Below are 41,138 nucleotides of genomic sequence, written 5' to 3' on the forward strand. Positions count from 1 at the left end.
GGTTCGAGGGCCAGGGCGCGCCGGTAGCAGTCGCGGGCGCGTTCCGTGCCGCCCTCCTCGGCGCGGTAGGTGTCGCCCAGGAAGCGCCAGGCCATCGGCGTCTCCTCCACCGCCAGGGACTCCTGGTAGTGGGCGCGGGCCAGCGCCTTCAGGCGCAGCGCGTAGTAGGCGTCGCCGAGCATCAGGAAGGCCGTCGCGTTGTCCGGGTCCGCCTCCACCGCCTGCCGGTAGCAGCCCGCCGCTTCGACGAACTCCCGCCGCCGGAAGTGCTGTTCGCCGCGCTCGATGTGGTCCGCGGCCTCCCGGTGCGCCCGGGTGACCAGCTCGACGCCGAGCAGCCGGGCCACTCTGGCCGCCAGCAGCGGTTCGCTCTCCGCCAGTTGGAGCAGCATCTCGGCGCCGTCGGGGCTTCCCGCGATCATGGCGGCGAAGATCTGGGGCTGGATCTGCCCCGGGGGGAGGTTGCCGATCTCCGGGGAGATCGTCAGCCGCCCGTCCTCGAACCGGGCGAAGGCGCGCTGCGGTTCGGGGCGGGCCGCGGCATCGCGGAGGCCAGCTCGCGGACGCCGGTGCCGGCCAGCCGGACGAGTTCGGCCTCCCAGCGGGCCGCTTCCGGGGAGTCCTCCTCCATCAGCATCAGGACCAGGGTGCGCAGCACTTCCTCCTCCGCGGCGGTCGGCGGGTCCGACAGGCCGGAGCGGAGCAGGTCGATCGCGGTCCGCCGGCGCCCGGCGTGGCCGTGCGCCCGGGCGAGCCGGCGCAGCAGGCCGGGGCCGTCGTCCGGGTGCTCCGCCCGCAGGCGCTCGACGACGGCGGCCGTCCGGTCCCAGTCCCCGGCCTGGGCGAAGCACTCCGCCAGCCAGTACCGGAACGGCGAGCCCGGATCGGCCCGGGCGACCAGCCGGTCGCCCCACTCGGCGCGGAGCACGGCGCGGTCGGCGGCGCCCTCCTCCAGCAGCCGCCACAGCTCCCGCCGCCAGGCGGCCGCCAGCTCCACCAGTGCGCCGGGCGCCCGCCGTTCCAGCCACGGGGCGGTCAACTCGACGACCTGCTCCGGCCGTTCGGCGTCGGCCGCGGCCGCCACCAGCTCGAACGCCTCGTACCGCAGCCACAACCCCTCGCGCAGCTCGGGCAGTTCGCGGCCCAGGAAGCGTTCCAGCTCGGCGACCGCCGGTTCCAGGTGCGGCACGAGCTCCTCGGCCCGGGCGGTGTGCGCCGCGCTCCCGCACACCGCCGTGCCGAGGGCCGCCAGGACGGCGCAGCGCCACTCGCCCGCCGATTCGCCGTACTGACGGGCCAGCAGGAACCGCCGGTGCGCCTCGGCGCGGTTGCCCGCGGCGTCGCACTCGACGGCCCGCAGCAGTTGCGCCCAGGCCTCCAGCAGCAGCTTCGCCCGGCGGTTGACCTTGTTCCCGACCCCGACGGCGGCGACGATGCCGCCGGCCATCGCCTCCAGTACCGCCGCCAGCACTCCGGCGTCGGCCCCGGCGGTCCACGGGTCCTCCTGCGCGACCGCCCAGGCCAGCGCGGCGCCCAGCAGGTCCTGGCCCTCGGCCTCGGCCAGCTCCGCGACGGCGTCGCGGCGCGGCTCGGGCGCGAGGGCGGCCAACTCCCGTAGCTGCCGGCCGGTTTCGGCCGGGTCGGGCGCCGGCCCGGCGTCGTCCCGTCCGGTGTCCGTGGCCAGTACCGTCATCATGGCCCGAGCGAGCACGGTTCCCCCCTGCCCCGGGGAGCGCCCGCCGTCCCCACCACGGCGCTCCGGTACCCAGTAGTTTCCCGCCCCGCGCGGCGGACAACCGCCGTGCGGCTCCGGTGGGTCGGGCTACTTGTCGACCGGTTCGGCGGGCGCCGGCCCGGCCGCCTTCCGGCCGTGCGCGAGCCGCTGGCGGGCGGTGCGGCCGCGGCGCTCCAGCGGGAGGCTGCCGGTGGCGGCGGCGAGGCCGTACGGGGGCATGTCGCCGTAGATCACCTCGTAGTTGCCGGCCGGGACGATGTACGTCTCGTGCCAGATCCCCACGTGCTGGCGGGACTTGGCCTCGTAGCGGTTGATCGTCGACCAGGCCTTGCGGTGCAGCTGCTGCGGCGCGGCGGCGTAGGTGAGCAGCTTCTCCTCGGACTCCCAGTACTGGACCACGTAGTAGGTGCGCGGCGAGCCGGACAGCAGGTGGTGGCCGAGCAGCCCGCTCTGCGGGTCGCGGGTGAGTTCGCGCAGCATGCGCGGCATGGCGACGAAGACGGGCAGCCAGTGGTGCAGGGCCCAGAAGTGGTTGATCCGCATGCCGATCAGGAACAGGACGACGTTTCCCTCGGCGGCGGCGGTGGTGCGACCCGGTATCGGCTTGGCGAACACAGGTGTCCCCCTCTCGTGGCGGACCATCCCCGTGATTGGATAGTCACGCTCATCAATGCTTTGGATAGTGGCACTCACCTACGGAGGGCACAAGGGGATGCGCCTGGCAGATCTCAGCGAACGGAGCGGCGTCTCCCTCGCCACGATCAAGTACTACCTGCGCGAGGGGCTGCTCCCGCCCGGCCGCCGCGTCAACACCACCCAGGCCGAGTACGACGAGTCGCACCTGCGCCGGCTCCGCCTGGTCCGGGCCCTGATCCAGGTCGGCCGGATCCCGGTGGCCACCGCCCGCGAGGTGCTCGCGCACATCGACGACGACTCCCTCGGCCTCACCATCCGCCTCGGCGCGGCCATCTGGGCCCTCCCGCAGTGCCCCGAACCCGCCCCGCGAGCGAGGACGACCCCTCGGACGCCACCGCCCGCACCCTGGTCGGCGACCTGCTCGACCGGCTCGGCTGGACCACCGCCCGCGAACTCGGCGACCTCTCCCCCGCCCACCGTTCGCTGGTCTCCGCGCTCGCCACCCTCGACCGGCTCGGCTACCCCTTCGACGCCGACGACCTGCTCCCCTACGCCCACTCCATGGAACAGGCCGCCGCGTACGACCTCGACCGCATGGAGCTCCTGCCCACCGCCCGGGAACAGGCCGAGTACGCCGTCGCCGGCGCGGTCCTCTTCGAGCCCGTCCTGCTCAACCTCCGCCGCCTCGCCCAGTCCGAGCAGTCCACCCGCCGCTACGGCCTGTAGCCGGCGACCCCGAGCCTGCCGCTCAGGCAACCGCGACCTGCGCTCAGGCGATGCCCAGGCCGGTGAGGACGGTGTTCGCCCCGGCGGTGAAGGCCGTGGACGGCGAGGTGGCGGCGCGGGTGCCGAGGGCGGCCGCGAGGAGGGGGAAGGCGGCCGGGGCGGGGGTGACGGCGGGGCCCTGGTGTTCGACTTCGAGGGCGCCGATGGTGTAGGCGACCAGGGCGTGCAGGGCCGCGGCCCGGGCGGGGGCGTCCAGGCCGGCGGCGTCGAGGGCCTGGAGGATCCGCTCGCGCCAGCGCAGTGCGGGCAGGCTGGTGCGGTGGTGGCGGACCGCCAGCGGGAGGACGCCGGGGTGGGCGCCGACGGCTTCTCGCATCCGGGCCAGCAGGGCGAGCAACCGGGCGCGCGGGGACGGCTCCCGACCGGCCGCCCGGTCGAGGACGGGGCCGAGGGCGAGGTCCACCACCAGGCACTCGAGCTCCTCGCGGTCCTCGACGTAGCGGTACAACGCCATGGTCCGGCGGTCGAGTTCGGCCGCGACGGTGCGCATGGAGAGCGCCGGCAGGCCGTCGCGGTCGATGACGGCCAGCGCGGCGGCGGCGATCTGATCGTTGGTCAGGGAGCGTGGGCGAGGCACGGGTTGACAGCGTACGGCATACGCCTACAGTTTTGGCGTACGGTCTACACCTACGAGGAGCCCACGTGTCCCGTCTCCGGCCCGGCACCACCGCACCGACCGTCCCGACCACCGACGCCACCGGCGCGCCCCTCCCGCCCGTGCCGCCGGGCGGCCTGACCCACCTGCAGTTCCGCCGCTTCGCGGGCTGCCCCGTCTGCAACCTGCACCTGCGCGGATTCGCCGTCCGCCACGGGGAGTTGAGCGCGGCAGGGGTGCGCGAGACGGCCGTGTTCCACTCCCCCGCCGAGGAGCTGCGGCCGCACGCCGGGACGCTGCCGTTCGCGCTGGTCGCCGATCCCGGGCAGCGGCTGTACCGCGCGTACGGGGTGGAGCGCGGCGTCCGTGCGCTGCTCGACCCGCGGGCCTGGCCGACCATCCTCCGGGCCGTGCTGCGGAGCGTTCCGCTGGTGCTGCGCGGGCGCGAGCGGCCGCCCGCGTCCCGGCCGCTCGGCGGCCGGATCGGGCTGCCGGCGGACTTCCTGCTCGCCGCCGACGGCCGGATCCTGGCCGCGCACTACGGTACGCACGCGGCCGATCACTGGAGCGTCGACCAGGTGCTCGCGCTGGCCGCCGCGCACCGCGGCGGCGCCGTCCGGCAACCGGGCTGAGCTCGGACGATTGGGCGCCGCCGGGCCGGGCATGCGCCAAGTGAACCCGTCCGACCGCGAGGAAGGGAGCCGGGGCCATGGAGGAGACGCCGCAGGGCGGCGCGGGCGGTGTGCCCACGCCCGAGCAGGACCGCGAGGAGTACCGCGACTCGCACCAGGAGGATCCGCTCCGGGTGCGCCTGGACTACCGGGGCGAAGGCCGTCCGCCGACCGTCCGGCACGGCCCGCCGAGCGACCAGGAGACCGCCGCCGAGCCGGCCCACGCCCCGAGGACCACCGTGCCGAGGGCCGCCCGCCGACCGTCACGCACGACTGGTGACGGCGCCCGGCCGGCACCCGGTGGTGGAACTGCTGCGGATGCAGGCCGAGTTGTGCGGAGGGATGCTGGCTGTACCACCCGAAGTCCAGACCCCAGGAGCGACCCGATGTCGGTGTTGGACAAGCTGAAGCAGATGCTGAAAGGCCACGAGGACCAGGCCGAGAAGGGCGTCGACAAGGCGGGGGACGCGTTCGACGACAGGACCGGAGGCAAGTACAGCGGCCAGGTCGACACCGCCCAGGACAAGCTCAAGGAGCAGTTCGGCAACGACCAGGACCAGCCACCCCACTGAGGTGGCCCGCGGCGGCCGGACCCGCGCGTTGCCGCGCGGGGCCGGCCGCCGCGGTCACCGCCCGCTCGGGGCGGGCGGTCACTCCAGGACCACGATCACCACGGTGCGCGAGCAGGTGCTCTGGCCGCCGCAGATGACGGTGGACGCGCCGCAGACGGCGGTCTGCATCAGCGAGCAGCCGCTGGCGTCCTGCGGGCTGAAGTGGGTGTCCTCGGCGAGCAGCTGCTCCAGTCGGGAGGTGCTGCCGCCCTCGGAGGACTTCTCGGGAGGCGGGGAGTTGGCCTGCATGGCGATCAGGCTCCTTCGGTAGGGGTTTCGGGGGTCCGCCGGCTTTCGGGGACCGACCGGCTTTCGGGGATCCACAGGCGGGGGCCGCCGTGGCGGAGTCGGAGCAGGAAGGCGAGGACGCCGGAGAGTCCGGTGCCGTGGCCGGTGGTGACGGTGCGCCCGGTCTCGTCGGGGACGAGGTACCGGCCGCCGCGGAGCACGGCGCGCACCTGGAGAGCGTCGTACAGGTCCTGGGCCCACCGGCGGTAGCGCTCCTCGCCGGTCTCCTCGGCCAGGTCGAGCAGGAACTCGCCGTTCCCGGCCAGGCCGTGGCAGGACCCGGCGGAGGCGTGCCGGCGGGAGCGGCGGACGGCGAGCCCGGCCTGTCCGGCGAGTTCGCGGGCCCGCTCGTCGCCGGTGGCCCGCCCGTAGCGGAGCAGGAAAGTGCCGATGCCGGAGGAGCCGGAGCACCAGTGCGGCAGGTGCAGCGGCGCGGTGCCGGGCGGTTCCTCGCCGACGGGCCACCAGGCCGCGCCGTCCTCGACGGTGGCGGTGCGGACCAGGGCGTCGGCGGCCTGCCGGGCGGCTTCCAGGCAGCGTTCGTCGGGGAGTTGACGGCCCGCCAGCAGCAGGAACAGTCCGATGCCGGCGACGCCGTGGCCGTAGCCGAGGTGGGCGAGGCCGCGCAGCGCGGAGTCGAAGCCGTCGGGCACGGGCCAGCGGACGCCGTCGGGGGTGGGCCGCGCGCCGTCGAGGACGGAGTCGGCGCAGACCCGGGCCCGGCGGCGAAGCGCTCGTCGCCGGTGCGCTGCCCCAGGGCGAGGTGGGCCAGGCCGCAGCCGGCGGCGCCGTGGCAGACGTCGGGGTTGGGCCAGCGGGTGGGGAGCCGGGCGGCGAGGTCGAGGGCGCGCTCGGCGAGGGCCGGGTCGTGCAAGGTCCCGGCCGCGTCGTACAGCGCCCAGGCGGTGCCCGCGTGGCCGAAGTACAGTCCGGGCAGCAGCCTTTGACGGCCAGTCAGGCGCGCGTCCAGCCAGCCGGCGGCCGTGGCGAGGGCGGGCAGCAGGGCGGGGTCGGGGTCGGGCAGGGTCCGAAGGGCGCGGTCCAGGACGGCGAGAGTGCCGGCCGCTCCGTGCTGGACGGCGCGGGGGTCGCAGGCCTCCAGGCCCGCGGGGGCGGGCCACAGCCGGGCGGGGTCGGCGGCATCCATGGTGGCGACGGTGTGGGCGAGCCCGTCGCGCAGCAGCCGGTCGGCCGGGACGGGGCGCGGCGGCGCCGGCGGGCGGGTGGCCGGCGGGTGGTCGAGGAAGGCGCGGGCCTGCGCGGGCGTCCAGCGCTGCGCCGGGTCGTCGGCGGTGAGGGCGGCGATGAGGGGTTGCAGGCGGCGGGCGGCCGGGTTGTCGACGGCGAGCGCGGCCAGCCATTCGGTCAGGCGGCGGTGCCGCGGGCGGTCGTCGTCGGGGAGCGCGGGGTGGATGCCGGAGGTCAGGAAGAACAGGGTGGCGCCGAGCCCGTAGCAGGTGGTGGCGGTCAACGGCACGAAGGGGTCGGCGAGTTGCTCGGGGGCGGCGTAGGCCGGGGTGTACATCCGGGTGCCGCGGGCGCCCGGCTCGACCATTCCTTCGAGGTCGACCAGGCGGAGCCGCCCGTCCGGGCCGACCATCAGGTTGCCCGGGTTGAGGTCGAGCCAGACCAGCCCTTCGCGGGCGATCGCCGCCGCGGCCTCGACGACTTCCCGGGCCATGCCGGTGCAGGCGTCGGCCGGGAGTCCACGGTCCCTCAGCACGCGTGCGCCGACCCACTGTTCGAGCGTGACCCCGGGGAGCTCGGACTGGGCGAGGAACAGGTCGCCGTCCTGCTCGACCAGGCCGACCGGTCGCGGCGCCAGGCCGGTCGCCGCCAGCGCCTTGAGCGCCCTGGCCTCGCCGCGCAGCAGCTCGCGGACGTCGCTGCCGTCCGCGGCGACGGCGACGTGCCGGCGCGCCTGCTTGAGCACCACCGGCGCCCCGGTGTCGCGGTCGACGGCGCGGTAGACGCCGCCGCGGTAGGCGTGCCGGATCGCGCCGCGGACGGCGAACCGGCCGCCCACCAGCACCTCCGCGGCGTCCTCGGCCGGCTGCGCGCCGAGCGGGTCGGCGGCCCAGGGCGGCGGCGCGAACCACGGCACCGGGCGGTCGGGGACGAGCGTCCCGTCCGGCGCGGTCAGCACCGATTCGAAGCTGCCGTCGTTGTTCAGCCGGGCCGGCGCGGCGAACACGCCGTAGCGGTAGGAGACGATGCCGCCCCGGCGCACCGGCCGGTCGGACAGCACGGCGGGGCCGGGCAGGCCGTCCAGGGCGCGGGCGAGGTCGGCGGCGACGGCGCGGAAGTGCGGGTCGTCGTCCGGGTAGGCGGTGAGGAACTTCCCGGCCGCCGCGCGGTCGCAGCGGGTGGCGGTGAGCCGCTCGACCTCGCGGGCGTCGGCGGCGTGCTTGAACGCGCAGGAGTGCGCGGCGAGCACGGCCGCCGAGCGGCGCAGCACGTCCGGCGCCGAGAGCGGGGTCGCCGACACGTGGATCTTCCAACCCTGGGCGCGCGGGCGGTAGTTCGGCGGGAGGTGCTGGACCCACGGCGGGGCGGCGACCGGCGACCAGGCCCGTCCGGTCCGGTCCAGGACGGATCGGACCAGGGTGCTGAACGGCGCGTCCCTGTCGTGCTCCATGGCCTTCCACCCGTTGCGGGGCGGGCTGGATGTCCCGCACTTCCCGGCCGGGGAAGTGTCGGTTCCACGCTACCGACGGCCCTGCGCCCGGACGAGCCCGGACGGCCGCCGGGCCTCAGGCCGGGCGGCGGCGCCGGCCGAGGACGGCGTGGGTGCCGAGGCCGAACAGCAGGCCCCAGAACGCGGAGCCGATGCCGAGCAGGGTGCTGCCGGAGGCGGTGGCGAGCAGGGTCACCACGGCGGCGTCGCGGCCGGGTTCGGGAGCGAGCGCGGCGGCGAGGCTGTTCTGCAGGGAGCCGAGCAGGGCGACGCCGGCGATCACGGCGACGAGCTCCTTCGGCAGGCCGGTGAACAGCCCGACCAGGATGCCGCCGAAGCTGCCGACCAGGACGTACAGCGCGCCGGCGGACATCCCGGCGACGTAGCGGCGGCGCGGGTCGGGGTGGGCCTCGGGGCCGGAGCAGATCGCGGCGGTGATGGCGGCGAGGTTGACGCCGGGCGAGCCGAACGGGGCGAGCAGCACGGAGGCCGCGCCGGTGGTGCCGATCAGCAGCCGGTCGTCGGCGCGGTAGCCGAAGGCGCGCAGCACGCCCAGGCCGGGGGCGTTCTGCGAGGCGAGGGCGACGATGGTGAGCGGCAGGGCGAGGCCGACCAGGGCGGACCAGGAGAACGCGGGGGCGGTCAGGACGGGCACGGTGGGCCCGCCCGCGCCGGGGTGCAGCGGGAGTCCGACGGTCAGTGCGGCGAGCAGGCCGCCGGCGGCGAGGGCGACCACCACGGCGTAGCGCGGGGCGAGGCGCTTGGCGAGCAGGAACGCGGCGAAGCTGCCGATCACCAGGGCGGGTGCGCCGTGCACGGCGCCGAAGATGCCCGCGCCGAAGGAGAACAGGATGCCGGCCAGCATGGCGTGCACGATGCCCTCGGGGACGGCGGCGATCAGCCGGCCGAACCAGCCGGTGACGCCGAACAGGGTGACCGCGAGGGCGCTCACCAGGTAGGCGCCGACGGCCTGTTGGTACGGGTAGTGGCCGAGCGCGGTGATCAGCAGGGCCGCGCCGGGGGTGGACCAGGCGGTGACCACGGGGGTGCGGGTCCACCAGCTGAGGGCGAACCCGGTGACGCCGCTGCCGATCGCCACCGCCCAGATCCAGGACGCGGTGTGCGGGGCGTCCAGCTTGCCGGCGGCGGCCGCGGCGAGCACCACCACGAGCGGTCCGGAGAAGGACACCGCGACGCACACCAGGCCGGCCAGCAGGGCGGGCCCGACACGTCGCGGCGCAGGGTGGGGCGGGGCCGGTCCTCGACCGCCGGGGTGGCGGGTCGGACCGTCAGATCGTCAGTCATTCGGGCAGTATCCCCGCGCCGCGGGCGGCCGGTGACGACGGGTCAGGATCCGGAACGCCGGGCTAAATACCATCGTCGCAAACCTATCGGCCAGCCGATTTGCCTAAGCTGTTTAGGTAGCTGCATGATGCGGATAGGCGACCGAGGGAGAGGCCATGACCGTCGAGGCGGAAGCGACGAAGACCGAGCAGAGCTGGATCACCACCCCCGTCACCGCGCAGCTGCTGCGCGGCCACCTCGACCTGGAGGCGACCGCGCACGGCCTGCTGCCGCACCGGCTGCCCGCCCGGGCCCGGCGGCAGGTGCCGGACCGGCAGCTGGCGGTGGCGGAGGCGCAGCCGTCGGGGGTGCGGGTGGCGTTCCGGACGGCGGCGACCCGGATCGAGCTGGACACGCTGCCCACCCGGCGCGCGTACCGGGGCTTCCCGCCGCCCGCGGACGGCGTGTACGACCTGCTGGTGGACGGGCGGCTGACGGCGCAGGCCACCGTGGCGGGCGGGAACCTGCGCACCGTCCTCGACCTGGTGACGCAGGCCGCCGAGCTGACCGAGGGCCCGGTCGGCACCGCCCGGTTCGGCGGGCTGCCGGCGCGGGCGAAGGACGTCGAGATCTGGCTGCCGCACACCGAGGTCACCGAGCTGGTCGCGCTGCGCACCGACGCCCCGGTCGAGCCGCTGCCGGAGCGCGGCCGGCCGGTGTGGCTGCACCACGGCAGTTCGATCAGCCACGGCTCCAACGCCGCCCACCCGACCGGCACCTGGCCCGCGCTGGCGGCGGCGCGCGGCGGCGTGGAGCTGGTCAACCTGGGCTTCGGCGGCGGCGCGCTGCTCGATCCGTTCACGGCCCGGGCGATCCGGGACACCCCGGCGGGGCTGATCAGCCTGAAGATCGGCATCAACCTGGTGAACGCCGACGCGATGCGGCTGCGCGCGTTCGGCCCGGCGGTGCACGGCTTCCTGGACACCGTCCGGGAGGGCCACCCGCGCACCCCGCTGCTGGTGGTCTCCCCCGTGCTGTGCCCGGTGCACGAGGACACGCCGGGCCCGCTGCTGCCGGACTTCACCGACGGCGTGCTGAGCTTCCGCGCCACCGGCGACCCGGCCGAGCGGGCGGCCGGCCGCCTGACGCTGGCCGTGATCCGCGAGGAGCTGGCCCGGATCGTCGGCCTGCGCGCGGTGGACGACCCGCACCTGCACTACCTGGACGGCCGCGAACTGTACGGCGAGCGCGACTACCTGGAACTCCCGCTGCCCGACGGCCTGCACCCGGACGGGGCGGCGCACCGCCGGATCGGCGAGCGCTTCGCCCGGCTCGCGTTCGGTCCGGGCGGCGCCTTCGAGCCGGCCTGACGGTCCGTCAGGCGGCGGCCGCCCACCGGAAGCCGTCCGGGTCGGTGAAGTCCGCGGCGCCGGCGCTGTTGACGGTGAGCCGGTGCGAGCCGCTGCCGTCGGGGGCGACGCCGACCTCCTTGGCGAGCGCCCGGCGGCGGTACAGCGCGAGCTTGACGGGGCCGGTCCCGGCGTCGAACTCGGCGTAGCTGCGGCCGAAGCTCCTGGCGACGGTGAGGCCCTGCTCGACGTAGAAGCGCTTGGTGGCGGCGAAATCGGCGACGCCGAGCAGCAGCACGAACTCGTCGACGCGGCGGGTGGCCGGCCCGGTGTCCTTCTTCGCGGACGTGGCGATCTTCCAGATCGCGCCGTCGGGGGCCTGGACCACCGAGCCGTAGCCCCACAGCGACTTGTGGGCGGGCTTGAGCACGGTCGCGCCCGCCGCCGTCGCGGACTCCGTGAAGCTGTCCACGTCGGCGGGCCGCGGCACGGTGAGGGCCAGGGTGAAGCCGCGGAACCCGCTGGACGGGTCCGTTCCGGCGCGCACCCGCAGCCGGGTCGCGTCCAGGTCGAAGGCCTCGGCGTAGAAGCGGGCGGCGGCCTCGGGGTCGGCCGCGTCGAGGGTGACGGTCTCGATGGTTTCCATGCCTCGACGGTAGGCGGGGCGCCCCGGCCCGGGCTTCTCGATTCCTGACCGGTCCCGGGCCGGCGGCGCGACCGCTCAGGACCGCTCGGGCGGGCGCGGGGTGACCAGGCCGGATTCGTAGGCGGCGATGACGGCCTGCGCGCGGTCGCGGACGTCGAGCTTGGCGAACAGGCCGGTGATGTGGTTCTTCACCGTGGACGGGCTGATCTCCATGGCGTCGGCGATCGCGCCGTTGTCGAGGCCGGTGGCCATCAGCCGCCACACCTCCTGCTCGCGCGGGGTGAGGCCGTCGGCGGCGGGGACGGCGACCGCGGCCGGGGCGGGCTGCGCGGACCGGACGTGGGTGGCGATGAGGCGGGTGAGCAGCCGGGGCGCGACCACGGACTCGCCGGCGTGCACGGTGCGGATCCCGGCCGCGAGGTCCTCCGGGGAGACGTCCTTCGGCAGGAAGCCGTGCGCGCCGGCCCGCAGCGCGGAGACCACGTACTCGTCCAGGTCGAAGGTGGACAGCGCGAGGACCCGGCAGTCGGGCAGGGTCCGGGCGAGCTGCTCGGTGGCGGCGACGCCGTCGAGGACGGGCATCCGGAGGTCCATCACCAGCACGTCGGGGCGCAGCCGGTGGGCGAGGGCGACGGCCTGTTCGCCGTTCTCGGCCTCGCCGACCACCTCGATGGACGGGTCCGGGGAGAGGATCAGCGACAGTCCGCGGCGCACCAGCGGCTGGTCGTCGGCTATCAGGACGCGGATCGCGGGGGCGCTCATACGGGTACCTCGCCGTGCTGGACGGCGGCCTCGGCCGTCTCGTCGGGTGTCAGGGGAAGTTCGGCCAGCACGGCGAACCCGCCGTCGGGATGCGGGCCGGTGCTCAGGGTGCCGCCGTGCAGGGCGACGCGTTCGCGCATGCCGATCAGTCCGTGGCCGCCGCCCTCGCCGGCCGTTCCGCCGCCCGTCGCGCCGCCGCCCGCGCCGTCGTCGCGGACGGACACCACGACGACGTCCTGACGGTACGTCAGCCGGACGTAGGCGCGGGCCGGGCCGGCGTACTTGCGGGCGTTGGTCAGCGCCTCCTGGACGATCCGGAACACCGTCAGGCCGAGGGTCGGCGGCAGCGGCCGCGGGGTGCCGTGGACGGTCAGCTCGGTGGGCAGCCCGGCGTGGCAGGAGTCGTCGACCAGGCGGCCGAGGTCCTCCGCGCCGGGCTGCGGCGCCGACGGGGAGGCGTCCGGTTCGTCGCCGGCCCGCAGGACGTCCAGCAGTTGGCGCATCTCGCGCAGCGCGAGCCGGCCGGACGCCTCCAGGGTGACCAGGGCGTCCCGGACCACCTCGGGGTTGGCGAGGTTGGCGCGGGCGCCGCCGGCCATCAGCTGCATGGTGGTGATGTGGTGGGCCACGATGTCGTGCAGCTCCCGGGCGATGCGCCGCCGTTCCTCGGCCACCGCGCGGTCGGCCAGCAGCCGGCGGTTCGCGGCCACCTCGCGCTGCCAGCGGGCGAACACCAGCCCCGCGCCGACCACCAGCAGCGAGGAGGCCGGCGCGGCGACCAGGGCGTCCCAGGCCGGGGCCTTGAAGTGGCTCTGGGTCACCACCGTCACCGCCGAGGTGGCGAGGACCGCCGCGGCGACCTCCCCGAGCCGGCAGTGGCGGGCGACGCTGTACAGCGCCACCGTCAGCACCGCGCCGAAGTGGATGCCGACCGGCTCGGCCAGGTTGGTGCCCGCCTGCAGCAGCAGGACGCCGGTGATCATCAGGAGCGGCCGGGTGCGGCGGAGCAGCAGCGGCAGCCCGGAGGCCAGCGCGAGCAGGAAGCCCGGCAGGTTCGCGCCGCCGTCGACCGCGGCGAACAGCAGGTAGCCGACCGCGTCCAGCACGCTGGCGGTGACCACCACCAGGGCGTCGGCCTGGCTCCACGGCAGGCCGTCCGGCCGTCCGCTCGGCGCGGCCCCGGTCTGTGCCGCGTCCGGATGCCCGGTCATGTCCCATCTCCCCGATGCCCGGTCGGCCCCGGGTCGCTGATCAGCAGTGATGGCTCATTCTCGCACCGGCCCGAGGGGCCGGACATGGTCCCCCGGAGCCATCGCGTCCTGGGAGCACGGTCCCGGTTCCGGGCCGGCGCGGGGAGAGCGGGCCCCGGCACGGATCGTCCGTCGCCACGACGCCCGGGGCACCTGCCTGCTGATGAGCTGTGAGCAGGCCGGGAACTCCCGGCTCCAGCACCTGACGCCCGCCTCCGCCACGGAGGTGCGCGTCCCTCAGCGGGAGGGTTCCGTGATCCGCGCACTGACCGGATTCGCCGCCAGAAACGCCTGGAAGGTCATCGCCCTGTGGGCGGTCCTGGGCATCGGCCTGACGGCGGTCGCGCCGATGCTGTTCTCCAAGGTCACCCAGTCGCAGTCCGGGGACTTCCTGCCCCGCAGCTACGACTCGGCCGCCGCGCTGCGGATCGCCGAGGACCACTTCGGGCTGGACCCGGACGCCACCACCGTCACCGTGCTGGTCGCCCGCAGCGACGGCAAGCCGCTCACCGACGGCGACCGGCAGAAGATCGGGGCCGAGGCGGACCGCCTCGGCCGGCACCGGGTCACCATGCCGCGGAAGGCGGACGACCCGGCGTTCCTGGTCCCCGACCACTCGCAGACCCCGAAGGTCGCGCCGGCGATGCTCGCCCCCGACCGCAGCTTCGAACTGCTCGCCGTCGAGATGACCGGCGACGCCGGCGACGAGGGCGTGCAGAGCGTCTACCGGACCTTCCGCGACGACGCCCGGACGACCTTCGCCGAGGCCGGGCTGCGCACCGGCTTCACCGGCACCCTGGCCGAGGCCGCGGACAGCGCCGACGACAACCGGACCGCCGCGATCGTCGGCAGTGCGCTGCTCAGCGGCCTGATCGTGCTGCTCAACGTGCTGGTGTTCCGCAGCGTGCTGGCGGCCGTACTGCCGCTGCTGGCCGTCACGATCATCGGCGGCGCGGCGGCCGGGGCGGTGGCCGGGGCGGCCTCGCTGACCGGCATGAAGCTGGCCCCGTCCACCCAGAGCCTGATCATGGTGGTGCTGCTCGGCATCGGCATCGACTACCTGCTGTTCCTGATGTTCCGGTTCCGCGAGCAGCTGCGGGCCCGGCCCGAGCAGCCGGTCCGAGAGGTGGCCGCCGACGTGGCCGCCCGGGTCGGCACCGCGATCACCTCCGCCGCGCTGACCATCGTGGCCGCGTTCGCCACCCTGGGCGTGGCGACCTTCGGCCAGTTCCGTTCGCTGGGCCCGGCCGTCGCGGTCGCCGTGCTGGTCATGCTGCTCGGCAGCCTCACCCTGATGCCGGCGCTGCTCGCGGCCTGCGGGCGGGGCATGTTCTGGCCGTCGCGTTCGCTGCGCCGCCAGCCCCGGGAGGGCTTCGCGGCCCGGTACGGCGCGCTGGTCGCCCGGCGTCCGCTGGCGCTGATCGCCGTCTCGGTCGCGCTGCTCGGCGTGCTGACGGCCGGCGTGGTCGGGATCCGGATGGACTACGGCCAGGGCGGCGGGTCGAAGACCGCGGCGGCGGCGACCGCGGCCGAGATCTCCCGGGCGCTGCCCGCGGGCGTCTCCGACCCGACCACGGTGTACGTCACCGCGGCCGACGGCGGCCGGGTCGAGGCGGGCCGGCTGACCGGCCTGGCCGCGGAGCTCGGCCGGGTGCCGGGCATCGGCCAGGTCGGCGGGACGGCGGTCAGCCCGGACGGCCGGGCCGCCCGGATCGACCTCTACCCGACCGTCGACCCGCAGAGCGAGCAGGCCCGCGACCTGGTCTCCGGCCCGGTCCGCGCGGCCGTGGCCGCGCACGTCCCCGCCGGGCTGAACGCGCACGTCGGCGGCACCGCGGCGATCTTCGCGGATGTCTCGGTCGCCGTCGACCACGACCTGGTGCTGGTCTTCCCGGTCGCCGCCGCGCTGATCGCGCTGATCCTGCTGCTGCTCCTGCGCAGCCTGCTGGCGCCCGTGGTGCTGATGCTCGCCGTCGGCGCCGGTTTCGCCGCCACCCTCGGCGCCTCCACGCTGCTCTTCCAGCACGTGCTGGACAAGCCGGGCGTCGGCTTCACGCTGCCGCTGGTGCTGTTCCTGTTCGTGGTGGCGCTCGGCACCGACTACAACATCCTGATCACCGACCGGATCCGCGAGGAGATGCGCCGTCCGGGCCCGGCCCGCGCCGCGGTGGCCCGCGCCGTCCGGCACACCACCCCGACCATCGCCACCGCCGGCCTGGTGCTGGCCGGTTCGTTCGCCACCCTGGTGGCGACGCCCGGCAGCGAGCAGATCGCCTTCGCGCTGACGCTGGGCATCCTGCTCTCGGCGGTCGTGCTCTCGCTGGTGCTGGTCCCGGCCGTCGCCGCGCTGCTCGGCCGCTCGCTGTGGTGGCCGCTGCGCACGGCCTCCCGGCACGCCCAGGAGCCGGCTCCGGAGCGGGTGCCGGTGCCGTGACCGCGCCGCGACGCCCGGACCGCGAGAGCTCGCGGTCCGGGCGTCGCGTGCGTTCAGGACGGTTCGCCCAGCGCCCGGTCGACCAGCAGCCCCGCGGCGCCGGTGTACCCGGCCGGGTCGAGCAGTGCGGCCGGCTCGCCGTCCGCGAACGCGCCCGCCAGCTCCGGCAGTTCGGCGAGGATCCCGAGCAGCGGCCGGCCCTGCTCGGCGGCCAGCGCCGAGGCCCGGGAGAGCGCCTGCCGGGCCTGCGCCTTGCCGATCCGCGGCGCGAGGACGGCGGCCAGCCGCTCGGTCACCACCTGACCGTCCGTCAGGTCCAGGTTGGCGCGCATCCGTTCGGGGCGGACGGTCAGGCCCTCGGCGAGTTCGACGGCGGTGTGGGCGGCGCCGCCGGCCAGCCGCAGGCACTCCCGCAGCAGCAGCCACTCGGCGTGCCAGGCGCCGCCGGAGCGTTCGTCCTCGGTGCTCAGGCACTGGGTCAACCCGGCCGCCAGCACCGGCACTTGGAGCGCGGCGGAGCGGATCAGGGTGGCCAGCACCGGGTTGCGCTTGTGCGGCATCGCGGAGGACGCGCCGCGCCCGGCGGGCCCGGGCTCGGCGGCCTCGCCGATCTCGGTGCGGGCCAGCACCTGGACGTCCGCGGCGAGCTTGCCGAGGGCGGCGGCGGTGTGGGCGAGCGCGGCGGCCAGGTCGGCGATCGGGGTGCGCAGCGCGTGCCAGGGCAGCCGGGGGCGGGCGAGTCCGGTCTCGTCGGCGTAGGCGGCGGTGAGCCGGTCCAGGTAGTCGCCGAGGTCGGCGTCGGCGATGCCGCCGTCGATCCGGGCGTACTCCAGGTAGCCGGCCAGGGTGCCGGCCGCGCCGCCGAGCGAGACGGGCAGGCCGCCGTCGCGGACGCGGCGCAGCCGCTCGGCGGAGTCGAGCACCAACTGCCGCCAGCCGGCGGCCTTGAGGCCGAAGGTGGTGGGCACGGCGTGCAGGGTGAGGGTGCGGCCGGCCATCGCGGTGTCGCGGTGCTCGCGGGCGAGGCCGGCCAGCGCGGCGGCGGTGCGGTCCAGGTCGGCGAGGACGAGGTCCAGGGCGCGGGCGGCGACCAGCATGGCGCCGGTGTCCAGGATGTCCTGGCTGGTGGAGCCGCGGTGCACGTACTCGGCGGCGGCCGGGTCGTCGGCGGCGACCTGCGCGGTGAACGCCTGGACCAGGCCGACCACGGGGTTGGCGGTCTCCCGGGCGGCCAGCGCGAGCCGGCGGACGTCCAGCCGCTCGGCGCGGGCGGCGGCGGTGATCGCGGCGGCGGCCGGCCCGGGCAGGGTGCCGAGCCGGGCCTGCGCGCGGGCGAGCGCGGCCTCCGCGTCCAGCATCGCCTGCAGCCAGGCGGCGTCGCCGGTGGCGGCCTCCACCGGGGTGCCGGCGCGTACCGGGGACAGCAGTCCGGCGTCCAGCGCCGGTTCGTCCTTGGTGGTGAATTCGCTCATGCGACAACCTCCTTCACGGTCTGCGGAGCATTCTCCGCGAGCAGGGCCAGCACCGCTCCGGCGATCGCGTCGGAGTCCTCGACGGTGACGGAGCCGACGCCGGGCCGGATGCCGGCGGCGGTCACCCAGTGCACCGACTCGGTGGGGACACCGTGCACGAAGCGCCGCGGGTGGGCCCGGCCCTCGGCGTCGACCAGGTGGAACGGCCGCCCGGTGACGGCGACGCCGCCGGTCTCGTAGGCGGTGCCGCACTCGCCGGGGATGACGTAGGGGCGGCACTGACCGGTCGTCAGCAGGTGGCGCAGCAGCGGGTCGTCGGTGCGGCGCAGGTCGGTCTCGGGCAGCCGGGCCTCGATCAGGGTGCCGACCCGGTGGCGGGCGCCGGGGATCCGGCGGGAGCCGATCTCGAACCCGGAGCCGTCGGCGACGGCCGTCACCGTCATGCCCGGGCCGGTGATCTCGACCACGCCGGCCTCGATCAGGGCGATCAGCTCCTCGATCCGGGAGACCGGCGGGCCGATCGACAGGAAGGCGTTCAACGGCGTGTACCAGCCCTCGAGTTCGTCGCGGTGCGAGGTGCCCTCCAGTCCGCTGTGGTCGACGGCGAGGCGGATCTCGTTGCGCAGGTCGCGCAGCACGTCGAGGGCCGCCTTCAGCGGGCCGCCGACGTTGCCCGCCCGGGCCTCGACGACGTCCTGGCGCAGGTATCCGAGCAGCCACTCGCGGTACTCGTCGGGGTTGGCGAAGGCGCGGTCGCCGTACGGTTCGGCGAGCCGCTCCCAGTCCCAGCGGTCGGCCGGCGCGATGTCCGCCTCCTCGACCAACTCCCGCTTGGCGGAGGGGTCGTGGGCTGCCGCCAGGTAGCGGTCGGTGAACTCCTCGACGTCCGGGCGGCCGGCCAGCAGGGCGGCGTAGTAGACGCTCTCCACCTCGGTGGCGATCAGCGGCCACAGGTCGGCGCCGAACCGGATCCACTGCCCCTGCGCGGCGAGCGTCCGCAGCTCCGCGGCCTTCTGGACCGTCAGCAGCCGCGGCTGGTACCGGCCGTAGGCGCCCTTCTCGTTCTCGCCGCGGGCGTGGTACGGGATGCCGCGCCGCGATCCGGCGACGATCCGCGGCTCCTGCCCGGAGGGGTGGTAGACGAGTCCGGTGTCGGTGCGTTCGAAGCGGCCGCCGCGGCCGACGGTCAGCACCGCCTGGTAGTCGAAGTAGTTGAGGCCGAGGCCGCGCAGGGCGACGGCCTCGCCGGCCGGGATGCGGTGGTGGTCGGCGTCGGCCGGGTTGGCGGAGCGCAGGTAGGCGAGGCCGTGCTCGGCGGCGAAGGCCGCCAGCCGGGACTCCTCGGTGCTCGGCCGGGTCGGCAGGTGGCCCTGGGCGAGCACCACGGCGTCGAGCCCGTCCAGCCGGGTGCCGTCGGCGAGCAGCAGCGCCTGGCGGCCGCCGTCGCCGTCCTCGTCCAGCGCGACGGCGCGGCTGGCGTGCACCCGCAGTTCCAGGTGGTCGGGCGCCTCGGCGACCAGGCGGGCGAACACCCACTCCAGGTACTGCCCGTAGAACGCCCGGCTCGGGTAGCTGTCCGGTCCCAGCCGCCGGGCCTCCGCCAGCACCCGCTCGTCGCCCGGCGCGGGGACCGCCCCCGAGGCCACCTCGCGCGCCCAGGCGTACAGCGACGGGCCCTCCTCGATCGGGCCGGTCAGGTTCACGCTGGCGTCGGAGTACACCGTGACCTGCGAGGCGACGGTGTTCATCAGCAACTCGCGGGACTGGTCGGTCCGCCACACCATGCCGGGCCCGGGCCGGTACGGGTCCACCACGTGGACGGTGACCCGCCCGGCGGACGCGCACTTCCGCTCCCGGGCGCACAGGCGCTCCAGGACCGACAGGCCACGGGGGCCGGCACCGACGACGGCCACGGCTGAGGTACTGCTGCTCTTCACGGGTGATCTCCGCTCGACGAAGAGTGACGGGACGAGGACGGCTCCCGGCCGCACCGGGCAGCACGCGCACCGGACCGTGGCGCGGTCCGGGCAGCGTGCGGAGACCCTCGGCGGGCACGGCACGGCACGGGAGCAGGTAAACGGAAGCGGCTCGGCGGCGCCCGCGGACGACGACGACCGGCCCCGGGGACACCGGGGACGCGGCGGTCGGTCTCGCCTACGACGGGTACGCGGAGCTCACGGCGCCAGGCAGCGTGCTGCCTACCGGACGGCCGGAAGAGAGAAGACGCGCGGACGGCGCCGGCACTGGACGGTGCCGGTCGGCCGTTCCGCGGCGGCGGTTCAGTGCAGGGGGCTCGGGATAAGGTCGCGGCCCACGTCGGCACGGACGGAACAGTCCTCCACGCCACGCGCCGACGCCCGCTGCGTGGCAGCGTCGGCCGCGGCTGCGATCACACGCAGACTGCGACCGGACTCCCGGAGCGCCATCGGATTCCCCCAGTAGAAGCAGCCGCGCCCAGGCGGCGGTTTACTGAACGGCCATCGGGCCCTGCACAACTGACGGGGCTTCGGTTCGGAATCCCCTGCCGCCCACTCTGCGATCCGCCTGCCCCGCCGGACAACTCCCCCGATCCCTCGGATAGGCGCACTGCCGCTAAGCGAAGGATCCACAACCGGACAAATCGTCCCGACTCAGGCCCGTTCGGCCGCGCTCCGCAGCACGCAGAACTCGTTGCCCTCCGGGTCGGCGAGCACCGCCCAGCCCGTCCCGTCCGCGTTGCGGCGGTCGGCGACCAGCACCGCTCCGAGCGCGAGCAGCCGGTCCACCTCGCCGTCCCGCGCGGTCTCCGGCCGCAGGCACAGGTGCACCCGGTTCTTCACCGCCTTCGGCTCGGGCACCTGGTTGAAATAGAGGACCGGCCCGCCCTCCGCCAGCTCCACCTGTGTCTCCCGGTCCCCCGGGGCCGCGCCCCGCTCCATCGGACATCCCGTCACCGCGGCCCAGAAACGGGCCAGTTCGTACGCGTCGGCACAGTCGATCGCCACGTTCTGCACTACTGAGACCATGCGCGCGAGTCTTCCCGAATCAGCCGCCGGAAGCCACTTCCGCGGCCACGGGTCCGGCCGTTGTCGGTGCCGGTGGCTAGGGTGGCGATCATGAGTCTGGCAGCAGTGATGATCACAGTGGATTGCGCGGAACCGCGGGAGCTGGCCCAGTGGTGGGCCACCGCGCTGGGGGCCGAAATCGCTGAGGACCACGGCGATTTCGTCATCGTCGGGGCGAAGCCCGTGGCGCTGGGGTTCCAGCGGGTGGCGGAGCAGCGGCAGGGCAAGAACCGGGTCCACGTCGACTTCGGCGTCGCGCCCGGGGCGGGCCTGGCGGCGGAGGTGGAGCGGCTGGTCGCGCTGGGTGCGCGCGTCGTCGGCGAGCACAGCGTCCCCGGCCTGAGCTGGGTGGTGCTACAGGACCCGGCCGGCAACGAGTTCTGCGTCCACTGACGGGCCCGGCGGCGGTCAGCGGCCCTCGTCGTCCGGCGTGCTCCAGGAGTCGGCGCGGGGGCCGTTGGGGCGGCCGGGGGTGACGGGCGGGCGGCGGCGGGCCCGGCGGCGGCTGCCCCAGGCGAACGCCCCGATCAGGAGCGCGGCGATGATCAGTGCGGGCACGAGGACGACGAGCAGTGAGGGTCCGGTGGACTCGGCCGCGAGGATCAGCTCGGGGGTCATGGTCCGCTCCTTCCGGTCGGCGGGTCCGCTGCTCGGGGCAGCGGGGTGTGCGACCTCGCCTACCCGGCGACCTGCGGGGCATGCGCCGCGGACCGGCCCGATGGCGGGGCTCAGGCGCAGAGGCGGGCGAGTTCGGCGTCCAGGTCGAGGTGCTCGCTCTCGCTGCCGGCCGGGATGAGCGCGAAGGAGTCCAGCAGGAATCCGGTGACGGCGTCGCCGGGGATGCTGATCACGGCCTGTCCGGTGCGGCTGCGCAGCGTGACGTGCACGGTGGCGTCCGGGCCGGGCGCGACGATGACGTCGCCCTGGCCGACCGGGGCGTGCCGGCCCTCGTTGAGCAGCTCGCGGGCGAACCACCACTCGACGGGCTCGTCCTCGGCGCGCAGCGGCGGGAAGACCAGGCAGACGGCGTAGGGCTCGGTGGAGTCGAAGCGCAGCCGGGCCTCGACGGCGGTCTCGGGGTAGGGGCTGTGCGGCAGGGTGACCCGGGTGGTCCAGGCGGCTGAGACGGCCATGCGGGGCGCTCTCCTTCGGGCTCGGCGGTGCGGCGGGCAGCCGTGGGGTTTCTCGGTGGCTGCGGGCGGCTACCCCGCCGCGCGCCGTCCAGCGCTTCGCACTCCAAACCTTCACAAGCCGGGGCGGTGCTCCCGTTCGGGCCGCGAACCTGTTACGGTCGGGGGTGTTGCAGTTGTGGTTCCCATGGTTTCTGTGTGCGCCTGCTGGTTCTTCCGCGGGCGCTGTTTTTTTGCCGTGTAATTCCGGCGGGCCATCAGTGCGGCGACAGCGAGCCCGCGAGGTGCGGGTCTCGGCGCCTTCGAAGGAGATTTTTCATGGCTTTTGGCACCGTCAAGTGGTTCAACTCGGAAAAGGGCTTCGGCTTCATCGCCCAGGAGGATGGCGGCGCGGACGTGTTCGCCCACTTCTCGAACATCAACTCCACCGGCTTCCGTGAGCTGCTCGAGGGCCAGAAGGTCGAGTTCGACGTCACGCAGGGCCAGAAGGGCCTGCAGGCGGAGAACATCCGTCCGATCGCTTTCTGACACCTGCCGCCCGCAGGAGTGCACGAAGGGCCCGCCCCGCGTTCGCGCGGGGCGGGCCCTTCCGCGTTCCCGGGCAGGCGGCCGGCCCGGGGCCCGCCGCTCAGCAGGGGGCCGGGTGCTGTTCCAGGTGGTCCTCGTAGACCGCGACCTTGTACTGGACGATGTCCAGCGAGCGTTGCAGCTCGGCGAGCCGGCCGAGGACGCGGGTCTCGTGGGCGCGCAGCAGGGCGAGCCGGTCGGGTTCGGTGCCGACGCCGGCGCGGACGAGTTCGGTGTAGCGGCGGATGTCGGGGATCGGCATGCCGGAGGCGCGCAGCACGATGCACAGGTTGAGCCACTCGACGTCGCTCTCGGTGTAGCGGCGCCCGCCGCCGGCCGTGCGCCGCACGGGTTCGGCGAGGATCCCCTCCCGCTCGTAGAAGCGCAGGGCGTGCACGCTCAGGCCGGTGCGTTCGGCGACCTGGCCGATGGTCAGGCCGGTGGCGGGGGCAGGGGCGGGCGGGGTGTCGTCCATCGGATCAGCATAGGAGTTGATCTAGAGCGGACTCTACTTCGTACAGTGGCCGTCGGCGCGCCGCACAACGACCGACGGATCTAAGGGGATTGACCATGCGTTACCGCACTCTCGGGGGCACCGGCATCGAGGTGAGTGCGCACTGCCTGGGCACGATGATGCTGGGGTCGGTGGGCAACCCGGACCACCAGGAGGGCATCCGGCTGGTGCACACGGCGCTGGAGCACGGGATCAACTTCGTCGACACGGCGGACATGTACTCGGCCGGCGAGTCGGAGGAGATCGTCGGCAAGGCGTTGCAGGGCCGGCGGGACGACGTGGTGCTGGCCACCAAGGTGCACTTCCCGATGGGCGCCGGGCCGAACCGGGGCGGGAACTCCCGGCGGTGGATCGTGCGCGCGGTGGAGGACAGCCTGCGGCGGCTGCGGACCGACTGGATCGACCTGTACCAGGTGCACCGGCCGGACCACCGGACGGACGTCGAGGAGACCTTGGCGGTGCTGGGCGATCTGGTCCGGCAGGGGAAGATCCGGGCCTTCGGGTGCTCGACGTTCCCGGCGGAGGAGATCGTCGAGGCGCACTGGGTGGCGGAGCGGCGGGCGCTACCGCGGTTCCGGACCGAGCAGCCGCCGTACTCGCTGCTGGCGCGCGGCATCGAGTCCTCGGTGCTGCCGGTGGCACGGCGCTACGGCATGGGGGTGCTGACCTGGAGTCCGCTGGCCTCCGGCTTCCTGACGGGGCGCTACCGCAAGGGCGGGGCGATCGACCTGTCCTCGGGGCGGGCCGCGCTGCACCCGCACCGGTTCGACCCGGCGCTGCCGGTGACCCTCCGCAAGCTGGAGGCGGTGGAGCAACTGGTGGAGCTCGCCGAGGAGTTGGGCTGCTCGCTGCCGGAGCTCGCGGTGGCGTTCCCGCTGGCGCACCCGGCGGTCACCTCGGTGATCATCGGCCCGCGCACGGTCGAGCAGCTGACCGGTCTGCTCAAGGGCGCCTCACTGGTGCTGGACGACGCGACGCTGGACCGGATCGACGCGATCGTCCCGCCCGGCACCAACCTGTACCACCCGGACGGCGCGTGGACCTCCCCCGCGCTCGCCCCGGCGCTCCTGCGCCGCCCGGCCGCCGAGCGGGCCGCCGCCGAGGGCTGAGCCCGCGCCTCCGCGGAGGGCCGAGCACGCCGCCGCCCCGCCCCCGTTCGCCGGGGGCGGGGCGGGCCGCGGTCAGAACGCGGAGGTGTACGCGGTGAGGAAGGGCGCGGCCGTGGGCGCCCCGCCGGGGTTGAAGCAGATCGAGTACAGCTGCACGTTGCCGGAGGTGCGCGCCCAGGGCAGCGCCAGCTGGCACCAGCCCGGTCCGCTGCCGTACGCGGTGACCTGCGCGTGGTCGGACGGCACGGCGATCGACGGCAGGGTCACGGTGGACGGGACGCCGACGGCCAGCGCGTTGCTGCCGGCCACCGAGTTGAAGTTGGTGCCGGGCGGCACCGAGCCGTTGTACCAGAGGTAGCCGAAGGACTTCGGCGGGATCGCCGGGCCGTGCACGGCGCGCTTGACCGAGTAGCTGAGCGTCCACTCGGTGTCGTAGGGCGCGTTCGTGGCGTCGAAGCAGGCGACCAGGAAGGTCTGGCCGGTGCTCGACGGGTACCAGTCGGCGACCTTGCAGCGGGCGCCCTGGGACGGGTCGACGGCGGTCACCTCGACGTTGCCGACGTTCGTGGAGGCGCCGACGCCGGGCAGCCAGGCCTTCCAGATGCCGGTGGACCCGTGGCTGGAGAGGTTGCTGCCGCCGGAGGAGTTGTACTGGCTGATCAGCGCACCGCCCGGCGTGGAGTCGAGGTAGCCGTAGTCGCCGCCGGGCGGCACGGGGGTGCCGCTGCTGCTGGAGTACAGCACGGTGAACGGCGAGTTGTCGGGCGCGCCGGTCGGCCGGTAGCAGGCCACCTTCACGTCGAGCCCGGTGCCGACGGTGCCCCAGCCGGCCAACTGGCACCAGGTGCCGGTCCGGTTCACGGCGGTGACGTGGGCGACGCCGCCGGGCCCGGCGATCAGCGGGAAGTGCACCACGTACGCGCCGAGACCGGTCTGGTCGACCTTGACCGGATTGCTCGCCGGGGACGCCCAGCTCCCCCACTGGCGCGAGGGGTCGGGCACGTAGGACGGCGGCGGCGTCGGGTTGTCCAGGTAGGCGAAGCCCCACCGGTCCGGGACGGCGGCGTGCGCGGGCCCGGCCGCCGGAACGGCCGCGGCCAGCAGAGCCGCCAGCAGAGCCAGCACCGCCAGGACCGCCCGGACGGGCCGGGCGGGCGATACCTCGAATCTCGCGTGCATGGACGATCAACCTCCTGGAAGGAGAGGACAGTTGTGACCGTTCTGCGGTACGGGAGGGAGAGCCCGGGCGCCTGCGACACGGCACGGCGACCCCGGTGGCCCCACATGCTAGGCAGCCCGCCGCCCCGCGGCCCAGCACCCTGACCCGAACCCGTACGTCCGGCTACCGCCCGCAGCCGTTCGCACGGCGGCCCTTCGCGCCACCCGACGGAGCCTCGGCTACCGGTTGTGGCGTAGTCGTGCTCACGGCGACCCCGCAGGCGGGCGATCAGCAGCGACACCGGCCGGCGGGAACGGCCAGGTGCTCGACCGCTCGTGGCGGCGCTGCCAGAACGGCCGCTCGGGCCAGCGCTGTTCAGCGGCGTAGTGGGCGCGGTGGTTGCGCAGGTAGGCCGCGCGGATGGCGGCGAGGTCGGCGCGGTAGGCCGGGAGGGCGGTCCGGTCGCCGGCCAGGTGGGCGTGGACGGCGCGGCCGGCGGCGAGGCCGGTGTAGAGGGCGGTGAGGATGCCCTGCGAGGAGAGCGGGTCGTAGGCCGCGGCGGCGTCCCCGGCGGCGGTCCAGCCGGGGCCGGTGACGGGGTCGAGGTGGGCGGTGTGGGCGGGGCGCGGCGGGGGTGGCGCCGAGGGGCCAGGGGTGACGGGAGGTCAGGGGGGTGATGTGGTCGGTGGCGGCGAGTCGGGCGGTGAAGTCGGCGGGGTCGGCGGCGGGGAGGTCGGCGTCGGTGTACCAGGCGAGGAGGCGGTGTCCGGTGGGGAGCGGGGCGGTGTACCACCAGCCGTCGGGGGCGGCTTCGACGGTGGTGGTGGCGTCGGCGGTGTCGGCCGGGCCGAGGGTGAGGTGCAGCGCGACCAGCCGGTCGCGGGTGCGGCGCCGGGCCCCGCTCGCGGTGGCGATCGCGGCCCGCCGCCCGGTCGCGTCGATCAGCCAGCGGCAGCGGGCGACGGCCCCGGCCCCGCGCAGCTCGACCGTCCAACTGCCGTCGTTGCCAAGGGCGTTCGGCCGGACGGCGGCGGTGCACAGCTGCGCTCCCTGGGCGCGGGCGTGCTCGCGCAGTCGACGGTCGAACAGCGGGCGGTCCAGGTGCCAGCCGTGGCCGTGCGGGTCGAAGAGGCTGTCGGTGCAGGCGGGCACGGGCCCGCCCCAGGCCGAGCGGTTGGCGGGGCAGGGCAGGTGACCGCCCGTCAGCACGCCGCCCGCGCCGAGGTCGCCGAGCAGGACCCGGGCCGCCGCGGGCAGCGCCTCGCCGACGGGGGCGGCCCGCGCCCGGGGTCGGCGAGCAGGACGCTGCGCCCGGCCCGGGCCAGGGCCAGCGCGGCGGCGGCCCCGGCCGGTCCGCCGCCGGCCACCACCACGTCGTACCGGGTCACGGCTGCGGGGTCGCGGGCCTGGCGCCGCCGCCGTTCGCGGCGTCCTCGCCGAACGGGTCGAGCTTGTCGATGTAGCCGACGGTGATCTTCTCGGTGTCGTGGCCGGTGCGTTCGGCGGCGGCGTCGAGGAGTCCGCCGACGGCGGCGGCGTCCAGCGCGGCGCGTTCGGGGACGTGCACGGTGACCAGGTTGCGTTCGAGCGGGACGCCCTCCAGGTCGAAGCCGGGCACGGACTCGACCTGGAGCACCGGCGGGTACTTGCCGTCGCCGACGGTGTACGCGCGGGGCTCGACGATGCCGAAGTGGTACCACTCCTTGACGGCGTGGGCGAGCTGCGTCGGGTAGTCGCCCTTCAGGCCGCGCAGCCAGGACGCCCGCCGGGCGAACGCGTCCTCCCGTTCCTCCTCCGAACTCCCCTGCCCGCCCTCCTTGTTGACGATCCGGAAGTCGTCCTCGGTGAGCACGTGGTTGGGGACGCGGGCGGGCCAGAAGGTCGGCACGTACGGGTCGTAGCGGTCGGGCGGCAGCACCTTGATCTCGTAGCCGGCCCGGCAGCTGGCGGTGTCGGTCTGCCAGGGGACGGCCATCCAGCGGGTGAGGTCGCCGGGGCCCTGGGCGTGCAGCGGGCCGTCCGGGCCGAGGGCGCGTTCGGCGCTCAACTGCGGTCCGTAGTCCGGTTCCTGCTCGCCCTCGGGCCGGTGCAGGATCCGGTACGGCTCCTCGTACATGGTGGTGTGCCGGATCGGCCAGGTGACCTCGCAGCCGGGGTGGAAGGCGTCGGCGAGGCAGAAGTCGAGGGCGGCGCGGTCGAGCAGGCCGGGCTGGTCGGCGACCGGGGCGTCCTCGATGCGGCGCGGGAAGCCGGGCCAGGGCTCGGTGCCGAACTCGCCCTTGGACCAGGCGATCAGCTGGGCGATCTGGGTGTCGGACAGCGCCAGGTACTGGAGCGGGGAGCGCGGCCGGCTGGCCATCGCGTCGCCGTAGATCCACGGCCACGGCACCGGGGAGATGCCGTCGCGGGTGTGGTCGCGCATCGCGGTGAGCACCTGGTGGCGCAGTTCCCGGTTCCGTTCGGCGGGGCTGGCCAGGCGCCTGAGCAGCTCGGGGGCGAGGAAGTCCTCGGGGCCGCCGAAGCCGTGGTGGGTGGCGTAGCCCTTGTTGACCCACTGGAGTTCGCAGAACCGCCGCAGCAGCGGCTCGATGTCGCGGGCGAAGCTGACGTCGAGGGCGCCGTCGGCCGGCCGGAACAGGTCGTACAGCAGGTCCCACAGGGTGCGGACGGCCTTCACCTCGGGGGCGAAGTTCGGCGGGGCGACCACCACCCAGGCGCCGTGGACCGGGATCTCCCGGCCGCCGAGGGTGAGGGTGGCGGTGACCGGGCCGTCGGAGGTGTCGTCGTACCAGCCGTCGTTGTTGCCGTAGGACTTGAGCGGGGCGCCGCCGGGCGAGCCGGAGGTGCCGGTGCCGCCGAGGACGACCAGCCGGCCCTGCTCGTCGGTGTGCATCCGGCCGAGCGGGACGGGCACGCCCTGGAAGCTGCCGCCGGTGAACTCGACGTGGCCCCCGGCCCCGGCCCGCAGGGTCTTGCGGCCCGGGTCGACGACCAGCGTCGGGCGGTCCGCGTCGGCGACCGTGCCGTTGCGGCGGGCGGACGCCTTGCCCTGCATGTCGGGGATGTCGAGGGCGAGGTCGAAGTTGTACCAGGCGGCCTTCGAGTTGGCCACGTGCACGGCCCACTCGATCGCCACCCCGGCCTCGTCGGTGGTGAGTTCCCGCACCACCCGGTCGTCGGCGGTGCAGCCGTACAGCCGGAAGCGGACGGCCTGGCGGCGGATCGCGCCGGTGTCGTCCTTGTAGAAGCCGACCGGCGCGGGCTCCGGGTCGGGCGTCTCGGGGCCGAGGAACCAGCCGTCCTCGCGGGTGCTGTTGCCGAGCCGGGCCACGCCGATGGCGGGGTGGATCCGGGCGTGGGTGATCTCGTCGGTCATCGCTGCGATGTCCTCTCGTCCGCGGTCGGGGAGTGCCGCACGGGCCCGGGGAGCGCTCGGCACGCGCGGGGCAGGAGGTGACGGATGGTCGGGTGCGTCGGAGGCGCCCGCCACCCACCATGGCAGCTCGGGTACCACCCGTTCGAACGGCTCGCGGGCCGTCACCTTGACGGCCCCTCAGGTCATCAGCCGTGAAGCGGGCCGTGGACCTGGCCGTGAAGCGGGCGCCGGGACCGGGCGGTGAAGCGGACGGATCGGGGCATACGGGTGCCGGGCCCGGCGAGCAGCGGCCCGGTTCGAGCGAGGAGGCGATCCGCCGTGACGGTTGTGCTGTGTCTGGGTGTGCTCGTCGGCTACGCGCTGGTCGCGTTCCTGACGGCCCGTTCGGTGTTCCTGCGCGGCCGGGCCGCGTACCTGGAGGGCCGCACCGGCTCCGGCGGCGCGCACACCGTCGGCGCGTTCGAACGGCAGGAGCGCCAGCAGACCGAGGCCGTCGCACTGTGCGCGGGCGCGCTGTGGCCGGCCGCCGTGCCGCTCCTGCTGCTGCGCCGGGCGGTCGCGGCCCTGGTGCTGGCCCGCCCGGCCGGGCCGGTCCGACCGGCGCCGGGCGAGGTCGCGGAACGCATCGAGGAACTCGAACGCGCGCTGCGACTGGGCCGCCACGCCGCTCCCCCGTGCTCCGGGCCGGCACGCATGCCGGCCCGCGACGGGGGCAGGCGGACGGATGAAGTCCCTACGACGAGGAGGAAGTCGTGAGCATCGAACAGGAACGCAACGTCGCCGGCGCGGACCTGACGGGCTATCGGGTGCAGGCCGAGGACGGTCGGATCGGCAAGGTCGACCGGCACACCGCGGAGGTCGACCCCTCGCACCTGGTGGTCGACACCGGCCCGTGGATCTTCGGCCACGAGGTGCTGATCCCGGCGGGCACCGTCGAGCGGATCGACCCGGCCCACCGGACGGTCTGGGTGAACCGCACCCGGCAGGAGATCAGGAACGCGCCCGCCTTCCACACCGGCCGCCACACCGCCGGCCTCCACCAGACCCACCGCGGCGGCGGCGGCCCGCTCGGCGACTCGTTCTAGGCCCGTCTTCGAACCCGCGTCGCAGGCCCGCGGTGTCCGGTGCGTGCTCTCGGCGTGCCGGTCGGAAGGCCTCGTACTGGATGCACTCGGTCTTTCGCCCGGTGCGGCAAGCAGCCGGGGCCAATGCGTGAGCCGGGCGGCGGGGCCGGATCCCGCCCGGCCCCGTGGTCAGCCTGCGTGCAGGGCGGCCAGCCGGAGCAGGGCGAGGCCGCAGAGCAGCGCCGACACTCCGGCGGCGAGCAGGGCCGCCGCCGGGCCGGCCGCCGGCGCCCGCCCACAGGGAGCCCGCGGCGGTGAGCACGCTGAGCACGGCGATCACCGCGGCGAGCAGCCGGGGCCGGTGCGTGAGCCGGGCGGCGGGGCCGGGGGCACGGGCGAGCCGCCGGTCGAGCGCGGGCTCTTCCCGGCGCAGGTGGTGTTCGATGTCCGCGAGGAGGCTCTGCTCGCGGGCGGTCAGTCGGCTGCTCATGGGAGGGGTTCGCCGCCTTCCTCGAACGGGGTCGTCACGGGTGTGCCCCCGCGTCTTCCCCGCTCGGCCCCGTCCGAAAAAGGCGGCACCTCTCCCCCCTCGGGCGCCGACTCCCGTACCCCCTGTGCGGGACGTCGACTCCCGGGCCACCGGGACGGTTCCCCCCGCTCCCGCCGGCCCTGTCGGACCGGTCTCCCGGCGACAGGAAGATCGTGTCAGCCGGGGGCCGGTCCGCACATTGCCAGGATCCGGCAGTCTTGACGGCCCGTTGACGCCCGATCCGGGCAGCAGCCGCCCGATTCGCGCAGCAGCCGCCCGGTCCGGGCCGCCCGCGGGCTCAGATCGGCTGCTGCGGCCAGCCCAGCAGGCGGGCGCCCATCGCCGCGGTCTCCAGGGTGTAGCGGTGCAGCGCGTCCGCGAGGTCGTAGCCGGTGAGCGCCTTGATCCGCTCCGTGCGGTAGCCGAGCGTGCGCACGCTGATGCCGAGCCGGCGGGCGGCCTCCGCGTTGACGTAGCCGGCCTCGGCCTGCACGGCGATGGTGTCGAGCAGCGGGCCGGCCCCGCCGCGGGCGCCGGCCAGCGGGCCGAGGACGGTGCGCACCAGGTCCGCCATCGCCGCCCGGTCGCGCATCAGCACCGGGAAGACCAGCAGTTCCTCGGCCCGCAGCAGGTCGGCGGGCAGGTCGAGGCGTTCCGCGAAGTCGAGCGCGTCGAGCGCCTCCTCGTAGCTGCGGACCACGCCGCCGGCGCCGGGGTGCCGCCGTCCGGTGGCGACCCGCCGGGCCGGGGGTAGCCGGTCCCGGGGTGCAGGGCGAGTCGGGCGAACGCGTCGAGGACGGCCTGTTCGCTGTCCGGGGCGACGCACACCAGCCGCCCGTCCTTGGTGGCGAGCAGGACGTCGCGTTCGCCGAAGCGGCCGGTCAGTTCCCGTTCCACCCGCCGCACCACGGGCCGGCGTCGCCGTAGGGGAGGGTGCCGGCGGCGACCGCGACGGCGTGGGTGCGGGCCAGGCGCAGGCCGAAGCGTTCGGCGCGCTCCGCGAGGGCGCCGGGGTCGCTGCGGCCGTACAGCAGGTCGTCGATGAATTCGCGCCGGGCGGCCTCCTCCTGACGCACGGCCAGCCGCTGGGCGCGTTCGTGGCCGTCGCCGAGGCGGCGAGCGCGGTCTCGGCGGCGGCGAGCACGGCTTCGCCGGCCTGCCGCAGTTCGGCGAGGGTGGTGGCGCCGGCGATGCCGGGCAGGGTGGGCCAGGCCCGGCGGCCGGCGCCCATGCAGTGGGCCACCAATTCCCGCAGGCCGAGGCCGGTTTCGGCGAGGCGTTCGCCGAGGGCGCGGAGCGACTCGGTCTCCGCCCGGCTGAGTCGCCGCCCGGAGCGGGAGACTTCGGCGAGCATCGCCACGTACCGGTCGCCGGGTTCCCCGGCCTCCGTGCCCTGCGTCATCCCGGCCTCCCTCGGTCCCGAATCGGCCCGCCGCATCCTAACGAGCCGACGGCTGCCGCTCGCGGTGGGTACGCTGCTGGCAGGTCCGGGGGCGGGAAAGTGGCTCTGTGCTGCGGGAACGCCCGCCGGGCCGGCGTGTGTCGACGGTCCGTGAGGTCCGGGCGGGGCACGGGTCCGGGCACCGGCGCGTCCGCGTCCGGGTGCCACCGGTTCGGAGAAGGGTTTCGTGATGGCTCAGGTTGTGCGGGGTGTGATCGCGCGGGCGAAGGGCGCACCGGTGGAGGTGGTGCCGGTGGTGGTGCCCGATCCGGGGCCGGGCGAGGCGGTGGTGCGGGTGCAGGCGTGCGGCGTGTGCCACACGGACCTGCACTACCGGGAGGGCGGGATCAACGACGAGTTCCCGTTCCTGCTGGGGCACGAGGCGGCGGGCGTGGTGGAGTCCGTCGGCGAGGGCGTCGACAATGTCGTGCCCGGTGATTTCGTCATCCTGAACTGGCGTGCGGTGTGCGGTCGTTGCCGGGCCTGCCGGCGGGGCCGGCCGCAGTACTGCTTCGCCACCCACAACGCGAAGCAGAAGATGACGCTGGAGGACGGCACCGAGTTGTCGCCGGCCCTGGGGATCGGCGCGTTCGCCGAGAAGACCCTGGTGGCGGCGGGCCAGTGCACCAAGGTCGACCCGGCGGCGTCGCCGGCCGCGGCGGGCCTGCTGGGCTGCGGTGTGATGGCGGGTCTGGGCGCGGCGATCAACACCGGCCAGGTGGGCCGCGGCGACAGCGTCGCGGTGATCGGCTGCGGCGGTGTCGGCAACGCGGCCGTGATGGGCGCCCGGCTGGCCGGCGCGTCGAAGATCGTCGCGGTGGACGTGGACGACCGCAAGCTGGTGACGGCCCGCGGCCTGGGCGCGACGCACACCGTCAACTCCCGGGAGACCGACCCGGTGGAGGCGATCCGGGAGCTGACCGGCGGCAACGGCGCTGACGTGGTGATCGACGCGGTCGGCCGCCCGGAGACGTACAAGCAGGCGTTCTACGCCCGCGACCTGGCGGGCACCGTCGTCCTGGTGGGCGTGCCCACCCCGGAGATGACCCTCGAACTGCCGCTGCTGGACGTGTTCGGCCGCGGCGGCGCGCTGAAGTCCTCCTGGTACGGCGACTGCCTGCCGGAGCGGGACTTCCCGATGCTGATCGACCTGTACCTGCAGGGCCGGCTGGACCTGGACGCGTTCGTCAGCGAGACCATCCCGCTGGACGGCGTCGAGGAGGCGTTCGCCCGGATGCACCGCGGCGAGGTGCTGCGCTCGGTGGTGGTGTTCTGATGGCGGCCCGGATCGAACAGCTGGTCACCTCGGGCGACTTCAGCCTGGACGGCGGCACCTGGCAGGTCGACAACAACGTGTGGCTGGTCGGCGACGACCGCGAGGTGGTGGTGATCGACGCCGCGCACGACGCGGACGCGATCGCCGCGGCGGTGGCGGGGCGGACGCTGCTGGCGATCGTCTCCACCCACGCGCACAACGACCACATCGACGCCGCACCGGAGTTGGCGGCCCGCACGGGCGCGCCGATCCTGCTGCACCCGGCGGACGAGGTGCTCTGGCGGCAGACCCACCCGGACCGCGAGCCGGACGCGGAACTCTCCGACGGCCAGCAGCTGACCGTGGCGGGCACCGTGCTGACGGTGCTGCACACGCCGGGCCACTCCCCGGGCGCGGTCAGCCTGTACGGGCCGGAGCTGAACACCGTGTTCACCGGTGACACCCTGTTCGCGGGCGGGCCGGGCGCCACCGGGCGGTCGTTCTCCGACTTCCCGACCATCGTCGACTCGATCCGCGAGCGGCTGCTGTCGCTGCCCGCGGCGACGGTGGTGCGCACCGGCCACGGTGACTCGACCACGATCGGCGCGGAGGCCCCGCACCTGGACGAGTGGATCGCCCGCGGCCACTGACGCGCCGTCAGCCGCCCTCCGCCCCGGAACCGTCGTCCGGGGCGGCGAAGCGGACGGCGGCCAGCCGCTCCCGCGAGACCTCGTCGGCGAGCAGCACCGAGGCCGCGCCGGGGAACGCCGCCCGCCCGTCCCGGTCGACGGCCGCCAGCAGCGCGGCCAGGCCGCGGACGTGCCGGCGGAAGGTGCGCGGGGCGGCGGTGCGGGCCCGGGCGTGCTGCCCGGACAGCGCCTCCTCGGGCCGGACGGCGAGCAGCACCACGTGCAGCTCGCGCCCGTTCCGGCGGGCCCAGTGCGCGAGGGCGCGGCGCATCCAGCGGCGGGTGCCGCAGTCGTGCACCAGCAGCGGCCCGGGGCGGCGCAGCGCGGCGCGGATGCGCAGCAGGTGCAGGGTGCGCACGACGGGCCGGTAGACGGGGTAGGGGACGCGGTCGGGCATCGCGGCCTGGGCGGTGAGCCGGCTGGTGCGCGGGTCGAGGACGGGGGCGCGGCCGTCCCAGCGGTGCAGCAGGGTGCTCTTGCCGCTGCCGGGCAGTCCGGCCACCACGACGGCGGCGTGCGGTGCGTAACGGATCGTCAGCGGCGGGCCGTCCTGTCCGCGCAGGTCGTGCAGGCCGCGCGGGGCGAGTTCCACGGGGTTCCCCTCGGTGCGTCGAACCGTCCCGCCCGCGGTTCCGGGTGGGACGGTTCGGCAGCCTAGCGGGAGGGGTTCAGTCCTCGGCGAGGCGGATCGCGCCGGCGGGGCAGGCGGCGACGGCGTCCTCGACGGCGGAGCGCAGCTCGGCGGGCGGCCGGGCGTCGAGCAGGACGACCACGCCGTCCTCGTCGCGCTGGTCGAACACCTCGGGGGCGTTTCTGACGCACTGTCCGGCGCCGCAGCAGCGGTCCTGGTCGACGGTGACGGTCACGGTTCCTTCTTCCACGGGGGCGGCGGCGCCGGTTCGGGTCGGCGGGGCGGCGGTCACCAGGCGACCCGGAGTTCGTGGACGCCGTAGATCAGCATGTCCTCGCGGAACGGGACGTCCTCGAAGGGCATGGCGAGGCGCAGGTCGGGCAGCCGGCGGAGCAGGGTCTCCAGGGCGATCTCGAGTTCGAGCCGGGCGAGCGGCTGGCCGAGGCACTGGTGGACGCCGAAGCCGAAGGCGAGGTGCTGGCGGGTGTCGCGGGTGAGGTCGAGGGTGTCGGCGCCGGGGTAGCGGTCGTCGTCCCAGTTGGCGGTGTTGATCTGGAGGACGACGCCCTCGCCGGCCCGGATCTTCGTGCCGCCGATCTCGGCGTCGGCGACGGCGACTCGGACCAGGCCGGTCTGCACGATGGAGAGGTAGCGCAGGAGTTCCTCGACCGCGGCGGGCATGGTCTCGGGGTGGGCGCGCAGGTGGGCGAGCTGCTCGGGGTTGCGCAGCAGGGCGAGCACGGACAGCGCGGTCATGTTGGCGGTGGTCTCGTGTCCGGCGATCAGCAGCAGCCGGCCCATCGCGCCGATGTCCTCGATGTCGAGTTCGCCGCGGGCGACCAGGCGGCTGAGGATGCCGTCGTCGGGCCGGTCGGCCTTGGACGCGGCCAGCGTGTCGAGGTAGTCGGTGAGCCGGCGGTTGGCCTCGACGACGGCCTCGGTGGTGGAACCGCGGTGCAGCAGGGTGCGGCTGCACTCCTGGAAGAAGTCGTGGTCCTCGTAGGGGACGCCGAGCAGCAGGCAGATCACCAGGGAGGGCAGCGGCAGCGCGAACTCGGAGACCAGGTCGGCCTGTTCGCGGCCGTCGGTCATCCGGTCGATCAGGTCCTCGGTGATCCGCTGGATCTCGGGGCGCAGGCCGGCGGTCCTGCGCATGGTGAAGTCGCCGGTGAGCATGCGGCGCAGCCGGCCGTGCTCGGGGTCGTCGAGCCGGATGAAGGTGGGTTTGAGGGTGACGAACTGGCGGGCGGCCTCGGTGAGGAACGGGAAGCCGGGGTTGGCGGGGTCGGAGCTGAACCGGTTGTCGGCGAGGATCGCGCGGACGTCCTCGTGCCGGGTGACCAGCCAGGCGGGGTTGCCGTCGTAGAGGGCGATGCGGCTGATCGGCTCGTCGCGGCGGGCCTGTTCGTAGGCGGGCGGCGGGGCGAACGGGCAGCTCCCGCGCGGGGCGGGGTGGTTGCTGGTGGGGGAGGTGTCGGCAACGGTGGCCATCTGGTGCTCCCTTCCCGGAGCTGGGCCGGCGGTGGCGTCGGCGGTGGGCCTGCGACTGCGCGACCCGGGCAGTTGAGTGCCTCGGGCAACTAACTCAGGGTCACGCTAACTCGCGGTCCGTGGCCACGGGAAGATGATCCGGCCCCGGGTCGGGATTCTGTCCGGATCGCGGCGGTGCGGACACGTCCGACCGGACGGCGACGATGCCGCCGACCAGCCGTGTCCGTGCCCGTCACGGTCGGCGGATCATCCTTGCGGGCGATCCGGATCGGGCCACGGCCTCACACCCACAGCGCCTGCGCGATCGCCCACCCGGTGAACGCCGACCCGAGCCCGGCGGCCACGCTGCCCGCCGCGTTCATGACGGCGTAGAAGGCGGCCCCGCTCTCGGCCAACCGCAGCGTCTCGTAGGAGAAGGTGGAGTACGTGGTCAGCGCCCCGCAGAAGCCGGTGCCGACCAGCAGTTGGAGCTGCGAGGAGGCGGCGCCGGCGGCGACCGCGCCGGTCAGCAGTCCGAGCACCAGCGAGCCGGACACGTTGACGGCGAAGGTGCCCCACGGGAAGACGGTGTCGTGCCGGGCCTGCACGGCCCGGTCGGTCAGGTAGCGCAGCGGGGCGCCGACCGCCGCGCCGACGATCACCAGCAGCCAGTTCACCGCGCCTCCCCAGGGCCGTCGGCGGGGCCTTCGGCGGGGCCGTCGGCGAGGCCGTCGCCGGGGCCTTCGGCGGGCCTCAGCACCTCGCACGCGTCCAGCGTCACCAGGCAGCGGTCCAGCAGCTCGTCCAGCTGCGGCAGGAAGGAGCGGATCCGCTCCTCGCGGTCCACCACCACGACCGCCACCGGCATGTCGTCGCCGACCGACAGCAGCCGGGAGGTGTGCACCAGGGCGGAGCCGCCGAAGCCCTCGATGCCGCGGAACACGCTCGCCCCGGCCAGCCGGGCGGTGTGGGCGCGGTGCACGATCTCGGCGTACAGCGGGCGGTGGCGCCAGCGCTCGTCCTCGCCGACCAGCACCGTCATCCGCAGGGCCCGTTCCAGGCGTCCGGTCATCGTGTCCTCCGTCCGATCACCAGGCGGGCGGCGGTCGCGCCGGCCCAGACCGCGGCCATCGCGGCGAGCAGGGTGGCGGCCAGGTAGCCGAGGGCCGCCGGGGCGCGGCCGGCCAGCATCAGCCGCTGGATGTCGACCGCGTAGGTGGAGAAGGTGGTGAAGCCGCCGAGCACGCCGGTGCCGAAGAACGGCCGGACCAGCCGGTGGGCGCGCCAGACCTCGGTGAGCACCGTCATGAACGCCCCGATGACCGCGCAGCCCACCACGTTGATCAGCAGCGTCGGCCAGGGGAAGCCGTCCGCGGGCAGCGGGTGGGCCAGCGCGATGGCGTACCTGGCGCACGCGCCGAGGATGCCGCCGAGGGCCACCACGGCGATCACGGACGCCAGTTCGCGGTCCGGGCCGCGCCGCGCCGGGCGCGGTCCGGGGTCGGGCCGACGGGGTCGACCGCCGTCGACGGCTGCGAACTCTCCACGGGCACACGTCTCCTACTCGCACGGCGCCCGAAAGCTCCGGGCGCGCCACTGTACAAGTAGGGACCGTTGGCGGCCGGTTGCGCCGCGGTTCGGGTCCGGCGGGCCCCACCGCCGGTCGCACGCCTCCACTGTACCGGCCGCTCGGGACGGTTCCCGCGCCGGGCGGGCCGCGCGTGTCCGCCCGGGCGGCCGGGCGGGAGGTGACGGGTGGTCAGCCGCGGTCGGCGGCCCGCAGGTCGGCGAGCAGGCCGGCCTGGTCGGTGATCAGCGAGCCGATGATGGAGCGGGCCACCCGCAGCAGGTCGGCGACCTCGGCGCTGGCGAGCGTGTAGACCACGGTGGAGCCCTCGCGGCGGGCGTGCACCAGCTTGGCCCGGCGCAGCACGGCGAGCTGCTGGGACAGGTTGGCGGGTTCGACGCCGACCTCGGGCAGCATCTCGGCGACGGCGTGGTCGCGGGTGCTGAGCAGTTCCAGCACCCGGATCCGCACCGGGTGTCCGAGGGTTTTGAAGAACTCCGCCTTCAGCTGGTACAGCGGCACGCTGGCCACCGGAGGCGACTGCGGGTTCTCGGCGTTCACGTGCTCGTCACCGTCTCGTTCGGGCCCGGGGGCGTGCGGGGTCGTCGTGCCGACCCTAACAACCGGCAGCGCCCCGGCCCACACGGAGGCCGGGGGCGCTGCGAGTTCGGGAGTTGCCGTGGTGCGGTCAGGAGACGCTGACGGCGCTCCACGCGGCGGCGATCGCCGCGTACTCGGCGGAGCTCGCGCCGTACAGGTCGCGGGCGGCGTTCAGGGTCGCGGTGCGGGCCCCGGAGTAGTTGGTGGTGGAGGTCATGTAGACGGTGAGCGCCCGGTACCAGACGGCGGCGACCTTCTGGTTGCCGATGCCGGTGACGGTGGAGCCGTTGCAGGTCGGGCTGTTGTACGCGACGCCGTTGACGGTCTTCGCGCCGCTGCCCTCGCTGGCCAGGTAGAAGAAGTGGTTGGCGACGCCGGAGGAGTAGTGCACGTCCAGCTTGCCGACCGACTTGCTCCAGCAGTCGGCGGAGCGGCCGTCCAGCGACGGCTTGTCGAAGCGGCGCAGCCACGGCGGGGTGGACTGGTCGCTGAACAGGTAGTCGCCCTTGTCCACCGCGTTGTTGGCGTACCACTCGACCATGGTGCCGAAGATGTCGCTGGTGGCCTCGTTGAGGCCGCCGGACTCGCTGCTGTAGCGCAGGTTGGCGGTGGCGCTGGTGACGCCGTGGGTCATCTCGTGGCCCATGGTGTCGAGGTCGACCTGCTCGGGGTCGGTGGTGCCGTCGCCGTCGCCGGTCATCATGCAGAAGCAGGCGTCGGACCACTGGGCGTTGTCCCAGTTGGTGCCGACGTGCACGAAGACGGTGGCGCCCTTGCCGTCGTTCTTGATGCCGTTCCGGCCGAAGGTGTTCTTGTAGTAGTCGTACGTCCAGGCGGTGTTGGCGTGGGCGTCGACGGCCGCGGTGGCGCGGTCGGTGGAGAACTTCCGGCCGTCGCCCCAGACGTTGTCGGCGTCGGTGTACAGCGTGCCGGAGCTCGCCTTGACGCTGCTGGAGGACAGGTTGCGCGCGTCCTTGGTGGTGTGGCCGCGGACCGGGTCGATCAGCGCGTAGCTGCCGTCGGCCTGCTGGGTGGTGTCGATCAGGATGTCGCCGGTGTACTCGGAGTGGCCGGTGCCGGCGGCGGACTGCTCGGCGTCCCAGCTCTCGATCGCCGCGCCGGTGGTGGCGTCGGTGACGACGACCCGGCCGGCCGGCTGGCCCTGCTTGCCCTCGCCGCTGACGGTGGTCTGCCAGGCGAGGCGGGGGGTGCCGTCGGCCGCCCAGACGACCAGTTCGGGGGTGGCGGTGGCGCCGGTGATGCCGGGGCCTGGCCGAGCGCGGCGGCCGCGCCGTGCTGGGCGGGGACGGCGGGCACCACGGTCTTCACGGCCGCGTCGTGGCCCTTGGCGCGGGAGCTGTCGGTGAGCTTGCCGCGGGCGTCCTGATGGACCACCAGGTCGCCGCCGACCACCGGGAGTCCGAGGTAGGTGCGGTCGAAGCGGACGTGCTGGGCGCCGTCCTTGTCGATGACGACGTCCTTGACCTTCAGGCCCTGGCCGGGGCCGAAGCCGAACAGGTCCGCGTGGTGGGAGACGTTGGCCTCGGCGCGGGCGATCGCGGCGTCGCGGCCCGGGGCCGCCGCGGCGGTGTCGTACTGGACGGCGGCGACGAGCAGCGCGGCGCTCGCGGCGAGGGCGCCCGCGGTGAGGGTGCGGCGGCGCGCGGAGGAGGAGGGGCTCACTCGTGACTCCAGTCGGGTAGCAGGGAGCTGGCCGACCGACAGCCTGTCGGTGAACACACAAACAGTTCTATGAACAGTTAATGACCGTGACCTGTTCGTATCCTGTGAGCCCGGGGCCGCCGTTCCCGGGCCCGTTCGACAGGTCCGGGAACGACCAAAGGCCCTCCCGCCACGCGCGTCCGGGCGCGCAGGATCGTTCCATGAGCCGTGAACCCGCCCGCTCCCCCGATGCCGTCTCCCTCGACCCGGACCAGTGCCTGCGCCTGATGGCCCGTCACGCCGTGGGGCGGCTCGTCTACACCCGCAACGCGCTGCCCGCCGTCCAGCCCGTCCGCTACCGGCTGGTGGACGACGGCAGCGTGCTGGTCGACCGGCCCGACGAGGAGCTGCTGCGCGCCGTGACGGGGCCGTGGTCGCCTTCCAGGCCGACGAGGTCGACCCGGCCGACGGCAGCGGCTGGACCGTCACCGTCCTCGGCCACGCGGACGCCGTGCCGCCGGGCGCGGCGACCGGGCCGCCCGCCGTGTCGGTCCGGATCCGCCCCGAGTGGGTCTCCGGGCTGCGGCTGCTGCCGCCCTGCCCCGACCGGCCGGCCGACCGGCCCCACCGCCCGGGACTTCCGGCCCTCGCGCCGGACGCCGCCCGGTCGGCAGATTGGGAGCATCCCCGGCACCGAGGAGGCGAAGGACGATGCGGCACTGCACCGTCGGATCGGTGATGACCCGTCAGGTCGTCACCGTCAGCCCCGGAACGGGGTTCCGCGAGATCGTCGCCCTGCTCACCGAGTACGACATCACCGCCGTGCCGGTGGTCGGCCCCGACCACCGGCCGCTCGGCGTGGTCTCCGAGGCGGACCTGCTGCGCACCCAGCTCGCCCAGTACGACCCGGCGTCGCTGCTGCCCGCGCCCGTGCACCTGCGCGGCACCGGCACCACCGCCGCCGACCTGATGACCGCGCCCGCCGTCTGCACCACCCCCGACAGCACGGTGGTGGCCGCCGCCCGCCTGATGGCCCGCCGCCGGGTCAAGCGCCTCCCCGTGGTCTCCCCCGCCGACGGCCGGCTGATCGGCACCGTCAGCCGCGGCGACCTGCTGCGGGTCTTCCTCCGCGACGACCACGCGATCCGCCGCGAGATCGTCGAGGACGTGCTGACCACCCTCGAAGGCGCCAGCCCCTCCCTCATCACCGTCGACGTCAGCCAGGGCGAGGTCACCCTCAGCGGCACCACCGCCCCGCACTGCCCGACCGCGGCCCTGCGCGAACTGTGCGCCGCCGTGGACGGCGTGGTCTCCGTCACCGACCGCACCACCAGCCCGCTCGCCCCGCCCGCCCGACTCGCGGCCGCCGGCCGCTGACCCGGCGTCAGGCCCGCAGGATGCCGGCCCGGCGGGCGGCGGCGATCCACTGCGGGAACTCGGACAGCAGCCGGTCGTAGAGCTCCGGGTCGGGCAGGGTGCTGATGTCGTCGACGGAGAAGAAGCCGACGTTGTCGACCCGGCGGCCCGGCAGCTGGTCGAAGCGTTCCAGGACGCCGTAGTTCGAGCGGCCGAGGCCGACGAACTGCCAGAAGACCGGCTCCTCGACGGCGGCCCGCAGCTCCGCCTCGATCTCGGCGTTGCGGTAGATGCCGCCGTCGGAGAAGAACAGCACCAGGGTGGGCAGCGGCGAGGGGAACGCCCGGACGAAGGCCCGCACCTCGGCGATCACCTTCTGCTCCTCGTTCTGGATGCCGACCGCCTTCATGTCCACCCGCCCGTCCGGCTGCGGGCCGCGGTTGCGGCGACGGCGGCCGAACAGGCCCATGCTCAGCTCGCCCGCCCGGACGTGCAGCCGCAGCCAGTCCGGCAGCCCCGGCAGGCTCAGGTCGGGCAGCCGGGCCGGGTGGCTGGCGAAGGTCCACGCCTGCATGGTGCCGTCGTCGTCCAACTGCGCGGCGACGGCGGCCATCCGCTCCACCACGTCGGCGACCACGCCCCGCGCGTACAGCGCCGACATCGACCCCGACGCGTCCAGCACCAGCAGGATCCGGGCCACCACTCCCTGCGCGCCGTGCTTCTGGAGGCTGACGGCGACCTGCTGCTTGCGCAGCGAGAGCCGCTTGCGCATGTCGACG

43 protein-coding genes and 3 pseudogenes are annotated in these 41,138 nt (G+C 75.0%); 14 read left to right on the forward strand and 32 right to left on the reverse strand.

The annotated features are described in order from the left end of the window. The 3 genes from KCH_RS42155 to KCH_RS02610 form a co-directional block, all read right to left on the reverse strand. Positions 1-422, reverse strand: a 422-nt coding sequence (locus KCH_RS42155) for a tetratricopeptide repeat protein (protein ID WP_035858562.1), incomplete at its 3' end; no start/stop codon positions are given. Positions 423-484: 62 nt separating this feature from the next. Further along, on the reverse strand, positions 485-1,711 hold the full coding sequence (locus KCH_RS02605; RefSeq protein ID WP_167573963.1) for a hypothetical protein: 1,227 nt from the start codon (positions 1,709-1,711) through the stop codon (positions 485-487). Between the two features lie 111 nt (positions 1,712-1,822). Then, on the reverse strand, positions 1,823-2,377 hold the full coding sequence (locus KCH_RS02610) for a DUF4188 domain-containing protein (protein WP_425268725.1): 555 nt from the start codon (positions 2,375-2,377) through the stop codon (positions 1,823-1,825). A 70-nt stretch (positions 2,378-2,447) separates the two neighbouring features. Between KCH_RS02610 and KCH_RS02615 the strand changes: the two are divergent. Beyond that, positions 2,448-3,097 (forward strand): annotated as a pseudogene (locus KCH_RS02615) (MerR family transcriptional regulator). A gap of 43 nt (positions 3,098-3,140) precedes the next feature. Here the strand turns inward: KCH_RS02615 and KCH_RS02620 are convergent. Continuing rightward, complete coding sequence (locus KCH_RS02620; protein WP_035858568.1) at positions 3,141-3,734, reverse strand: TetR/AcrR family transcriptional regulator; 594 nt, start codon at positions 3,732-3,734, stop codon at positions 3,141-3,143. A 65-nt stretch (positions 3,735-3,799) separates the two neighbouring features. Here KCH_RS02620 and KCH_RS02625 point away from each other — a divergent pair, with 65 nt between their 5' ends. Next, positions 3,800-4,384, forward strand: coding sequence for a peroxiredoxin-like family protein (locus KCH_RS02625; RefSeq protein ID WP_051652660.1), 585 nt, complete (start codon positions 3,800-3,802; stop codon positions 4,382-4,384). Positions 4,385-4,809: 425 nt separating this feature from the next. Then, positions 4,810-4,995, forward strand: a complete 186-nt coding sequence (locus KCH_RS02630) for an antitoxin (RefSeq protein WP_035858569.1) — start codon at positions 4,810-4,812, stop codon at positions 4,993-4,995. Between the two features lie 293 nt (positions 4,996-5,288). On the opposite strand, the gene KCH_RS46990 is transcribed toward KCH_RS02630, so the two are convergent. The 3 genes and pseudogenes from KCH_RS46990 to KCH_RS02645 form a co-directional block, all read right to left on the reverse strand. Beyond that, positions 5,289-5,975: a lanthionine synthetase LanC family protein gene (locus tag KCH_RS46990; RefSeq protein WP_051652661.1), complete on the reverse strand. Its 687-nt coding sequence runs from the start codon at positions 5,973-5,975 to the stop codon at positions 5,289-5,291. A gap of 77 nt (positions 5,976-6,052) precedes the next feature. Next, positions 6,053-7,960, reverse strand: a pseudogene (gene lanL, locus KCH_RS46995) (class IV lanthionine synthetase LanL); the annotation flags it as partial. Between the two features lie 115 nt (positions 7,961-8,075). After that, on the reverse strand, positions 8,076-9,188 hold the full coding sequence (locus tag KCH_RS02645) for a benzoate/H(+) symporter BenE family transporter (protein ID WP_051652665.1): 1,113 nt from the start codon (positions 9,186-9,188) through the stop codon (positions 8,076-8,078). A 271-nt stretch (positions 9,189-9,459) separates the two neighbouring features. Between KCH_RS02645 and KCH_RS02650 the strand changes: the two genes are divergently transcribed. After that, entirely contained in the window at positions 9,460-10,653 is a 1,194-nt protein-coding gene (locus tag KCH_RS02650; protein ID WP_035858574.1) for an SGNH/GDSL hydrolase family protein, read from the forward strand. Between the two features lie 7 nt (positions 10,654-10,660). Here the strand turns inward: KCH_RS02650 and KCH_RS02655 are convergent, their stop codons facing one another. The 3 genes from KCH_RS02655 to KCH_RS02665 all read right to left on the reverse strand — a co-directional run bounded on the left by KCH_RS02655 (position 10,661) and on the right by KCH_RS02665 (position 13,251). Next, positions 10,661-11,278 carry a VOC family protein gene (locus KCH_RS02655; RefSeq protein ID WP_035858576.1) on the reverse strand — a complete coding sequence of 206 codons (618 nt, stop codon included), beginning with the start codon at positions 11,276-11,278 and terminating at the stop codon, positions 10,661-10,663. A 75-nt stretch (positions 11,279-11,353) separates the two neighbouring features. Next, positions 11,354-12,040: a response regulator gene (locus tag KCH_RS02660; RefSeq protein WP_035858577.1), complete on the reverse strand. Its 687-nt coding sequence runs from the start codon at positions 12,038-12,040 to the stop codon at positions 11,354-11,356. Then, the gene (locus KCH_RS02665; protein ID WP_035858579.1) at positions 12,037-13,251 is read right to left on the reverse strand and encodes a sensor histidine kinase; all 1,215 of its coding nucleotides are present in this window, start codon (positions 13,249-13,251) and stop codon (positions 12,037-12,039) included. The genes KCH_RS02660 and KCH_RS02665 overlap by 4 nt, the downstream gene beginning before the upstream one ends. A gap of 292 nt (positions 13,252-13,543) precedes the next feature. Between KCH_RS02665 and KCH_RS02670 the strand changes: the two genes are divergently transcribed. After that, a complete protein-coding gene (locus tag KCH_RS02670) occupies positions 13,544-15,724 on the forward strand; it encodes an MMPL family transporter (RefSeq protein ID WP_035870552.1) in 2,181 nt (726 codons plus the stop codon). Positions 15,725-15,777: 53 nt separating this feature from the next. Here KCH_RS02670 and KCH_RS02675 read toward each other — a convergent pair whose 3' ends face one another. The 3 genes from KCH_RS02675 to KCH_RS02685 all read right to left on the reverse strand — a co-directional run bounded on the left by KCH_RS02675 (position 15,778) and on the right by KCH_RS02685 (position 20,201). Further along, on the reverse strand, positions 15,778-17,196 hold the full coding sequence (locus KCH_RS02675; RefSeq protein ID WP_035858581.1) for a nitrosuccinate lyase: 1,419 nt from the start codon (positions 17,194-17,196) through the stop codon (positions 15,778-15,780). Beyond that, positions 17,193-19,133, reverse strand: coding sequence for an FAD/NAD(P)-binding protein (locus KCH_RS02680; protein WP_035858582.1), 1,941 nt, complete (start codon positions 19,131-19,133; stop codon positions 17,193-17,195). Before KCH_RS02680 ends, KCH_RS02675 begins: the two co-directional genes overlap by 4 nt. A gap of 693 nt (positions 19,134-19,826) precedes the next feature. After that, a complete protein-coding gene (locus KCH_RS02685; protein WP_035858584.1) occupies positions 19,827-20,201 on the reverse strand; it encodes a VOC family protein in 375 nt (124 codons plus the stop codon). Positions 20,202-20,291: 90 nt separating this feature from the next. Between KCH_RS02685 and KCH_RS02690 the strand changes: the two genes are divergently transcribed. Beyond that, positions 20,292-20,633, forward strand: coding sequence for a VOC family protein (locus tag KCH_RS02690; RefSeq protein ID WP_035870560.1), 342 nt, complete (start codon positions 20,292-20,294; stop codon positions 20,631-20,633). Positions 20,634-20,648: 15 nt separating this feature from the next. On the opposite strand, the gene KCH_RS02695 is transcribed toward KCH_RS02690, so the two are convergent. Together KCH_RS02695 and KCH_RS02700 are read right to left on the reverse strand one after the other, a co-directional pair. After that, positions 20,649-20,858 carry a DUF6479 family protein gene (locus KCH_RS02695; protein ID WP_035858585.1) on the reverse strand — a complete coding sequence of 70 codons (210 nt, stop codon included), beginning with the start codon at positions 20,856-20,858 and terminating at the stop codon, positions 20,649-20,651. A gap of 110 nt (positions 20,859-20,968) precedes the next feature. Continuing rightward, positions 20,969-21,373, reverse strand: a complete 405-nt coding sequence (locus tag KCH_RS02700; protein ID WP_035858587.1) for an SsgA family sporulation/cell division regulator — start codon at positions 21,371-21,373, stop codon at positions 20,969-20,971. 315 nt (positions 21,374-21,688) lie between these two features. Here KCH_RS02700 and KCH_RS02705 point away from each other — a divergent pair, with 315 nt between their 5' ends. After that, positions 21,689-21,898 carry a cold-shock protein gene (locus tag KCH_RS02705; RefSeq protein ID WP_035858588.1) on the forward strand — a complete coding sequence of 70 codons (210 nt, stop codon included), beginning with the start codon at positions 21,689-21,691 and terminating at the stop codon, positions 21,896-21,898. Between the two features lie 100 nt (positions 21,899-21,998). On the opposite strand, the gene KCH_RS02710 is transcribed toward KCH_RS02705, so the two are convergent. Continuing rightward, positions 21,999-22,412 carry a MerR family transcriptional regulator gene (locus KCH_RS02710; RefSeq protein ID WP_035858596.1) on the reverse strand — a complete coding sequence of 138 codons (414 nt, stop codon included), beginning with the start codon at positions 22,410-22,412 and terminating at the stop codon, positions 21,999-22,001. A 95-nt stretch (positions 22,413-22,507) separates the two neighbouring features. Between KCH_RS02710 and KCH_RS02715 the strand changes: the two genes are divergently transcribed. Next, positions 22,508-23,560 (forward strand): aldo/keto reductase, encoded by a 1,053-nt coding sequence (locus tag KCH_RS02715; protein WP_035858598.1) that lies wholly within the window; start codon positions 22,508-22,510, stop codon positions 23,558-23,560. 72 nt (positions 23,561-23,632) lie between these two features. Here KCH_RS02715 and KCH_RS02720 read toward each other — a convergent pair whose 3' ends face one another. The 4 genes from KCH_RS02720 to KCH_RS43815 form a co-directional block, all read right to left on the reverse strand. Next, positions 23,633-24,739 carry a hypothetical protein gene (locus KCH_RS02720; RefSeq protein WP_035858600.1) on the reverse strand — a complete coding sequence of 369 codons (1,107 nt, stop codon included), beginning with the start codon at positions 24,737-24,739 and terminating at the stop codon, positions 23,633-23,635. A gap of 355 nt (positions 24,740-25,094) precedes the next feature. Next, positions 25,095-25,928, reverse strand: coding sequence for an NAD(P)/FAD-dependent oxidoreductase (locus tag KCH_RS45805; RefSeq protein ID WP_341865333.1), 834 nt, complete (start codon positions 25,926-25,928; stop codon positions 25,095-25,097). After that, positions 25,922-26,107, reverse strand: coding sequence for an FAD-dependent oxidoreductase (locus KCH_RS43810; RefSeq protein ID WP_063750104.1), 186 nt, complete (start codon positions 26,105-26,107; stop codon positions 25,922-25,924). Before KCH_RS43810 ends, KCH_RS45805 begins: the two co-directional genes overlap by 7 nt. Then, positions 26,104-28,095, reverse strand: a complete 1,992-nt coding sequence (locus tag KCH_RS43815; protein WP_035858601.1) for a LodA/GoxA family CTQ-dependent oxidase — start codon at positions 28,093-28,095, stop codon at positions 26,104-26,106. The genes KCH_RS43810 and KCH_RS43815 overlap by 4 nt, the downstream gene beginning before the upstream one ends. A 318-nt stretch (positions 28,096-28,413) precedes the next feature. On the opposite strand from KCH_RS43815, the gene KCH_RS02735 reads away from it, so the two are divergent. Continuing rightward, positions 28,414-28,851 (forward strand): hypothetical protein, encoded by a 438-nt coding sequence (locus KCH_RS02735; protein WP_157031855.1) that lies wholly within the window; start codon positions 28,414-28,416, stop codon positions 28,849-28,851. Then, positions 28,848-29,180 carry a PRC-barrel domain-containing protein gene (locus KCH_RS02740; RefSeq protein ID WP_035858604.1) on the forward strand — a complete coding sequence of 111 codons (333 nt, stop codon included), beginning with the start codon at positions 28,848-28,850 and terminating at the stop codon, positions 29,178-29,180. Before KCH_RS02735 ends, KCH_RS02740 begins: the two co-directional genes overlap by 4 nt. Here KCH_RS02740 and KCH_RS47000 read toward each other — a convergent pair. Continuing rightward, on the reverse strand, positions 29,086-29,649 hold the full coding sequence (locus KCH_RS47000; RefSeq protein ID WP_084223143.1) for a DUF3040 domain-containing protein: 564 nt from the start codon (positions 29,647-29,649) through the stop codon (positions 29,086-29,088). The two genes, KCH_RS02740 and KCH_RS47000, sit on opposite strands and share 95 nt — an antisense overlap. Before the next feature lie 337 nt (positions 29,650-29,986). Beyond that, positions 29,987-31,090: pseudogene (locus tag KCH_RS02745) on the reverse strand (PucR family transcriptional regulator). Between the two features lie 229 nt (positions 31,091-31,319). Between KCH_RS02745 and KCH_RS02750 the strand changes: the two are divergent. Further along, on the forward strand, positions 31,320-32,405 hold the full coding sequence (locus KCH_RS02750; protein WP_035858606.1) for an S-(hydroxymethyl)mycothiol dehydrogenase: 1,086 nt from the start codon (positions 31,320-31,322) through the stop codon (positions 32,403-32,405). Beyond that, on the forward strand, positions 32,405-33,034 hold the full coding sequence (locus tag KCH_RS02755; protein ID WP_035858612.1) for an MBL fold metallo-hydrolase: 630 nt from the start codon (positions 32,405-32,407) through the stop codon (positions 33,032-33,034). The genes KCH_RS02750 and KCH_RS02755 overlap by 1 nt, the downstream gene beginning before the upstream one ends. A 7-nt stretch (positions 33,035-33,041) precedes the next feature. Here the strand turns inward: KCH_RS02755 and KCH_RS02760 are convergent, their stop codons facing one another. From KCH_RS02760 to KCH_RS46415, 9 genes are all read right to left on the reverse strand, one after another. Continuing rightward, a complete protein-coding gene (locus KCH_RS02760; protein ID WP_084223145.1) occupies positions 33,042-33,665 on the reverse strand; it encodes an AAA family ATPase in 624 nt (207 codons plus the stop codon). Positions 33,666-33,741: 76 nt separating this feature from the next. After that, positions 33,742-33,939: a ferredoxin gene (locus tag KCH_RS02765; RefSeq protein ID WP_035870564.1), complete on the reverse strand. Its 198-nt coding sequence runs from the start codon at positions 33,937-33,939 to the stop codon at positions 33,742-33,744. Positions 33,940-33,992: 53 nt separating this feature from the next. Then, a complete protein-coding gene (locus tag KCH_RS02770) occupies positions 33,993-35,195 on the reverse strand; it encodes a cytochrome P450 (protein WP_035858613.1) in 1,203 nt (400 codons plus the stop codon). Positions 35,196-35,476: 281 nt separating this feature from the next. Continuing rightward, a complete protein-coding gene (gene crcB / locus KCH_RS02775) occupies positions 35,477-35,851 on the reverse strand; it encodes a fluoride efflux transporter CrcB (RefSeq protein WP_035858615.1) in 375 nt (124 codons plus the stop codon). Then, complete coding sequence (locus tag KCH_RS02780) at positions 35,848-36,246, reverse strand: DUF190 domain-containing protein (protein ID WP_035858616.1); 399 nt, start codon at positions 36,244-36,246, stop codon at positions 35,848-35,850. The genes crcB (KCH_RS02775) and KCH_RS02780 overlap by 4 nt, the downstream gene beginning before the upstream one ends. Then, positions 36,243-36,626 (reverse strand): fluoride efflux transporter CrcB, encoded by a 384-nt coding sequence (gene crcB / locus KCH_RS02785; protein ID WP_035858618.1) that lies wholly within the window; start codon positions 36,624-36,626, stop codon positions 36,243-36,245. The genes KCH_RS02780 and crcB (KCH_RS02785) overlap by 4 nt, the downstream gene beginning before the upstream one ends. A gap of 307 nt (positions 36,627-36,933) precedes the next feature. Continuing rightward, complete coding sequence (locus tag KCH_RS02790) at positions 36,934-37,302, reverse strand: ArsR/SmtB family transcription factor (protein WP_084223148.1); 369 nt, start codon at positions 37,300-37,302, stop codon at positions 36,934-36,936. Between the two features lie 127 nt (positions 37,303-37,429). Next, the gene (locus tag KCH_RS46410; protein WP_341865469.1) at positions 37,430-38,452 is read right to left on the reverse strand and encodes a M4 family metallopeptidase; all 1,023 of its coding nucleotides are present in this window, start codon (positions 38,450-38,452) and stop codon (positions 37,430-37,432) included. Next, on the reverse strand, positions 38,383-39,024 hold the full coding sequence (locus KCH_RS46415; RefSeq protein WP_341865470.1) for a hypothetical protein: 642 nt from the start codon (positions 39,022-39,024) through the stop codon (positions 38,383-38,385). Before KCH_RS46415 ends, KCH_RS46410 begins: the two co-directional genes overlap by 70 nt. 409 nt (positions 39,025-39,433) lie before the next feature. Between KCH_RS46415 and KCH_RS46420 the strand changes: the two genes are divergently transcribed. Next, positions 39,434-39,742, forward strand: coding sequence for a hypothetical protein (locus KCH_RS46420; protein ID WP_051652666.1), 309 nt, complete (start codon positions 39,434-39,436; stop codon positions 39,740-39,742). Next, positions 39,715-40,380 (forward strand): CBS domain-containing protein, encoded by a 666-nt coding sequence (locus KCH_RS02805; protein WP_051652667.1) that lies wholly within the window; start codon positions 39,715-39,717, stop codon positions 40,378-40,380. The genes KCH_RS46420 and KCH_RS02805 overlap by 28 nt, the downstream gene beginning before the upstream one ends. Before the next feature lie 7 nt (positions 40,381-40,387). Here KCH_RS02805 and KCH_RS02810 read toward each other — a convergent pair. After that, the coding region (locus tag KCH_RS02810; protein WP_035858620.1) for a vWA domain-containing protein at positions 40,388-41,138 on the reverse strand (751 nt) is incomplete at its 5' end.

Origin of the sequence: Kitasatospora cheerisanensis KCTC 2395, assembly GCF_000696185.1 — a bacterium.
GTDB lineage: Bacteria > Actinomycetota > Actinomycetes > Streptomycetales > Streptomycetaceae > Kitasatospora > Kitasatospora cheerisanensis.

Coding starts and splice junctions, on each gene's coding strand:
- KCH_RS02755 (WP_035858612.1), top strand. CDS start 32,405: ATGGCGGCCCGGATCGAACAGCTGGTCACCTCGGGCGACTTCAGCCTG.
- KCH_RS02805 (WP_051652667.1), top strand. CDS start 39,715: ATGCGGCACTGCACCGTCGGATCGGTGATGACCCGTCAGGTCGTCACC.
- KCH_RS02685 (WP_035858584.1), bottom strand. CDS start 20,201: ATGGTCTCAGTAGTGCAGAACGTGGCGATCGACTGTGCCGACGCGTAC.
- KCH_RS02610 (WP_425268725.1), bottom strand. CDS start 2,377: ATGGTCCGCCACGAGAGGGGGACACCTGTGTTCGCCAAGCCGATACCG.
- KCH_RS02660 (WP_035858577.1), bottom strand. CDS start 12,040: ATGAGCGCCCCCGCGATCCGCGTCCTGATAGCCGACGACCAGCCGCTG.
- KCH_RS47000 (WP_084223143.1), bottom strand. CDS start 29,649: ATGAGCAGCCGACTGACCGCCCGCGAGCAGAGCCTCCTCGCGGACATC.
- KCH_RS02665 (WP_035858579.1), bottom strand. CDS start 13,251: ATGACCGGGCATCCGGACGCGGCACAGACCGGGGCCGCGCCGAGCGGA.
- KCH_RS02695 (WP_035858585.1), bottom strand. CDS start 20,858: ATGACCCCCGAGCTGATCCTCGCGGCCGAGTCCACCGGACCCTCACTG.
- KCH_RS02720 (WP_035858600.1), bottom strand. CDS start 24,739: ATGCACGCGAGATTCGAGGTATCGCCCGCCCGGCCCGTCCGGGCGGTC.
- KCH_RS02655 (WP_035858576.1), bottom strand. CDS start 11,278: ATGGAAACCATCGAGACCGTCACCCTCGACGCGGCCGACCCCGAGGCC.
- KCH_RS02650 (WP_035858574.1), top strand. CDS start 9,460: ATGACCGTCGAGGCGGAAGCGACGAAGACCGAGCAGAGCTGGATCACC.
- KCH_RS02690 (WP_035870560.1), top strand. CDS start 20,292: ATGAGTCTGGCAGCAGTGATGATCACAGTGGATTGCGCGGAACCGCGG.
- KCH_RS02780 (WP_035858616.1), bottom strand. CDS start 36,246: ATGACCGGACGCCTGGAACGGGCCCTGCGGATGACGGTGCTGGTCGGC.
- KCH_RS02675 (WP_035858581.1), bottom strand. CDS start 17,196: ATGAGCGAATTCACCACCAAGGACGAACCGGCGCTGGACGCCGGACTG.
- KCH_RS02700 (WP_035858587.1), bottom strand. CDS start 21,373: ATGGCCGTCTCAGCCGCCTGGACCACCCGGGTCACCCTGCCGCACAGC.
- KCH_RS02750 (WP_035858606.1), top strand. CDS start 31,320: ATGGCTCAGGTTGTGCGGGGTGTGATCGCGCGGGCGAAGGGCGCACCG.
- KCH_RS43815 (WP_035858601.1), bottom strand. CDS start 28,095: ATGACCGACGAGATCACCCACGCCCGGATCCACCCCGCCATCGGCGTG.
- KCH_RS02630 (WP_035858569.1), top strand. CDS start 4,810: ATGTCGGTGTTGGACAAGCTGAAGCAGATGCTGAAAGGCCACGAGGAC.
- KCH_RS02770 (WP_035858613.1), bottom strand. CDS start 35,195: ATGGCCACCGTTGCCGACACCTCCCCCACCAGCAACCACCCCGCCCCG.
- KCH_RS02710 (WP_035858596.1), bottom strand. CDS start 22,412: ATGGACGACACCCCGCCCGCCCCTGCCCCCGCCACCGGCCTGACCATC.
- KCH_RS02715 (WP_035858598.1), top strand. CDS start 22,508: ATGCGTTACCGCACTCTCGGGGGCACCGGCATCGAGGTGAGTGCGCAC.
- KCH_RS02705 (WP_035858588.1), top strand. CDS start 21,689: ATGGCTTTTGGCACCGTCAAGTGGTTCAACTCGGAAAAGGGCTTCGGC.